Below are 43,974 nucleotides of genomic sequence, written 5' to 3' on the forward strand. Positions count from 1 at the left end.
GTAGTCGGCCACCAGGCGGGTGAGGGCGGGGCCGCGCGGCCGGCGGCCCGGGCGGATGTCGGCGGTGAGCGCCAGGAGGGTGATCAGTGGTGGCCGTGGCCGCTGGTGATCTCCTCGTGCTCCTCGACGGTGGGCTTGGGGATCTGGCTGCCCTGGCCGTAGAAGCCGCGGGACAGCTTGGCCCGGGTGCGGGTCCACAGCCCGGCCTTGCGGACCACGCCGTTCTCGTCCACCTCGGGCGCCAGCTCGACCGGCTCGGGCTGCTCGTGCGAGGTGAGGGTGTACAGCCGGCCCTGCGGCAGCGGCGCGTGCACCTCGACGAACTCGCCGTGCTGGAGCCGGTTGATGACGCCGGTCTCCCGGCCGTGCAGCACCTTCTCCTTGTCGCGGCGCTGCAGGCCCAGGCACCAGCGCTTGGTGATCACGAACAGGGCGACCGGCACGGCGAAGAAGCCGGCCCGCACGGCGTAGGTGATCGCGTTGATCGACAGGTGGAAGTGGGTCGCCAGCAGGTCGTTGCCGCCGCCGGCCAGCAGGATCAGGTAGAGGCCCATCCAGGCCACGCCGAAGCCGGTGCGGACCGGGTGGTTGCGCGGCCGGTCGGCGATGTGATGCTCGCCGCGGTCCCCGGTGACCCAGGCCTCCAGGAACGGCCAGCACCAGATGGCCAGCAGCACCGTCGGAAAGACGATCAGCGGGATGAACACCCCGAGGTTCAGGGTGTGGCCGCCCCAGACGCTGATCTCCCAGCCCGGCATCACGCGGATCAGGCCCTCGGAGAAGCCCATGTACCAGTCCGGCTGGGCGTCCGTGGACACCTGGTCGGGCCGGTACGGGCCGTACGCCCAGATCGGGTTGATCGTGGCGATCGCCGCCATGAACGAGATCACGCCGAAGACCAGGAAGAAGAAGCCGCCGGCCTTGCCCATGTACACCGGCATCAGCGGCATGCCGACCACGTTGTCGTTGGTGCGGCCGGGTCCGGCGAACTGGGTGTGCTTGTGGTAGAAGACCAGGATCAGGTGCGCCGCGAGCAGGCCCACCATGATCCCCGGGATCAGCAGGATGTGGACGGTGAACAGCCTCGGGATGATGTCGGTGCCCGGGAACTCGCCGCCGTAGATGAAGAACTGCAGGTACGTGCCGACGATCGGGACGGCCAGGACCGCGCCCTCCATGAACCGGATGCCCGTGCCGGAGAGCAGGTCGTCCGGCAGCGAATAGCCCATGAAGCCGTCGAACATGCCCAGGAACAGCAGCAGCGCGCCGAAGATCCAGTTGATCTCGCGGGGCTTGCGGAAGGCGCCGGTGAAGAACACCCGCAGCATGTGGGTCAGCATCGAGGCGATGAAGACCACGGCCGCCCAGTGGTGGATCTGGCGCATCAGCAGGCCGCCGCGGACCTCGAAGCTGATGTTGATGGTGGAGGCGTAGGCCTCGGACATCCGGATGCCCTTGAGCGGGACGTACGAGCCGTCGTAGACGACCTCGCCCATGCTCGGGTTGAAGAAGAGGGTCAGCCAGACGCCGGTCAGGATGATGATGACGAAGGTGTAGAGCGCGATCTCGCCCAGCATGAAGGACCAGTGGTCCGGGAAGATCTTGCGCAGGTTGGCCTTGGCGAGGGAGTAGATGCCGAGCCGGCCGTCGGCCCAGTCGGCGAGGGCTTCGGCCGGGTTGGCCGGTTTGGCGCGGGTGCTGGTCACCGGTCCCGGCTGCGACTGCTGGTCGGTTCTCACGACGGGCTCCCCGGCGTTCTCGGCGTGCCGGCGTGGAGGCCCGTCGGCGAGGACGCCGGCCGGCGAAGTGTTGTGATCATGGGACCTCTCGATACGGGCCCGCCGGGCGGACCGGCGCACGGACCTGGGGGTTCGCTGGACCCGTTGCTCAGGGTGATGGAGCGCTTACTCTGTCATGCTGTCGGCAGGGGGCCGACTGTGCACGTCCATCGGGCCGTCCGGCCGCTCGTGTCGGGCCGGACGGGGGGCCCTGACGTCCGATCGGCTGGCCGCCGCCGGGGTGGGCGGGGCGATGCTGCGCCCGGGTGCAGCTGAAGCGTTTCGGCGCGCGCCGCGTCCGGGCGCCGCGCGGGCCCGGGCCTACGCTGCGCCAATGGTGGATCACCGTGAACTCTTCGAGGACGTCATCGAGGCCCTGGCCCGCGCCGGGTTCGACACCGCGTCGGGCGCCTCACCGCTGTCGGTCGACCGTCACCCCGAGGGGGTGGCGGTCGGCTGGTCCCCCGGCCCGGAGGCGGACGGGCCGCCGTCCGGACCGGCGCGGGCCGCGGTGAGCGGGGCGGCCGCGCTCGTCCTGCGGGAACGGGGCTTCCTGGTCACCGAGACGGAGGACGGGGAGCTGCTGGTGTGCTGCGCCGAACCGGTGACGGCCCCTCCGGGGCCGGAGCCCGGGACGGCGCCCGAGCAGTGGTGGGGGTGACGCAGATCTCCCCGTCGGGCCGGTGGCGTGCGGAGTTGGCCGACGCATGGGTGTTCCCATACCGAACCCTTACCTGAACCGGGGGTGCAGTTGACCGCGGCCGCTCTAAGGTTTGCCTAAGCTAAGCGAAACGCCCTGGACCCTCGGGTCCGGGGCGTTCGCCGTGCCGTTCCGCCGTCACCCCCGGCGGAGCGGTCGAGGACAGGTACAACCCGGGGCGGCCCGGGGGAGGAGCCCGCTGCATGTGGGATGAGGCGTTTCCCAGCTTTCTGATCGGGCTGCGCGAAGGGCTGGAAGCCGGCCTGATCGTGTCGATCCTGGTCGCCACGCTGGTGCGGGCCGGCCAGCAGGGGCGACTGCCCCAGGTCTGGACGGGCGTCGCGGCGGCCGTCGCACTCAGCCTCAGTTTCGGCGCGGTGCTCACCTTCACCGCCGCCAACCTCTCCGGCCGCGCCCAGGAGGCGTTCGGCGGAGTGCTGAGCCTGATCGCCGTCGGCTTCGTCACCGCGATGGTGTTCTGGATGCGCCGCTCCGCGCGCACCCTCTCCGCCGACATCAAGGAGAAGGTCCGGGCCTCGCTGGCGATGGGCGCGGGCGCGCTGGTGCTCACCAGCTTCCTCGCCGTCGCCCGTGAGGGGCTGGAGACCTCGCTCTTCCTGTGGACCAACGCGCGCACCGCCGGCGAGTCCACCGGGCCGCTGATCGGCGCCGCCGTCGGGCTGCTGCTCTCCGTCGGCCTGTGCTGGGGGCTGTACCGCCGGGCCCTGAGGATGAACCTCACCAAGTTCTTCACCATCACCGGCGCCGGGCTGATCGTGGTCGCCGCGGGCGTGCTCGGCTACGGCCTGCGGGACCTCCAGGAGTCCGGGCTGGTCGGCGGCGGCGGCACGTACGCCTTCGACCTGAGCGGGCACCTGGACGCCTCCTCCTGGTACGCCACGCTCGTCCAGGGCACCCTCAACCTGACCGTCACCATGACGGTGCTCCAGGTCGTGGGCTACATCGCCTACCTGAGCATCGTGATGACCCTGTTCATCGAGGGGGTGCGGGGCGGCAAGGCGGCTCCGGCGGCGTCGGCTGCGGGTGCGGCCCCGGCCTCGGGTGCGGCCGCAGGTGCGGCTTCGGGTACGGCCTCGGCTGCGGGGAGGGCGGAGGAGAAGGCGGAGGAGAAGGCCGAGCCGGTGCGCGGCGGGCGGCCGCGCTGGGTGCTGCCGACCGCGGCGATCGCCGTCCCGGTCGTGGTGGCCGGCGCCGTGATCGCCGTCAGCGGCGGCAAGCAGGACAGCTCCGCCACCGTCGCGGTCTCCGAGAAGGAGTGCGGCAAGGGCTTCGGCAGCCCCCAGCCGGGCCAGCAGGTGTTCCAGATGCACAACACCGGTGACAAGGTGTCCGAGGTCTACCTCGTCAACCCGGGCAGCGGCGCGGTCTACGGCGAGATCGAGGGCCTGGCTCCCGGCACCACCCGCGCGCTGACCGCCACCATCGGCTCCGGCGACTACGCCTGGCGCTGCGTGCCCACCGGCGGCACCGCCGTCACCTCCGCCACCGTGCACCTCACCGGCGGCGCCGAGGTCAAGGCCGTCAAGCCGGTCTCCGAGGACGACCTCAAGGCCCCGCTGGACAGCTACAAGGACTACGTCAACAAGGGCCTCGCGACCCTGATGACGCAGACCCAGAAGATCCAGGTCGACATCCACTCCGGTGACCTCGCCACCGCCAAGGCCGACTGGCTCACCGCCCACCTGCAGTACGCCTCGCTCGGCGCCGCCTACGGCACCTTCGCCGACCTCGACAAGAAGATCGACGGCCGCGCCGACGGCTACGCCGACCGGGCCCAGGACCCGGGCTTCACCGGCTTCCTGCGGATGGAGTACGGCCTCTGGCACGGCCAGTCCGCCGCCGAGCTGACGCCCGTCGCCGACGAACTCGCGCAGAACGTCGCCAAGTTGGTGCACGACTTCCCCACCCAGGACTTCGACCCGGGCGACCTCCCGCTGCGCGCCCACGAGATCCTGGAGAACACCCTCCAGTTCGAGCTGACCGGCGACACCGACATGGGCAGCGGCACCAACCTGGCCACCACCCAGGCCAACCTGGCCGGCACCCAGGAACTGCTGACCCTGCTGCAGCCGCTGCTCGACGAGCGCGACCCGCAGGTGCTGGTCCGGGTCAACGCCGGGATGAAGCGGGTCGGGGACCTCGTCGCCGCCGCGCACACCGGCGACGGCTGGACCCCGCTCGACAAGCTGCCCGCCGACAGCCGTCGTCAGCTGAACGGCGCCACCGGCCAACTGCTCGAAGACCTCTCGCCCGTCCCCGCCCTGCTCGAGATCCGGAAGGCCGCCTGATGTCCGACCGCACCGCAGCCACCGGCTCCTGCCCGTTCCCGCACGCCGTCGCCGCGGCAGCCGCCCAGCCGGTCGCCGACCAGGGCGGCTGCCCGGCCGGCCCGGCCCGCCGGAGCTTCGTCCGGGCCGCGCTCGGCGCGGGCGCGGGGGCCGCCGTACTGGCCGGCGGGGCGTTCACCCTCGGCGCCGAGCCGGCCGCGGCCGGCGACGGCCACCAGTCGAAGACCGGGGCCGTCCCGTTCCACGGCGACCACCAGGCCGGCATCACCACCCAGGCCCCCGGCTACGCGGCCTTCGTCTCCTGCCAGGTGATCGCCCAGGACCGCAAGGGCTTGGAGGACCTGTTCCGGACCCTCACCGACCGGATCCGCTTCCTCACCGCCGGCGGCACCCCGCCCGACCTCGGCGTCGGCGCCCCGCCGTCGGACAGCGGCATCCTCGGCCCCACCGTGCCCACCGACAACCTCACCGTCACCGTCGGCGTCGGCGCCTCGCTGTTCGACGACCGCTACGGGCTGGCCAAGGCCAAGCCCGTCAAGCTGACGCCGATGAAGACCTTCCCCAACGACAACCTGCAGCCCGCCGAACTGCACGGCGACCTCTCCCTGCAGATCTGCGCCGACCAGCAGGACACCGTGCTGCACGCGCTGCGCGACATCACCCGGCACACCCGGGGCGCGATGCAGATCCTCTGGCGGATCGACGGCTTCCAGAACCAGTCCCGCCCGGACGGCGCCCAGCGCAACCTGCTCGGCTTCAAGGACGGCATCGTCAACCCGGACACCAAGTCCGCCCGGGAGATGGACAAGCTGGTCTGGGTCACCGACGGCACGGGCGAGCCCGCCTGGGCCACGGGCGGCAGCTACCAGGTGATCCGGATCATCAGGATGCTGATCGAGTTCTGGGACCGGGTCAAGCTCAGCGAGCAGGAGAAGATGTTCGGCCGCCGCCGCGACACCGGCGCGCCGCTGGACGGGCACCAGGAGAACGACGCGCCGGACTACGGCAAGGACCCGGACGGCACGGCGATCCCGCTCAACGCCCACATCCGGCTGGCCAACCCGCGCACCGCCGACACCGACACCTCGCGCATCCTGCGCCGCGGCTTCAACTACGACCGGGGCGTCGACAAGGCGGGCAACCTGGACATGGGACTGGTGTTCTGCTGCTACCAGCAGGACGTGGTGCGGCAGTTCGAGGCCACCCAGACCCGGCTGATCGACGAGCCGCTGGTGGACTACATCTCGCCGACCGGTGGCGGGTACTTCTTCGTCCTGCCGGGCGTGAAGGACAACGCCGACTGGCTCGGGCGGGGGCTGCTGGCCGCCGGCTGAGACCGATCGCGGAACGGGCCCCGGCATCGTGCCGGGGCCCGTTCGTCGTGCTCGCCAGCTCTCGCGAGCTCTCGCCAGCTCTCGGCCGCGTCAGGCGCCGCGGCCGCGTCAGCCGCTTCAGCCGCCGAGGGTGAAGCCGATCACCGCGCCGCCGCCGTGGCGGTTGGCAGCGAAGGCGGTGCCGCCGTGCGAGCGGGCCACCTCGGCGACGATGGCCAGGCCGAGGCCGGAGCCGGGCAGGCTGCGGGCGGCGGTGGCCCGGTAGAAACGGTCGAAGACCCGGTCGAGGTCGGCCTCGTCTATGCCCGGGCCGCGGTCGCGGACCTCGACCCGCGGGCCGCGCGCCACCACCTCGATCGGGGAGGTCCCGGCCGGGTCGAACTTGGCCGCGTTGTCCAACAGGTTGCCCACCGCGCGGGCCAGTGCGTCGGGGCGGGCGATGACGACCGTGGCGTCCACGGTCACGGTGATCTCCCGGTCGCTGCGCCGGCGGGCCTGGGCGGCGGCCTCCCGGACCACCTCGGCGAGCAGCACCTCGACCGGGTCCTCGTCCGCCTTGCGGTCCGCCGCCAGCGCCACCAGCTCCTCCACCAGCTGGGTCAGCTCCCTGGCCTCCTCGGCCAGGTCGGCGAGCAGCGCGGTCCTCTCGGCGGGCGGCAGCCGGTCGATGCTGGGCAGCACCGAGAGGTTGGTGCGCAGGCTGGTCAACGGGGTGCGCAGCTCGTGGCCGGCGTCCTGGACGAGGCGGCGCTGGTTCTCCTTCGCGGTGGCGAGCCGGACCAGCATCCGGTCGAAGGCGCGGCCGAGCCGGCCCACCTCGTCCGTCCCGGAGGCGGGCACCGGGACGTCCAGCCGGCCGCTGGCGGCGACCCGTTCGGCGGCGTCGGTGAGCCGGACCAGCCGGCCGGTGATCCGGCCGGCGACCAGCCAGCCGGCGCCGCCCGCCACCAGGACGACGGCCGCCACCACGGCCACCATCTGGTGCCGCAGCACCTCCAACAGCCTCTCGATGTCGTCGAGTTGCTGGACGATCTGGACGGCGCCCCGGCCGCCGCCGAGGGACACCACGCCCACCCGGCAGGTGACGCCGCCGAGGTGGCGCACGTTCGTCACCGTTCGGGCCGGGGCGTCGGCGCCGGCCAGCTCGCGGTCGTCCGCGGTGGTCGGCAGGGCGAGCCGGGCGGTGCCCGGGAGGATCGTGCCGGTGGAGTCCAGGGGCTGGGCGGTGACCCGGATCGGGTGCAGCAGCTGCTCGCTCAGCCCGCCGGGGCCGTTGAAGTCCCCCGGGTAGAGCTTCTCCCGGTCGACCTGGCCGCTGACGGCGTGGACGGCCGAGTTGAAGTCGTCCGACTCGTCGTCCCGGATCAGCGCGGCGGCGGCGTGGTAGCCGAGCGTGCCGATCACCACCGCGACCAGGGCCGCCATCGCCGCGAAGGCGAGCGAGAGGGTGGTGCGCAGGCCCGGGCGCGGCAGGCGGCGGCCCGCGGGGCCGGTCACGGCTCGCGCAGCGTGTAGCCGACGCCGCGGACGGTGTGGATCAGCGGGGACAGGCCGGGGCGGTCGAGTTTTCGGCGGAGGTAGCCGATGAAGACCGCGAGGTTCTTGGAGCCGGGGCCGAAGTCGTAGCCCCAGATCCGCTCGTACAGGGTGGTCTGGTCCAGGACGGCGCCGGCGTTGCGGGTGAGCAGCTCCAGCAGGTCGAACTCGGTGCGGGACAGCTCCAGCTCCTGGCCGTCGCGCCAGGCCCGGCGGGCGGGCGGCTCGACCCGCAGGTCGGCGACGGTCAGCACGTCCTCGGTGGTCTCGGCGGGCGGGTTGCGGCGCAGCAGGGCGCGCAGGCGGGCGAACAGCTCGTCCACGTCGAAGGGCTTGACCAGGTAGTCGTCGGCGCCGGCGTCCAGGCCGGCGATCCGGTCGGGGACCTCCACCCGGGCGGTGAGCATCAGTACCGGGGTGCGGTCCCCGGCGGCGCGCAGCCGGCGGCAGACCTCCAGGCCGTCCGGCGCGGGCATCATCACGTCGAGTACCAGGACGTCCGGGCGCTGCTCGGCGAGGACGGCCAGGGTCTGGGTGCCGTCCGCGGCCATCCGCACCCGGTAGCCCTCCAGCGTCAGGGCGCGGGTGAGCGATTCGCGGATGGCGCGGTCGTCCTCGGCGATCAGAACGGTGTGGGTCATGGGGGAGATTCTCCCTGGCGTGCTCACGGCAGTGGAGGGCCGGGGTCGGGTTCCCGGAGGCCGCGGGTTTCGTCCGCTGCTTCGTGGGCGTACCGTGGCCACACGGTGGCACGCCGGTGGGTGGGCCCGGTGCGGCGGGCCGCCGACCGGAGTCGATGCGCACCGCCGGAGGCCGTGATGGCAGATCCGATGGCAGGGCGGATGGCCTTCCTCACCACCCCGCGCGCGGAGCGGGCGCGGCGGGAGGCCCGGGAGCGGCTGGCGGACTGGCGGGAGGTGTACCGGACGGGGACGCCGCCGCCGGTGGTCGGCGGGCAGGCGGCCCGCTGCATGGACTGCGGACTGCCGTTCTGCCACTCGGCCTGCCCGCTGGGGAACCTGGTGCCGGAGTGGAACCGGCTGGTGGCGGACGGGGACTGGCGGGCCGCGGCCGCCCGGCTGCTGGCCACCGACAACTTCCCGGAGTTCACCGGGCGGCTCTGCCCGGCGCCCTGCGAGAGCGCCTGCGTGCTGGCCATCGACGGCGCGGCCGTGACCATCCGGAACGTGGAGCTGGCGATCGTCGAACGGGCCCTGGCCGAGGGCTGGGACCGGCCGCTGCCGCCCGAGCGGCCGGAGCCCGGCGGACGGGTGGCGGTGATCGGCTCGGGCCCCGCCGGGCTGGCCGCCGCCCAGCAGCTGACCCGCGCCGGGCACGCGGTCATCGTCTACGAACGGGCCGACCGCGCGGGCGGGCTGCTGCGCTACGGGATCCCCCCGTTCCGGCTGGAGAAGCACCGGCTGGAGCGTCGGCTCGACCAAATGCGGGCCGAGGGAACGGAGTTCCGTACCGGGGTGTGGGCCGGGCGGGACGTCACGGGCGAGCAGCTGCGGGCGGAGCACGACGCGGTGGTGGTCGCGGTGGGTGCCGGCGCCCACCGGGAGCCGGGGGTGTCCGGCCGCGGGCTGGCCGGGCGCGGGCTGGCCGGGGTGCACCCGGCGATGGAGTACCTGACCTGGGCGAACCGGGTGGACGAGGGGGACGTCAGCGCCTCGCCGCTGTCCGCGCGGGGCCTGCGGGTGGTGATCGTCGGCGGCGGGGACACCGCATCGGACTGCCTGGGGACGGCGCTGCGCCAGGGCGCGGTCTCGGTCACCCAGCTGGACATTAACCCGCGCCCGCCGGAGCGGCGTTCGCCGGGGCAGCCGTGGCCGGTCGACCCGAAGGTGTACCGGGAGACCACCTCGCACGAGGAGTCGGGCGCGGTCGCTGCCTCCTCCGGGGCGGACGACGGGCGGGTGTTCGCGGCCGTCACGGTCGGGTTCGAGCCGGGACCGGACGGGCGGCTGGGCGCCGTCCGCTTCGCCGAGGCCGTGCCGGACGACCGCAGCCCCCGGGCGGGCACCGAGCGGGCACTCCCGGCGGAGCTGGCGCTGCTCGCGCTGGGCTTCACCGGGCCGGAACCGGACCAGCCGCTGTACGCCCAACTCGGCCTGGGCATCGGGCCGGAGGGCACGCTGGAGCGGGACGACGGCTTCGGCACCGCCGCCGACGCCGTGTTCGTCGCGGGGGACGCCGGGCGCGGCCAGTCGCTGATCGTCTGGGCGATCGCCGAGGGCCGGGCGGTGGCCGCGGCGGTGGACCGCCGCCTGCGCGGGCGGACCGAACTGCCGGTGCCGGTCCGGGCGTCGGCGCGGGCCCTCAGGCTGTGAGGGCCCGCGACGGTTGCGGTTCTCGGTTGCGGTTTCTCTGCTGGGGCTCTCAGCCGAGGCCGAGGACGGACACCGCGGTGGTCCAGTTGGTGGCGATGGCCTGCTGGGCGGGCACCAGGTCCACCTGGTGGTTGCAGACGGCGCGGTAGAGCTTGTACTCCACGGTGTCCTTGTCGGTGGAGGTCAGGCCGCTGGAGTCGGTGGCGTAGTGCGGCTCGGGCCAGAGGTTGCCGGGGTCGGTGGGGTGGCCGCCGAGGGACAGCGGGATGAAGTGGTCCTCCTCGTAGTCCGCCGTGCTGGTGTCCGCGTAGCCGTACTGGGCGATCTGCTGGACCTTCAGGCGGTTGGTGTACGAGGTGGAGGGGCGGATCGAGGTGCTGTAGCCCGGGACGCAGATGGTGGAGTCGATGGTGTCCTGGGTGACGTCCGGGTTGGTGACCCCCGGGGTGCAGGCGGAGTCGGGCAGCGGGAGGTAGGCCTGCGAGCAGCTGATGTCGAGGGCGGTGCCGGTGCGGGCGGCGCCGGTGCGGGCGGGGGCCGCGTGGGCGGTACCGGCGGTCGCGAGGGCGGCCGCGGCGAGCACCACGGTGGCGACAGCAGGGGCGAGGCGGTGGGCGCGAAGCATGGGGGAGCTCCCTGTCACGGGCCCGGCACGGGACGCCGGGCGGTGGGTGTCCATGTCACCATCCGCGGATCTATGCGGGTAGACAGGGAGCGGTGAATGGTTGGCGAAGCGTCAGTCGACGTGGTCGGGGCAAGAGTTCGCTTGACGCGGACCTGATGGAGAGGGGAGCGGTCGGGCCGGGCCGACCCGTTCGGTACGCCCGGTCTGCTGGGTGTGCTGGTCGTAGCGCCACAGCGCGGGGAGGGCGGCGGCCAGGACGGCGCTGCCGCCCAGGCAGAGCAGGCCGCCGGTGCCCAGCGCGGCCCGGATGCCCCGGCGGGCGGCCAGCCCACCCGCGCGGAGGTCGCCGAGAGCCGGCCCGGCGGAGCCGATCAGCAGCTCCAGGCCGGCGGTCCGGCCGCGGAGTTCGTCCGGAACGGACCGGTTCCAGATGGCGCTGCGGAAGGTGTCGCCGATCCAGTGGGCGGCGCCCGCGAGGGCCAGGCAGGGCAGTACGGCCCACAGGCCGGGGGCGACGGCGGTCGCCGCGGTGGCCGCGCCGACCAGGGCGGCCGAGAGCAGGACCAGCCGTCCGTGTCGGTGCACCCGACCGGTCCAGCCGCCGGCCGCGGCTGCGAGCAGGGCGCCGGCGGCGGACGCGGAGTAGAGCAGCCCGAGCGCCCACGTCGCGTTCAACTCCGCGGCCAGGAACGGGAACAGTGCGGTGGGCAGGGCCAGGACGGCGGCGGCGAGGTCGGCCAGGTAGGTGCCGAGGAGGTCCGGCCTGCGGGCCGCGTACCGGACGCCCTCGGCGAACTCGCGCAGCGGCGGCCCTTCGGCGTCCCGCTCGGAGGGGACCGGCCGCAGCCGGGCGAGCAGGGCGATCGACAGCAGGAAGGTGGCCAGGTCGACCAGGTGAGCCACCGGGACGCCGGCGCTCGCGATCAGTAGTCCGGCGGCCGCCGGGGCCGCCACCCCGCCGATGCTCCAGCGCAGCGAGAGCAGCGCTCCGGCCGCCACCAGCTGCTCCGGTGGCACCAGCCGGGGGACCATCGCCTCCAACGAGGGCTGCTGGAGGCCCTGGATCGCCGCCGCGAGTGCCGCGGCGAGGTAGAGCGGCCAGACGGCGGGCGTGTCGAGCAGCGCGTTGGCCAGCAGCAGGGCGCTGAGCGCGGCGAGCGCGACCTCGGTGGCCAGGGCGACGCTGCGGCGGTCGGCACGGTCGGCGAGGACGCCGCCGTAGAGGCCGAACAGGACGGTGGGCAGGAGTTCGGCGGCGCCGACGGCTCCCACGGCGAGCGGTGAGCCGGTGAGGTCGGCGATCTGCAGGGGGATCGCGGTCATGGTGAAGACCGAGCCGAGCAGGGTGACCGTGCCGGAGGTCCAGATCAGGCGGAAGTCCCGGGAGGAGCGCCAGGGGGTGGTGTCGGGCAGGAGGCGGTGGCGGAGGTGCTGAGGCTCCGGGTCGGTCGTCGGTGAGGTCATGCGGGGTCCTTGGTCATCGCTTCCTTGTTTCCTTATCAGTGATAAACTCCGGGTCGGAACTTAGCGGCGATAAGGTGGGCCCCGCAAGCGGATAACCGGGAGGCCGATCGCATGGCGCTGCAACGCGACGAGGTGGTGCGCACCGCGCTGCGGGTGCTCAACGAGGAGGGCATCGACGGGCTCAGCACCCGCCGGCTCGCCCGGGAACTCGGCGTGCAGTCACCGGCGCTGTACTGGCACTTCAAGAACAAGCGGGAACTGCTCGACCTGATGGCCGAGGCGATGCTCGCCGATGCCCTCCCGCCCGACCGCGAACCCGACCCGGAACACTGGCCCGAATGGATCGCCGCCGACGCCCGGGCCAAGCGGAGCGCCCTGCTCGCCTATCGCGACGGCGCCCGGGTGCACGCCGGCACCCTGCCCACCGAGGACGAACTACCCGCCGTCGAAGCACAGTTGAGTGCGCTGTGCCGGGCCGGGCTGCGCCCGCGCACCGCGCTGCGACTGTTGCTGACCGTCGACCGCTACATCATGGGCTGGGTCACCGAGGAACAGGCCTGGCGGCAGGACGCCGCCGAACGCACCCGGCCGCCCTTCCCGGACGAGGCGTTGCGCGAGCTCCCGCTGCTGCGTGAAGCGGCCGACGTCCTGCGGATGACCGACCACGACGCCGACTTCGACTACGGGCTGCGGGTGCTGCTGGAGGGCTTCCGGGCGGAGATCGCCCGCGAGGTGGCGGAGGGTCAGGGCTGAGGGAGCGGATGGTTCGGCCTGAGGTGGCGGAGGGTCAGGGCTGAGGGGGCTGGCATGAGTAGGGGATGGGCTAGCGTGAGCGCCATGACAACCCTTGATCCCCGAACCTCGGCCCTGGTCCTGGTCGACCTGATGGACCGGATCGTCGCCCACCAGCTCGCACCGCACACCGGCCCGGACGTGGTGACCGCCTCGCTGCGCCTCGCCGAGGGCTTCCGTGCCGCCGGCGCCCCCGTCATCGCGGTACGGGTCGAGCGGCCGGGTGTCGCCGAGCAGCCGCCCGGCAGTGAACTGGTCGCCGAGGTCGCGGCGGCGGCCGACGAGGTCGTGGTGAAGCGCACCATCGGCGCCTTCCAGGGCACCGGACTGCACGAACTGCTCCAGGCCCGCGGCGTGCAGACGCTGGTGTTCGCCGGGATCGCCACCAACCTCGGGGTGGAGTCCAGTGCCCGCGCGGCCGGTGACCTCGGTTACCGGCTGGTGTTCGTCGAGGACGCGATGACCGGACTGACGGAAGCCGAGCACCGGGCCTCGGTGGAGTTGGACTTCCCGCGGCTTGGGGAGGTCGTGGCGGCGGCGGACGTGCGGTTGGGGTAGTCGGGAGGGCGGGCCGGGGATCGGTGGGACGCGGGTCCTGCCCATTCTCCGCTGATCCGGCCGCTGTGCGCTGACGCTCGCTCCATCGGCACTGTGCAGACTTCCAGTGCCGGGGCGGCGTCTTTTTCATTTCCTGACGTTCCCGTTCGCCGGCGTACCCGGTGGCAGGTGGCAGGTGACATCAAGCGGCCGGGCCCATTGCGGACAGTCCTGAGCCGTTCCGGGGGGCTGGCGGGTCCAGCAGGATGGTGATCACCGGGACGGCGGGGAGGCAGACTCCCCGGCCCGGGGCCGCAGCGGGCCGTACCGGCCTGCCTCGCCATCGACTTGTCCGGGGGGCTTCTGTGTTCCGCACCGCCTGTTCGACCGACGCCTGTGTCCGGTTCGCCGGCTTGGGCATGCCCGCTCGGCCTTCGTAGGCCTTCGTAGGCCTCCGTAGGTCTTCGTAGGTCATCGGGTCGGAGTTGTCGATCCGGCTCAACTTCTCTCGCCTCCAAGCTGATTGGGCGCATCGCGCAGCCCGCACGGTCTCGTTCCGGGCGCCGCTGACTTCGTCGCCTGCTTTCCAGGCAACTCGACGCCCACCCCCACCCCTACACCCGCACCCGCACCCGCACCCGCACCTGCGCCCGCCATGCGTGGGGAGTGTCATCGGCGTGCGCTCGGCGGTCTCTTCTCTGCCTTCCTGCCCTCCTCACCTCATGGGAGCCGTCATGCCCGGACGCACTCGACGATCGACGTTCACCGCCGCCTCGGCGGTCCTGGCCCTGTGCGCCGCGGCCGTGGTGACCGGTTGCGGGGCGGCCGACCGCAGCGCGCCCACGGCTGCCGCGTCGAGCGTGGGCGCCCCGCATGCCAGTTCAACGTCCGTAACGAGTAGGGGAGTCGAGACGCCAACCGCGACGCCGACGTCATCGGCGAGCACCCCGACAGTCGACGCGAGCCCCTCCGGTGGGCCCGCGCCCGTGCCGGCGGCGGGGACCGCCCCCGCCGCCGCTGCGCCGTCGGCCAAGGGCGACCCGGGGGCCGCCCTCACCCCCGCCGTCCAGCCGGCCGGCCTGGCGCAGCTGCCGATGGCGCCGAAGCTCGGGTGGAAGCCCGACGGCCCGCTGAGCAGCGAGGACGTGCAGGGCCGGAAGATCACCCTCAATGAGTGCGCGGCCGTCACCGGCGCCACCACCTGGCAGCAGCAGGGCTACCTGAGCGCGGCCGGCAACCCGGCGGGGCAGCAGCTGTTCTCCTTCCCCGGTCCGGAGGTCGCACACGCCGCCTACCAGAAGCTGCTGGCCGACATGGACGCCTGCCAGACGTCCTCCCGGCAGCTCCAGGCCCGTCAGGGCGTGGCCCAGGACGCCACCGTGACCCGCACGGCGTCCACGGCCGATGGAACGTCATGGTCCAGGGCCTGGACGGGAGTGGGCGGCATGTCGGCCCCCGATCACCAGACCAATCACCTCTACGCGCTCCAGCAGGGAGCTGTTCTCACGCTCTTCGAGTTCGACGAACTCCAGGAGCGTCCCGCCCCGGCGCACGACACCGGTACCGACCCGTCGGTACTGGCCGCGCTCGCCGCGCTCGCGGCCCGGCACTGAAGCCGCACCGGTTCCGCTTTCCGTCTCGTCCTCTCGCTTCCTCACTCTCCATTGAAGGGAAACACGTCCGTGCCACTGAAGAAGTCACCGCGACGCCTGGCCGGTGTCCTGGTCGCCGCCTGCGCCGCCTCCGCGGTGCTGGCCACCGCGCCCGCTCGCGCCGACAGTGTCCTGTCCACGTACATAGCCGCTTCGTCGACCGGTTCGCTGGGCGACAACGCCGCCCCGGGTGGCAAGGTCACGCGCGGCCAGGTCCTGGCGCGCGCCCAGGCCTGGGTGAACCAGAGCGTTCCGTACAGTACCAACGGGCTTGTGGCGCCGTTCAGTTGGTGGTCCGATTCGCAGACGGGCGGTCGCTACCGCCAGGACTGCTCGGGATACGTCTCCATGGCCTGGGAGCTGCCCGAGAGTCCGAACACGGGCGGCCTGCCCTCCTACGGGTCCGTCATCGACAGGTCGGACCTCCAGCCCGGTGACATCCTCAACAGCGCGGAGCATGTGGTCATCTTCGCCGGCTGGCGGGACAAGGGCGCGGGGACGTTCAACTACTACCAGGAGAGCGGGCGTTCCAGGCCGACGAACTACAACACCGACGGCGACCTGAACGCATCCAAGCTCTCCTCGCACGCGATGAGCAGCTACACCGCCTACCGCTACAAGAACATCGTGGACGACGTTGCCGTGCCGTCGGCTCCGGGTTCGATGGTCACGGCGTCGGCGATCGGCAATCAGGTGCATCTGAACATCGTGGGTTCGGATGGGCAGTTGTGGTCGACGGACGGTGATTACGGTGCGGGTTCGTGGTCGGGTAAGTGGGCGCCGTTGGGTGGGTCGGGGCTGAAGTCGCTGACCAGTACGGTCGTCGGCAACACGGTGCAGTTGTTCGCGTTGGGGTCGACGGGTCATGTGTACACGATGGGTGCGGACTACACGTCGGGCCGGTGGAGTGGTTCGTGGGTCGAGGTGCCGGGTGATGCGGGTGGTGCGACCGCGGTCACGGCGTCGGCGATCGGGAATCAGGTGCACCTGAACATCATCGGTTCGGATGGTCAACTCTGGTCGACGGACGGTGATTACGGTGCGGGTTCGTGGTCGGGTAAGTGGGCGCCGTTGGGTGGGTCGGGGCTGAAGTCGCTGACCAGCACGGTCGTCGGCAACACGGTGCAGTTGTTCGCGTTGGGGTCGACGGGTCATGTGTACACGATGGGTGCGGACTACACGTCGGGCCGGTGGAGTGGTTCGTGGGTCGAGGTGCCGGGTGATGCGGGTGGTGCGACCGCGGTCACGGCGTCGGCGATCGGGAGCCAGGTGCACCTGAACATCATCGGTTCGGATGGTCAACTCTGGTCCACCGATGGTGATTACGGTGCGGGTTCGTGGTCGGGTAAGTGGGCGCCGTTGGGTGGGTCCGGGCTGAAGTCGCTGACCAGCACGGTCGTCGGCAACACCATGCAGCTGTTCACGACCGGCTCGAACGGTCGGGTCTACACGATGGGCGCGGACTACACCGCCGGTCGGTGGAGCGGCGCCTGGGTGGACGTCCCCGGCGACGCGGTCGCGTCCACGAGCTGACCGATTCCTCGCGCGGGCCCGGCCGGCGATCGCCTCGGCGGTCGCCGGCCGGGCCCGCCGCGCGTCGACTTGCTAGGCCCTGTCCCGGCGCCGGAACGTCCCCCGGTCGCGGGCGAGTTCGAGGGCATCGCGCAGTCGTCCGTCCGCGGTGCTGAGGAGGTGGGCGGCGGTGGGGGCGTCCACGTCGGCGAGCAGGAGCAGGACCGCGTCCTTGGTCCGGCCGTCGGTGGCGGTGAGGGCGTGGTCGACCGTCTCGCCGTCGGCGCCGGTGGCTTCGGCGACGATCCGGCGGGCGCGCTCGCGGAGTTTGGTGTTGGTGGCCCGCAGATCGACCATCAGGTTTCCGTACGTCCGGCCGAGGCGGATCATCACGGCCGTGGACAGCATGTTGAGCGTCAGCTTCTGCGCGGTGCCAGCCTTCAGTCGGGTGGAGCCGGCCAACACCTCCGGGCCGACCTCCACCTCGATCCCCAGCTCCGCCGCCGCCACCAGGGCCGAGCCCCGGTTGCAGGCCAGTCCGACGGTCAGTGCCCCGGCCGCCCGGGCGGCGCGGAGGGCGGCCAGCGGGTACGGGGTGCGGCCCGAGGCGGAGATGCCCACCAGGGTGTCGGCCGGGGTGAGGTCGAGTGCGGCGACGTCCGCCTCGGCGAGGTCGGTGCGGTCCTCGGCGCCCTCGGCGGCCTCCGTGACGGCGCTCCGGCCGCCCGCGATCAGGCCGAGCACCAGGCCGGGGTCGGTGCCGAAGGTCGGCGGGCACTCGGCGGCGTCCAGCACCCCGAGACGCCCGGCGGTACCCGCGCCGGCGTAGACCAGCCGCCCGCCGTGCGCCATCCGGGCGGTCACGGCGTCGACCACCGCGGCGATCCGCGGCAGCTCCGCGGCGACGGCGGCGGGGACGGTGCGGTCCTCGGCGTTCATCAGGTGCAGCAGGTCGGCGGTGGGCAGCCGGTCGATGTCCGCCCAGTCGGGGCGGACCGTCTCGGTGGGGGGCACGGCGTCGGGGTTCATGCGACGAGCGTCCCCGGGGAGGCGCCGCCCGAACCGGAACGATCGTGGAGCGGGCGAGCGGGTCGTCGGTCAGGCCATCCAGAAGAACACGGCCGTCATCCGGCGGTCCGCCAGTTCGACGCCGTAATAGTCGGTGGCGCTGTGGATCAGGTTGGCGTGGTAGAGGAGCAGTTGGTTGTAGCGGTTGGGGACGCGGACGTCCTCGGTGAAGTGGTCGGCGGGGACGTGGCGGGTGCCGAGCGCCTCGACCAGGTTGTTGTGCGGGGCGTTGACCAGGTTGCCGCCGAGGCGGCCACCGGGGAACTGCTGGCGGTAGAAGCTGGTGCCGGCGTCCTTGGGGGCGCCCGGGCTGAGGTAGAGCACGGCGGCGTAGCGGCAGAGCGCGCGGGAGTCGGTGTGCGGGCGGGACTCCGACTCCCCGGCGCCGACGACCTGGACGCAGTTGTGGTTGAGGGTGCCGCCGCCCGGGGTGCTCTGCACCCAGAGCCGGGAGGCGCCGGTGGCCTTGCGGACCTGGGCCTCGACCCGTGCCAGCTCGTCGGGTTCCAGGCCGGGCATGGTGCGCAGGCCGGGCCAGGTCTCGGGGCGGTGCGGGTAGCCCTCGGTCCAGTCGCCGCGGGCCAGGACGCGTTCGCGGACGGCGTCCGGGTCGGGCAGGACGTTGTCCAGGACCCAGTAGTCCCGGCCGCGGGTGGGCTTGCGGTAGGGCAGGACCGGCAGGGCGGTGGGCCTGATGGGCTGTGAGGGCATGGGCCGACGATAGGGGCGCCGGTCGTCAACGATCTGCCGTGAACAGGTCAACCTTTCGTCAAGGGGCGCGCGGGCGGGAGCGGTGTGCGGCTCCCGCCGGCGCCTTCTACCGTGCCGGGTCGGTGTCCTGTCCCGTGCCGGGTCGGTGTCCTGTCCCGTGCCGGGTCGGTGCCGGGTCGGCGCCCAGCCCGTGCCCGTCCTTGCCGGGGTGCTACCGGCGGATGAGGCGGAAGACGGCCGTGAGGGCGAGGGCGGTGAGCACCAACAGGATCCCGGTCTCGACGAGTTGGATCGGCACGAGGTCGCCGGAGGGGTGGTAGCTCAGCCAGGTGCCGGTCGCTCCGTCGCACCGGTGCTCGCCCGCGCACTTCGCGGTGCTGACGCGGCTGCCGTCGGCCAGGACCGTCTGGACGTCGACCAGCCACGCGTTGGTGGGCTGCATGGCCCTGAGCGGAGCGACCACGTCGACGGTGGGGTGGAAGGACGGCCGAGCCCAGTGGATCAGGCCGTGGGTGATCGCGACCAGCGCGCCGGTGAGGAACATCGCGGGCAGGGTCCGGCGCACCAGCTGGCCGACCAGGACACCCAGGGCCAGGGCGAACAGCGACCAGGCGATCGGTGCCAGTCCGAGTGCCGGATAGGTGAAGAACTGGAACGGCGGGTCGAAGGCGACCGGCCCGTGCACGATGTCCGTCCACCACACCCAGGTCATCAGCGAGGCGAGCACACCGGTGGCGGCCAGGACGGCGAGGCCCGGCCCGGTGAGGCGGGCGACCAGCCAGCGCACCGGGCTGACGGACTGGGCGCGGATCAGCCGGATCGTGCCGCGCTCGTGCTCCTGGGCCAGCAGCGGCGCGCCGATGAACACGCCGATCAGCAGCGGGACGGCGGTGACGGCGGGCTGCAGCACCGAGGTGAACCAGTAGTTCGGCTGGTTGATCGGTGAGAGGAGGGCCCAGCACCGGGGGCTGTCCCAGCTCTCGGGGCTGTAGCAGCCCGTCTGCCGCAGCACGCCCACGATGTGGTGGGAGACGATGTGGATCCAGAGGAGGTCGGCCGCCAGGAGGGCCACCAGTGCGGACAGCATCCAGAGAGTGAACCGACTCTGACGGAACGTCAGCCAAAGTAGCCCGCGCATGCGGAGGGTGCCGGTGCGCTCCCGGCCGGCGGGTGCGGGCGTCGTCTTCGCGGGGTCGGTCAGGATGTCGGTGCTCATGCTGCCTTCTCGTCGTTCGCCGGGGTGGCGGCCGGGCGTGCGGCGTCGGGGCGGGGGCGGGCTGGGGTGTTCGGCTCGGCCGGGGTGAGGTCGGCGGGCGCGCGGAGGTAGCCGAGCAGCAGCTCCTCCAAGCTGGGCCGTTCGCTCTCCCAGGGGCCGTCCAGTGGTTCACCGGTGCGCACCAGTGCGGTTGCCTGGCGTCCGCCGATTCGCTGCTCGACCACCAGTTCGGGCGGGAGTGCGGCGCTTCCGGCGGGGCCGGTGAGCAGCCGGTGCCCGTCCAGGATGTCATCCAGGTCCCCGGCCAGCCGGATCCGGGCGCCCTGGACGAGCAGCAAGTGATCGATGACACCGACGAGTTCGGGGAGGATGTGTGAGGAGACCACGATGGTCGTGCCGCGTTCGGCGGCGGCCGACATCAGGGTGCCCATGAGCTGGTGGCGGGCGAGCGGGTCGAGGTCGGCCATCGGCTCGTCCAGCAGCAGCAGTTCGGGGAGCTTGCCGAGGGCGAGGGCCATTGAGACCCGGGTGCGCTGACCGCCGGAGAGCGATCCGATCCGTGTCTTGGGGCGCAACTCGCCCTGGTCGACGATCTGTTGGGCCAGCTCCTGGTCCCAGACCGGGTTGAGCTCACGGCCCATTCGCAGGGTCTCGGCGACGGTCAGGCCCGGGTAGAGCGGCTTGTCCTGTGCGACGTAGGCGACCCGGGCGCGCTCCTCCGGGGTCCCGGCCGGTTCGCCGAAGACGCGCAATTCGCCCTCGGTGGCGATGAGTTGCCGGGCCGCGAGGGAGAGCAGGGTGCTCTTGCCGGCGCCGTTGGGCCCCACCACGCCGCAGATCCGTCCGATCGGGACGGTGAAGTTGCAGTCGCGCAGCGCCCAGCCGCCTCGGTAGTTCCTGCCGAGCCCGGCGGCCTCCAGCGCCGGAGCCACGGTTGTCGGGTTGTTCACCCGGTCCCCCCACTGTTCTCGGTTCTGTGTTCGGTGCTGCCGGGGAGACCCGGCGTGCTGGTGGTGCGGTGGTGCGTCCCGGCATGCCTCGGTGTGTGGCGTCCGGGAGTCGGTGCGCCTCGGTGTGCGATGTCCGGGAGTCGGGGTGTCGTCGGTTCGAGCGCCGTCAGTCCGACGGTCTCGGGGGCGCCCCGCTGTCGAAGCGCTGCTCCAGTGCGGAGGTCATCAATGCGGCGATGTCCTCGCGCTCAAGCCCGGCGACCCGGGCCCGATCCACCCAGCCGATCAGCTCGGCGCGCAAGGGCCCGTCGGCCGCTGCCTCGGGTCTGGCGAGCGAACGCCGGACGAAGGTGCCGAGCCCCGGGCGGGGTTCGACCAGCCCCTCGCGTTCGAGTTCGCGGTAGGCCTTCAGCACGGTGTTCGGATTGATCGCGGTCAGTTCGACCACCTCGCGGGCGGTCGGCAGCTTGTCTCCGGGTTGCAGCAGTCCGAGCCGCAGCGCCTGTTCGGTCTGCTGCACGATCTGCTGGTAGGTGGAGACGCCGCTGCGCCGATCGATGCGGTACTCGATCACGCCCGTTGCGGCCTTTCACTAGTCGAATAGTGGAATGGTGGCCCACTGCGGCGTTCGGGTCAAGCCGGACCGGGGCGGGACGTGTGAGTGGAAGCCGGGCCCCGGGCCGCATTGGGTCGAGCCGCGGACCGCCTTGGGGCCGAGCTTCGGACCGCCTCGGCTCAGCCCAGCGCGTCCGTCGGGGCGGCGACGCAGGCATCCAGCCGCTCCTCGACGGCTCGCGCGGTCAGTTCCGCCCTCCCTGCCCCCCGCCCTGCCCGTGCCACCGGCTGCACTTCTTCCGAGCAACCGAGCGGGTCCCGCATTCGCCGGTACAGTCGCTCACTCGGGGTCGCGGCCTCGGCGCGCTCCAGGTGGAACGGCTCGACGAACATCCGCAGCCCAGGTCACGGGTGCCGCCGTTCCGTGTGCGGATGGTCAGCCTCCGCATGTCGGCGGTGGTGCCGCCGTGCAGCGGCGCGGTTCTGATGATCCGTTCGCCGACCTCCAGATGCCGACGTACCCAGGCCAGGGTCAAGGCCGGACGGCCTCGGCTCCGTCCTGGTCGACCACCGCGTCACCTCGTCATCCGGACGGCAGCACGCGCAAAGCCCTTCACGGTGGCAGGCCCTCGACGACCACGGCCGCTACCTCGGCCGGTCAGGGGCGCTTGAGGAGGAGCAGACCGTCCCGGTCGACCAGCCGGTGGTAGCCCTGCTCCTGGTAGAGCACCAGCATCCGGGTAGTGGCGGCGGTGGCGCACGGGGACTGCACGCTGGGATCGCGAAGGTCCACGGCCACCCACTCCGGACCGGGGGTGACCGCGTCCTGGCACACCAGGGTGACCTCCGCCCGGGCGGTGAGCTGGGCGGCCAGCCGGTTGGAGGCGGCGACAGTGGCGTCGTCGGGTATCAGGCGGAGCATCGACCGGGTCTCGGTGAGTCTGGGGGAGGTGCTCCACGCCTCGGGCATCACCACCTCGTGCAGCGGATAGAGCGGCAGGGTCACGGCCGTCACCAGGGCCGTCACGGCGAGTGCGCGGCGGACGCGGCGGGGGCTGGTGGCGGTGGGCGCGGAATCGGCGTGCCGCTCGGCGCGGGCGCGCCGGACGGCGTCGACCAGGGCGGCGAACACGATCGGCATCAGGACCGCGCTGTAGTGGTAACTGACGCCCCAGTAGTGCGGGTTGGTGGACAGCAGCCGCCAGAGGAGGGTGGGTGCGCAGAGCAGGACGAGCGGCGAGCGCAGGCAGAGGAAGCCGGCCGTGGCGGCCAGCAGGAACAGCAGCAGCCACTTGATCGGCGGCCAGCCGAGCCGCAGGGGCACCGTCCAGGCGGGGGAGTGCCCGCCGGCGCCGTCCAGCTGCTGCCAGTAGTCGAAGTCGCCATGGGGGTTGAACGCGGGCAGGAGGACGAGCAGGGTGAGCGCGCTCGCGGTGACGCCGACGGCGGCGAGGACGAGACCGGGCAGCGGAGCGCGCCGGTCCCGGCGGGCCTGCCAGGCGATCAGCAGGCCCACGGCGGCCAGCGTGAGCCCCAGGTCCTCCTTGACCAGCAGCAGCGGCAGTGACCAGAGCGCGGCGGCGAGCGGCCGGCGGCGGCCGAGCGCGGTGGCGGCGAAGGCCAGCAGCGGGACGGCGAAGGCGATCTCGTGGAAGTCGTCGGCCGCGGCCCGGACGATCCCCCAGGAGGCCCCGGTGGCGCAGCCGACGAGCAGGGCCACCCGCGGCCCGGCCACCTCGTGGGCCCAGGTGGTGAGCGGAACGACGGCCAGCGCCATGAGCAGGGCCTGGGCGACCACCAGGGTGAGCGGGCTGGGGAAGGCCCGGTAGGCGGGGGCGAGGGTGGCGATCAGGGGGTGGAAGTGGTCGCCGAGCAGGTCGTAGCCGGGCGCCTTGAGCGGCACGATCGGGGGCCGGCCGTGGGCGTACGCCCGGACGGCCTGTTCGAAGATGCCCAGGTCGTAGGCCTTGGTGAGGCCGCGTCGGTGCCGGTTGACGGCGACGCAGGTGTAGAGCGCGGCGAAGGTGGCGGCCAGGCTCCAGGCGAGGGTGGCGGGGCGGAGGGGGCGCCGGAGGTGGGCCTGGGGGCGGGCGTCCGGGTGGGCGTCTGGGTGGGCGTCTGGGTGGGCGTCTGGGTGGGCTTCGGTCGGGTCGACCGAGGAGAGGGCGGCGGGCATCGGCGAAGTACCCTTTCACTATTCGATTAGTGGAAGGGTGGTGGAAGTCCGAGCGGGCGTCAACCTCGGTCCGGCAGCGCCGACCGGGCCTTTGACGTGCGCGTTTGCGGCTGCCGGAGGGGCGTTGGAACAGGCGAGGACCCCACCGTCGCGGGAACGAAGTGGGGTCCTCGGCAGCGGGACGACCCGCCGGTACTACTTGCCGAAGCTCGCCAGGGAGGCCAGCGCCTCCGCCTCGGAACCCTTGTAGACGCTCATCCGCGGGTCCAGCACCCGGACGCCGCTCTTGAGCGGGAAGTTCTGGGTGCTCGCGAGGGGCATGTTCTCCTGGTCGGCCAGCACGTTGAGCTCGTTGATGCCGGGGAGGGTGCCGGTGGTGGCACCGCTCGGGTCGAGGTCGATCACCGCGTAGGCGCTCTTGCCGGCCGGGACCGAGTACCGCAGCGTGCCGTTCGCGAGCGCGGGCTTGATGTTCTTGCTCTGGTCGCGCGCGGCGGAGTCACCGAGGTCGACGGTCGGGACGGCGTCCAGGCTGCAGGCGCTCGCACCGGTGTTGTGCACGTCGATCACGTACTGGTTGGCCGACCCGCTGCGCGCCGTCACGTGGATCGTGAGGTTCTGGATGTCGCACGGGGCGCCGGCGGCGTCGGAGCCCCCGGCGGGCGGGGTGTGGGCGGTGGGGCGCGCGGTCGCGCCCGTGCCCTTCGTCGGAGCGGCGGTGGCCGGGCTGCCGGCCGTCGGGGGCTTGGCGGCGGCCGAGCCGGTCACGGAGACGGTCGCGTTGCCGGTGACCGTGTCGGTGTTGTCCGGCCCGCAGGCGGTCAGTGCGAGCCCAGCCCCGGCGACGAGGACGACGGCGGCGAGCAGCGGGCGACGGTTGCGGACGGACATGGTGGCTCCCCGGTGTGGTGTTCCTGCCGACTTGCTTGGACACACCACAAGACGGCAGGTGGAGGGCGTTCGGTGCCATCGGTGGCGTCACAATCGTCAGGACATGACAGGGATCGGACTGTGACAATCGATCGGCTGCGGACGGTTGACATGACGACGGTTGGTCGGTCGCCAACTCGGCGGTTTGGTGCGGAGTGTAGCGATATGTCACCTGTCGGCGGTATTCGTTGTCAGTGGGTCGTCGGCCCGGCCGGGCGCGGTGGGCGCGGTGGGCGCGGTGGGCGCGGCGGGCCGGAGCCCGGACAGAGCTGCGCCCGGGTCGGCGCCGCGCCGTGCTGTACCGCCGTACCGCCGTACCGCCGTACCGCCGTACCGCCGTGCCGCCGTGTCGCTCAAGGAGTGGGTGGCACGGCGGCGTTCGGGGCTTCGCGGGATCAGGTCGTGCAGTAGCCGTCCAGGCCGGGGATCAGGTGGGTGTCACCGGCGGTGTCGACGGAGGTGGCGTCGTCTGCCGGGCCGCGAGCACACCACGCGCGGGGATGGCCACCAGCAGTGCGGCAGCGACGAGGAGTCCGCTCGCCCACAGTGGCCCGAGGTCTCCGGCCGCTGTCCCGAGGCCGGCCGCGGCGACGAGGGGTCCGGCGACGGCACCGGCGTTGAGGGCCGCGGTCGCGTAGGAGCCGGCCATGGTGGGGGCTCCGGCGGCCTCGTACAGGACCCGGGTGATCAGCGTGCTGCCCAGCGCGAACGACAGCGCGCCCTGGACGAACACCAGGGCGAGCAGGGCGGCCGGGCGGTCGGCCAGCACGGCCAGGGTCGGCCAGCCGACGAGTAGGAGCGGACCGCAGGCTGTGACGACCAGGCCGGAGCGCCGGTCGGACAGCCGTCCGGCGACGGTGACACCGGCGAAGGAACCGGCGCCGAAGAGCGCCAGGGCGACGGAGATCCACAGCTCGCCCAGCCCGGCGGCGCCGGTCACGACGGGGGCGAGGAAGGTGAAGCCGGCGAAGGTGGCCGCGTTCACGAGCGCGCCGAGCAGCATGACCAGGAGCAGGCGCGGGCTTTTGAGCCGCGCGAGCTCTGCTCGCAGTGGTGGCCCGTCAGCCGCGTGCTGCCGCGGGCGGCGTGCTGGGAGTCCGGTGAGGATGCCGACCGCCGCGGGCAGGCAGAGTAGGGCGACGGCCCAGAACGTGGCCCGCCAGCCGAGCAGGGCGCCGAGCAGCGATCCACTGGGGACGCCGGCGATCGTGGCCACCGTGGTGCCGGACAGCAGCACGGCCAACGCTCGTCCCTTCTTGTCGGCGGGAACCAGCGTGGTGGCGGTCGTCAGGGCAACGGCGAGGAACCCGGCGTTCGCCAGCGCCGCGACCACTCGGGTCGCGCACAGGACCGGGAAGCTCGCGCCGGCGGCACCCACGGCATGGGCCGCCGAGAACACGAGGACGAATCCGAACAGGCTCGACCGTACGGGCCAGTGGCGGGCGAGTCCGGCCATGAGCGGGGCGCCGACGATCATGCCGGCCGCGAAGGCCGAGGTGAGCGCGCCCGCCGTTCCGACGGTGACGCCGAGATCCGAGGCGATGGCCGGCAGGAGGCCGGCGAGCATGAACTCCGAGGTGCCCATGGTGAAGACCGCCAGGGCGAGCAGGTACAGCGGGAAAGGCATCGAGTGGCTCCGAGGTGAGGAGAGGCACGAGAAGGTCATCCCGTCACCGCGGTCAGCACCCAGGGGCGCACTCATCCGGCCGCGGAACGCGGCGGGACGGCTGTGGACTCAGTGGTTCAGGGGGCTGACGGCGTGACCGAAAGCCCCCACCTCGTCTGACTCAGGACTCGACACGGCCCGCACGCTATCCGACCGGGGGCGCCGAAGCACCTCCATTTCACTGCGTCGGCCTGTGCCGCCCGCGTCGGCCCTGTGTCGCCGACCTCCGGTCCCACGGCGTCAGCTGTCGCGGACCGCGTAGCCGCCGAGGGCGCTCTGGAGGCGGTCGAAGGCGTGGGCGGCGGAGGGGCGGACGGCGGCGGCGATGGTGGGGTGGTCCTGGCCGGCCAGGGTGCGGCGGAAGATCTCGGCGAGTACGGCGCGGTCGACGGCGGCGAGCAGCGCGGCGGCGACCCGGCTCTCGAAGTCGACGGGTGCCGCGTGGGCGGCCTCGGCCAGGGCTTCGGCGAGGGCGGCCTCGCTCTGTTCGTGCAGTTCTCGCAGTCGGGCGCCGAGCGCGGGGCTCTCGGCGATGGTGCGGGCGAACTCGGGGCCGGAGAAGCCGAGTCGTGGATCGTGCCGGTCCAGCCCGGCCAGGCAGTCGCGGCGCAGCGCGGCGAGGGCGGACTCGCCGGGGGCGCGCTCGGCGACGGCGCGGGCGAGCCGGTTGACGAGCTCCTCGTGCAGGTCGAGGAAGAGGTCCTCCTTGCGCGGGAAGTGGTTGGTGACGGTCATCTTGGCGACCCCGGCGGCGGCGGCCACCTCGGCGATGGTCGTGCGGTCGAAGCCGTGCTCGATGAAGAGCCTGGTCGCGGCGTGCGAGATGGCTTCGCGGGTGCGGCGCTTGTTGAGCTCGCGGAGGTTCGGAGTGCTGCCGGTGTCGGTCATGGTGGGGAGCCTAGCGCAGTTCGCTGGGTCGAGCACAGAAATTAGGCTTGACCTAATCAATCGGTCCGTCCTAAGTTCCTCTCCAGGCGGTCGGAGCGACCGCCGGTGGGACGTACCGGACGAACCAGACGAACCCGGAGGAGGGCGCATGACCATGGCGGTCACCAGAAGGGGCAGGCCGGGGAGGGGCGCGGAGGCGGTCCGGCCCGCGGGGCCCGAGCCGTTGCCTTCGGGCCTGTGGAAGATGGCAGTGGTGCTCGCACTGGGCCCGGTCCTGGCCCTGCTGGACACCACGATCGTCAACGTCGGCATCGAGTCCGTCGGCCGCGAGCTGCACGGTTCGGTGGCATCGGTGCAGTGGGTGGCCACGGGGTACCTGCTGGCGATATCGCTGACCATGCCGCTCGCGGGCTGGGCCGGCGGCCGGTTCGGTGCCCGGCGGGCGTGGCTCGCCTCGGTCGTCCTGTTCGTGCTCGGATCCGCGCTGTGCGGCCTGGCCTGGTCGACGGGCAGCCTGATCGCCTTCCGGGTGCTGCAGGGCATCGGCGGCGGCATGATCCAGCCGCTCGGGCAGTCGATCATGGTGCAGGCGGCGGGGCCGTCCCGGATCGGCCGGGTGATGGGTACCCTGCTGCTCCCGATCAGCCTGGCCCCGGTTCTGGGGCCGATCCTCGGAGGGGTGGTGCTGGAGCACCTGGACTGGCGCTGGATGTTCCTGCTGAACGCGCCGGTGGGGCTGCTGACGGTACTGCTGGCGGGCTGCTGGCTCCCGGGTGAGGACCGGTCCGGGTTCCAGCGAACCAAGCTGGATGTGACGGGTCTGGTGCTGCTCTCGCCGGGGCTGACCGCGCTGGTCTACGGGCTCTCCATCATCGGCGGTGGCAGTATGGCCGGCCCGGTGGCGCTCGCGACGGGGGCGGTGCTGCTGGCGGCCTACGGGTGGCACGCACTGCGGAACGGACGCCGAGAAGGCCGGGTGCCGCTGCTCGACCTGCGGCTGTTCGCCCGCCGGGGCTTCGCGGTCGCGACGGCGAACAGCTTCCTCCAGGGGGCCGTGCTGTACAGCTCGATGTTCCTGGTGCCGCTCTACTACCAGCAGGTAGAGCACGCCGGAGCGGTGGCGGCCGGGCTGCTGCTGGCGCCGCAGGCGCTCGGCACGGCGGTCACCTCGCTGTTGGCCGGTCGAATAGCCCACCGCGTCGCACCGCGTCCGCTGATCCTGCTCGGCATCGGCTGCTCGCTTCTCGGCACGCTGGTCTTCACCCGGCTGGGCCACGGCTCCGGCCCGGCCGACTGGCTGGTCGTCGGCTCGCTGGCGCTGCGCGGGATGGGCATGGGGATCATCGTGATCCCCGGAATGGCGGCGGTGTTCGGGAGCGTTGAGAAGGCCCATGTGCCGGCCGCGGCCGGCGCGGTCAATGTCCTCAACCGGCTCGGCGGGGCGCTCGGTACGGCGGTGTTGACGCTGGTGCTCCAGCGGGCGGAGGTGGGGCACCCGGGTCAGCCCGGCGAGGCCTTCGGTGCGACCTTCTGGTGGGTGCTGGCCATGTCGGCACTCTCGATCGCTCCGGCCCTGCTCTACCCCGGTGCTGTCCGTAAGGCAGGCTGACCGGCTGCCGGTTCATGATCATTCATCAGTATCCCTTCGGACCAACCCGACTCAGCCCGACTCAACTCGCCTCGATCCGATGCCATCCGATGCCATCCGATCCAATCCGACTCACGTTGACTGTGGAGGACCCCTTGTTCACCAAGCGCCCTGACGGCGAGCACGCAGGCGGTCTGCGTCTGCTCACCGTGCACGCCCACCCCGACGACGAATCCAGCAAGGGCGCGGCGACGCTGGCCCGGTACGCGGCCGACGGCGTGGACGTCCTGGTCGCGACCTGTACCGGCGGTGAGCGCGGTTCGGTGCTCAACCCGGCGCTGGACCGTCCGGATGTCCGCGCAGACCTCACCCGGATCAGGCGCGAGGAGATGGCGGCCGCGCGCGAAATCCTCGGTGTGCGGCAGCAGTTCCTCGGGTTCGTCGACTCCGGGATGCCGGGCCCGGACGAGCCGCTGCCGGAGGGCTGCTTCGCCGCCCAGCCGGTGGAGGTCGCGGCGACACCGCTGGTCGCGCTGATCCGGGAGTTCCGTCCGCACGTCGTGATCACCTACGACGAGACCGGAGGGTACCCGCACCCGGACCACGTCATGACCCACACGGTCACGGTCGAGGCCTTCGAGGCCGCTGCCGACCCGACGCGCTACCCGGAGGTCGGCGCACCCTGGCAGGCGTCGAAGCTCTACTACCACCTGGCGCTCTCCCGGCCCTGGTTCCAGGCGCTGCACGATGCCATGACGGAGCGCGGGATCCCCTCGGAGATGGACGAGTTGCTCGCCGAGTGGCCCGACACCCCGCCTGCCCTCGCGACCACCACCCGGATCGCCTGCGGCGAGCAGTTCGCCGTACGGGACGCGGCGATGCTGGCGCATGCCACCCAAGTGCAGCCCGACGTCGCCTTCATGGCCCATCCGCGGGACATCGAGCGGGAGGTCTGGCCCACCGAGGACTACCACCTGGCGCGCAGCTTCGTCCCGAGTGCCGACGGCCTGGCCGGTGCCGGAGGCGTCGAGACCGACCTGTTCGCGGGGCTGCGGGCAGGCGTGGGCGTGGGGGAGGTGGCGGGATGAACGAGAAGTGACTTGTCACCGGACTGGTAGCCGGTGGTCCCAAGCGGAGGTGCCCCGGGCGGAAGGACCCTGGCCGAAGTGACCCTGGCCGTAGTGGCCCTGGTTGGGGAGGGCTTGAGCCGGGCGACTGCTGTGCTGCGAGGGCGTGGCGCGGCACCTGGGCCGGACGATGCGACGGCGGAGGCCAGGGCGGTCGGAGCGGGGCGGCAAGCTCTACGCCCACGGGACCGCCACCTGCGCAATCCTGACGCCCCGTCCGGTGGCCTGACCGTACCGCCCGTCGTGAGCACCCCGATCCCGACCAGGTGCTCAGAGCGCAGCCAGGACCCCGCAGAGCGCAAGGAGGCCGCAGATCCCGAAGTTGACCAGTTTGTGCGACAGGAAGACCGCCGCGAACTCGCGGATGGTCGCGCTCGGCCAGTAGTACCGGGCGGTGGGCGAGCCGAAGACGTGCCCGTTGACGCCGGTCTTGCGGGCGATCAGCGCGGCCCGGAAGGCGTGGAAGTTGTTGGTCACCACGACGCAGCGGTAGCCGGGCCTGGCCTGCTCCATGATGGCCCGGCTGAGGAGCAGGTTCTCCTCGGTGGTGCGTGAGCGGTCCTCGCGCTCGATGTGCTCGGCGGGGAAGCCGCGTTCGACCAGGTAGTCCGCCATCGCATGGGACTCCGGCAGCTTCTCGTCCGGCCCCTGACCGCCCGAGGTGATCAGTACCGGCGGGTTGCCGCGGGCGGCCTGGGCCTCGTACACCTCGCGGCCCCGGTTGAGCCGGCTGGCCAGCAGGGGCGGGACGCGCTCGCCGCCGATCAGTCCGGATCCGAGGACGACCACGAAGTCGACGTCCCGGCGCGGTCGGTGGCGACCGTACAGAAAGGCGTAGCCGACGAAGCAGACGAACAGGAAGGAGATGTACCCGACCACCAGGACGGCGGTGCCGGCGAGGATGCCGAGCCGGGGTGAGTGGGTGGCGATGGCGGCGAACAGCAGGGCGATGACGGCGATGATGCCCAGACCGGCGAGCAGGGACAGCAGATTGGCCGGTCGGGTGCCCTCTTTGCGGATCATGGTCACGCCGTTGGCGAGCAGGAACCAGACCAGGGCCACCGTTCCGACCGTCGGCAGCAGGACGATCGCCACCGCCGCGAGCTCCGCCACCAGCGTGGGCGCCTTGCGGAGTTCGGCGACCAGGGCGAGCGAGAGGAGTGACACGGCGATGCCGAGCAGGACGGCGTTGCTGAACCGGCGGCGGTCGCGCAGCACCCCGAATCCGAACAGCAGGAAGAACAGGGCTGCGGGGGCGTAGGCGAGCATGCTCCGTATCGTAGGGGGAAGGGGATGTGTGGATCATCCGTGCGAATGGCTGGGTGCCTCAGGGGCGTACGGCTTGGCGGGGCGTACGGCGAGGCGCTGACCGGCTCCGTCAGATCCCGATGGCCAGTCCGAAGGAGTCGTCGAAGGGGGCGTAGCCGACGCAGAGGATCAGCCAGAAACCCAGCCCGCGGCGGTCAGGCCGGCCGTGATCCGTCCGAGCGGGCTGCGCTGCTCCTTCGGTCGGCTCCGGTGGCGGATGCCGTGGGCGAGCCCGAGCACGCCGAGGGCGGCGAGCGCGTACGCGCCGGCCGCGCTGGCCTGGTGGAGCAGTTGGGTGAGGATGAAGGCCCCCGCCAGTGAGGCCGTGGTCAGGGTGAGCGGGGCCAGGCCGCCGGGAAGGGCTCCGCTTCAGCGGATCCCCTCCACCGCCGCCTGCGCCGCCCGGGCCAGCTCCCGCCGGGCCCCGGCCCGGGTGGGCTGGGGCCCGGGTGGCGGGATCGGCGGCAGGAAGGTGACGTCGGCGACCAGCCCGCGGACCGCGACCACCCGGGCGAGCGAGGTGAGCAGTCCCTCGTCCCCGATGAACGCGGGCGCGCTGGTGGGCCGTCCGTCCGCCAGCCGGTAGCGGATGGTGACGGGCTGGACGAACGCGCCGGCCTCCACCGCGGCCTGGAACAGTGCGGGCCGGAACCGGCCGCTGTCCCGCCCGCACCAGGTCGACCCCTCCGGGAAGACGATCACCGGATGTCCGGAGCGCAGCACCTCGGCCACCGTCGCCACGGTGTCCGGGAGGGTGCGCAGCCGGTCGCGGTCCAGGAACACGGTGCCGCCCCAGGCGACCAGTGGCCCGAGCACCGGCCACCGCCGGACCTCGGTCTTGGCCAGCGAACGGCCCGGCCGCCCGGCCGCGAGCAGTGGGATGTCCAGCCAGGACACGTGGTTGGCCACCACCAGGGCCCCGTCGGCGGCCACCGTCGTGCCGCCGACCGCGCCGGCCGAGCCGGGGGTGCCGGGCGTTCGGGGCGTCCCGAGGTGGACGGTCACCCCGAGGGTGCGCAGCAGCACCCGCGCCCAGAACCGGATCAGCCGGGACCGGGTGCTGTAGGGCAGTACCCGCACCGGAAGGCTGAGCAGCACCCCGGCCAGTACCGCCGTCAGACAGGCGGTCAGCCGCAGTGCCCGCCGGGGGTGCGAGACCTCCGGCGCGCGCTCGCTCAGGCAGGTCTCCGGGCGGCAGGTCGCGGTCGGCAGCCAGACGCTCATGACGACGCGCCCGGGGCGGCCGTTCCGGACAGGAAGTGCCGCAGGTAGCGCGGATCGGTGCGCTCCAGCGACAGCAGCACGTACAGGTCGGCGCAGTTGAAGTCCGGGTCGTACGCGGGCTCGCCGCAGACCCAGGCGCCGAGCCGCAGGTAGCCGCGGAGCAGGGCGGGCAGGGCGCCGCGCTCGGCCCGCGGCACGCCGGTGGAGTCCCAGCGGCGGTGCGGGCTGACCCGGTACTCCTCGGGGGCCAGGTGCTTGGCGCTGACGGTGTCCCAGACCCGGGCCGCGATGGCGCCGCCGTCGGCCAGGTCGATGGAGCAGCAGCCGCCGACCCAGGTGTTGCCGGTGTCGGCGAGGTAGCGGGCGATGCCGCCCCACATCAGGTTGATGACGGCGCCGTTGCCCCGGTGGTCGGGGCGGATGCAGGAGCGGCCGAGCTCGACCAGGCCGGGCCGGACGGGCGCGAGCGCGGAGAGGTCGAACTCGCCTTCGGAGTAGAGCCGTCCGGCCCGGCGGGCGGCCTCGGGGCGGAGCAACCGGTAGGTGCCGACCACGGCGCCGCCCTCGCCCTCGCGGACCAGCAGGTGGTCGCAGTACTCGTCGAAGGGGTCGACGTCGAGTCCGGCGACGGGGCTGTTCAGGACGGCGCCGAGTTCGGCGGCGAAGACCTGGTGGCGCAGCCGCTGGGCGGCGCGCACGTCGTCCTCGTCGCGGGCGAGCGAGACGGTGTAGGCGGCCGGAGCCGGAGCCGGAGCCGGAGCCGGAGCCGGAGCCGGGGTCGAGGGCGAGGGCGAGGACGAGGACGAGGGCGAGGACGAGGACGAGGCCAGGGTCGAGGCCGGGGCCGGCTGGTTGCGGGGCGCGGGGACCGCCGGGGCGTCGTGGGTGGGGGCGACTGCGGGCGGAGCGTACGTGGGGACGGTGGTCATGGCGGACCCTCCAGGGCAGCACGGTCGGCGGTGCCGTGGATCGCCATGGCACCGTCCCGGCCCGCAGGGGTTGGGCTTTCGGACGCGGACCGGTCTCCGTATGTGTCTCCAAGTCGGTTGGAATTCACGTTGCGGCCCGGCGGAGCGCAGATGTGCACCTGTTGAATGGGACCACCCGTGGCGCGCCGTGGCCTGCCGGTCATCTGCCGGGCACCGCACGGTCGTTCGTCCGGGGTGGACAACGGGGGCGCGCACCTGCTTCGTGCGCGCCTCCCGTGTCACCCTCCCGTGTCACCGTCCCGTGCGGTGCCCCGTGCCACCCCCCCCGTACGGTGCCCCCGTGTCACCCCCCCGTGCGGGCGGTGAACAGCCTGGCCCCCGTGTCACGCCGCCCGGGTAGTGCTCCCGTGCGGTGCCTGCGGTCTCAGAACGCCCGCCAGCCCTGCGGGTCGACGCCGCCCGGGACCGCGCCGCCCGGTCCGTACGGCTCGCGGGTGTAGATGAAGGAGCCGATGTCCAGGTGGCTGACCGTGCCGTCGGGGTGCCGGACCACCCGCAGGGTCTCGCCCGCGTAGTAGTCGTCCAGACCGAGCCAGCTGCCGTCCGGCTGCGGCCGGAAGCGGGAGCCCCGGCCGCCGGCCAGCGAGGCCAGCTCCAGGACGCCCTCGGCGCGCAGCCGCAGGACGTTGGGCGCGGCGCCCCAGTACCAGGGCCCGGTGAGGGCCAGCAGGTCCTGGTCCACCTCGGGCAGCGGGCGCCAGGGTTCGGGCAGCCGGGGCTCGTGGGCGGCCGTGATGCCGATCAGCTCTGCGGCCAGCTGATTGCTGCTGCCGCTGGTGGCGTTGGACAGGACGTAGGCGGCCAGGCCGTCTTCGGCGCAGACCCACAGACAGGCCGTGAAGCCGGGCACCGAGCCGGTGTGGCCGTACAGCAACCGGCCCTCGTGGCGGCGCAGTTGCAGGCCGAGCCCGTACGAGGAGCTCCAGTCGGCGTCGCCCGGGCCGACGGCGGGGCGGCGCATCTCGGCGAGGGTGTCGGGCTTGAGCACCGCGTCGTCGCCGGCGGCCAGGAAGGCCGCCCAGCGGGCCAGGTCGGCACCGGTGGACCAGAGTTGGCCGGCGGGGCCCATCAGGCCGGTGTCGGTGAGGGGTTCGGGCAGCATGACGTCGGCCCAGGGGTGGACGGCGAAGCCCCCGGCGTGCGGGTGCTGGGGCAGCAGGGTGGTGCGGTTCATACCGAGCGGGGTCAGCACCTCGCGGCGCAGCACCTCGCCCCAGGGTGCGCCGCGCAGCTTCTCGACCAGGGCGCCGAGCAGCGCGTAGCCGGGGTTGGAGTAGTGGTGGCGGCGCCCGGCCGGGTGCTTGAGCGGGCTCTCCTGCTCCAGCAGGTCGGCGAGTGCGGGCCGCAGCGCGCCGTCGGTCCGCTCCCACCAGGGTCCGGGCGTCTCGGCGGCCAGTCCACCGGAGTGGGCGAGCAGTTGGGCGAGGGTGACCGCGTCGGCCGGGGTGCCGGGCAGGTGACGGCCGAGCGGGTCGGAGAGGTCGACCAGACCCTCGTCGCGCAGCCGAAGCACCAGCACCGCGACGAAGGTCTTGGTGAGCGAGCCGATCCGGTACTGGACGTCGGTGTCCGGCGCGTTCCCGTCGACCATGCTGCGGGCGCCGCTCCACACCGGTCGGCCGTCCCGCACCACCCCGGCGACCAGCGACGGGGTGCGGACCTCGGACTGGGCGACGGCGATGCGGTGCAGCAGGGCGCGGCGGGTGGTGGGCAGCAGCTCTTCGGGCAGATCGGTCAGGTGATCACTTCTCAGCATGTCGGGGACAGTAACCCAGCGTCGGCCGGGGCCCGGGCGAATATCCGCTCAGCCGGCCGGCGGCGGCAGCTCCGGCCGCTCCAGCCACGCCTCGAACAGCGGCCCGAGCGGCGCCGTGGTGTACCGCGATGCGTGGGCGAGGAGGTCACGGGTGGCCACCACGCCGTGCCGGTTGGTGCCGGCCCAGTCCCGCAGCATCGCGAAGAACGCGTCCTCGCCGAGCGCCTGCCGGAGCGCGTGCACCACCAGGCCGCCGCGCTGGTACAGCCGGTCGTCGAACATCAGCCGACGGCCCGGGTCGCCCAGCGTGAGGTCCTGCGGCAGCCCGGCCAGCAGCCGGTGCGCGGCGGCGGCGTGCACGGCCGCGGCCGGGCCGCCGGCGTGCTCGGACCAGAGCCACTCCGCGTACTTGGCGAAGCCCTCGTTGAGCCAGATGTGCCGCCAGTCGGCGATCGAGACGCTGTTGCCGAACCACTGGTGGGCCAGCTCGTGCGCGATCAGCCGCTCGCGCTCCCAGCCGCCGCCGAGGTGGTTGGTGCCGAAGGTGGCCACGCCCTGCGCCTCCACCGGGACGTCCAGCTCCTCGTCGGCGACCACGACGGCGTACTCGCCGAAGGGGTACGGCCCGAAGACCTCGGCGAAGTGCGCCATCATCTCGGGCTGCCGGGCGAAGTCCCGAGTGAAGTCCTGGACCAGCCGCTCCGGCACGTACCCGGTCTGCGGCACGACGCCGCCCTGGGCCGGCCGGGCGGCCAGCGGCACCGGCCGGTAGTGCCCGATGGAGACCGTCACCAGGTACGGCGAGGTCGGCGCGCTCTGCTCGTACACCCAGGTGGTGCTGGAGGCCCGGGTGGTCCGGGTGAGCAGCCGGCCGCCGGAGAGCACCGTGAACGGGGACGGCGTGGTGACCGCCAGCTGGTACGTCGCCTTGTCGGCGGGCCGGTCGTTGCACGGGAACCAGGACGGCGCCCCGACCGGCTGGCTGGCCACCAGCGCGCCCTCGGTCAGCTCCTCCCAGCCCAGGCCGCCCCACGGGCTGCGCACCGGCCGGGGGTTGCCGGTGTAGTGCACGTCGACGGTGAAGGCCGCGCCGACCGGGAGGGCCTTCGCCGGGCGGATCCGCAGCTTGCCGCCGCGGTGGGTGTAGCGGGCGGCCTTGCCGTCGACCAGCACCCGCCCGATCCGGAAGTCGGCCAGGTCGAGTGCGAACTCGGCCAGGGCCGCGTCGGCGACCGCGCTCAGCCGGGCCGAGGCGGCCAGCCGGTTGGGCCCGGGCCGGTAGTCCAGGGCGAGTTCGTAGCGGTGCACCCGGTAGCGGTGGTCGCCGCTGTTCGGGAAGTACGGGTCCGGGCCGGCGGCCGCGGGCTGGGCGTGCTTGGGCTTCACGGGGCGGGCGCTTCCTGCGGGCCGGGACGGGGGCGTGCCGGGGGATCCGGGCGGCGGGGTGGTCACGGGGGTGGTCAGGGGTGGTCAGGGGTGGTGAAGGGCGGTCACGAGGTGGTCTGCCACGCCTCGATGGGGTTGCCCAGCCACCGGGTGTCGGCGGGGACGGACTCGGCGCGCATCACCAGCGAGGCCGGGCCCAGCGTGCTGCGCGCGCCCACCGTGCTGCCGGGCAGCACGATCCCGCCCGGGCCCAGGGTGGCGCCCTCGCGGAGGACCACAGTATCCATCCGCATGATCCGGTCGTGGAAGAGGTGGGTCTGCACCACGCAGCCCCGGTTCACGCTGACCCCGTCACCGAGGGTGACCAGGTCGGCCTCGGGCAGCCAGTAGCTCTCGCACCACACGCCGTGCCCGACCTTGGCGCCGAGCGCCCGCAGCCACAGGTTGAGCACCGGGGTGCCCGGCACCGCGCCGACCAGCCAGGGCACCGCCAGCACCTCGACGAAGGTGTCGGCCAGCTCGTTGCGCCACACGAAGCCGCTCCACAGCGGGTGCTCCACCGCCCGGAACCGGCCCACCAGCAGCCACTTCGCGGCCACCGCGACCAGGCAGGCCACGCCGCCCGCCGCCAGCAGCACCAGGCCGGAGAGCAGCGCCGCCCGCAGCGGGGAGCCGGCCGCCAGCCAGGACAGTGCCGCCACCGTCAGCAGGCCCAGCGCCCCCGAGGCCAGCACCGGCAGCAGCCGGGCCAGCTCGACCAGCCCGCGCGCCCAGCGCAGCCGGGCCGGCGGCTCGTAGGTCAGGCTCTGGTCCGCCTGGTCCGCCGAGCGAGGCAGCCGCATCGGCGGCATGCCCAGGTACGAGCTGCCCTTCTTCGCCTTCTTCGGCGTCGCCGACAGCACGCCCACCAGGCCCCGCTTGGGGACCGAGCGGCCCGGCGCGGTCATCCCCGAGTTGCCGAGGAAGGCCCGCTCGCCGATCTTCGCCTCGCCCAGGCGCATCCAGCCGCCGCCCAGCTCGTACGGTGCGATCAGGGTGTCGTCGGCCAGGAACGCACCGTCCCCGACGGTGGTCAGGCTGGGCAGCGCCAGCACCGTGGACACCTCGGCGCCCCGGCCGACCCGCATCCCCAGTGCCCGCAGCCACAGCGGGGTCACCAGGCCGGCGTACAGCGGGAACAGCACCTCGCGGGCCCGGTCCATCAGCTGGCTGACCGTCCAGGCCTGCCAGCTGACCCGGCCGTGCAGCGGGTGCACTCCGGGCACCAGGCCGAGGCTCAGCAGCCGGACCAGCACCACCAGCTGCGCCACGTACAGCGCGCCGTACGCCATGGTGGCGGGCAGCAGGCCGAGCAGCGCGCCGCCGAGCGCCGGACCGAGCTCCGCGCCCTGGTCGACGAAGCGGAAGAGCACGGCGAGGGCGGCCGCGGCCGGCAGCACCGGGAGCAGGCCGAGCAGGGCGTCGCCGGCGCCGTACACCGCGGCCCAGAGGGGCCGGCGGACCGGGGCCTGCTTCGGCCAGGACCACTCGGCCCGGCCCAGCTTGACGGCGGGCGCGCCGCCCCAGCGCTGGCCGGTCGGCACCTGGCCGGTGACGCTGGAGCCGGGCAGCACCTGGGAGTGCTTGCCGACCCGGGCCCCGGGAAGCAGCGTCGAACGGGTGCCGACCACCGCGCCGGCGCCGACCTTGACCTGCCCGACCTCCAGCCGGTCGCCGTCCAGCCAGTAGCCGGACAGGTCGACCTCGGCCTCGACGGCGCAGCCCCGGCCCAGCTTGAGCAGCCCGGTGACCGGCGGCAGCGAGTGGAGGTCCACCTCGGGGGCGACCTTGGCGCCCAGCGCCCGGGCGTAGGGGATCAGCCAGGCGCCGGACAGCCCGGTCGCGCCGCTCAGCTCGGTGAGCCGCTCGGCCGTCCAGAGCCGCAGGTGCACGGAGCCGCCGCGCGGGTAGCTGCCGGGGCGCAGCCCGCGCAGCAGCAGCCGGGCTCCGCCGGCTCCGATCGCCAGTCGGCCCGGCGCGGTGAACAGCACCAGTGCGCCCGCGCCGACCGCCCACCAGGAGGCGGTGGGCGCCCACGGGTAGTCGCCGACGTCCGAGAGCAGGTTCCCGGCGGCCAGCAGCGCGACCGTCCAGCGCAGCCCGACCACGGTGAACAGCGGGACCAGCAGCAGCAGTTGGAGCAGCTTGGCCCGGGTCGGCACCAGGGAGACGGTACGGGCCTCGCCGCCCTCACCGGCGGTGCGCTCCAGGTGGCGGGCGAGCTTGCGCAGCGTCGGGTGCTGGTAGATGTCCAGCACGGCGGCGTTCGGGTAGCGGGTGCGCAGCAGGGTGGTCAGTCGGGCGGCGGCCAGGCTGCCGCCGCCGATCGCGAAGAAGTCGTCGCGCGCGCCGCCCACCTGCACGCCGAGGATCTCGGCCCACTGCTCGGCCAGCCACGCCTCGGTGCCGTACAACTGCTCGCTCGGCCCGGCGGCCTCCAGCTCGGGCAGCGGCCAGGGCAGGGCGCTGCGGTCGACCTTGCCGGAGGTGCGGGTGGGCAGGGCGTCGACCGGGGCGAGCAGCGGCACCAGGGCGGCGGGCAGCTCTGCGCGCAGCCGTTCGACGGCCTGCTCGCGGTCGAAGTCGTCCTGGACGACCAGGTAGCCGACCAGCAGCTGGTTGCCGCCGCGCGCGGTGCGCACGGCCGAGGCCGCGCCGGCCACGCCGGGCAGCGCCTGCAGGGCGGCGTCCACCTCGCCGAGTTCGATCCGGCGCCCGCCGAGTTTGATCTGCTCGTCGGTGCGGCCGAGGAACAGCAGGCCGGCCGGGTCGGCCTGGACCAGGTCGCCGCTGCGGTAGGCGCGCTCCCAGCCCAGCGAGGGCAGCGGGGCGTACTTCTCGGCGTCCTTCTCCGGGTCGAGGTAGCGGGCCAGGCCGACCCCGCCGATCACCAGCTGGCCGGTGCCGCCGGGGGCGACCGGCTGCCCCGCCCCGTCCACCACGGCGAGGTCCCAGCCGTCCAGCGGCAGGCCGATCCGGACCGGACCCTCGCCGGTCAGCAGGGCGGCGCAGGCGACCACGGTGGCCTCGGTCGGGCCGTAGGTGTTCCACACCTCGCGGCCCTCGGTGACCAGGCGCTGCACCAGCTCGGGCGGGCAGGCCTCGCCGCCGAAGATCAGCAGCCGGACCTCGTTCAGCGCCTCGGCCGGCCAGAGCGCGGCCAGGGTCGGGACGGTGGAGACCACGGTGATCTCCTGCTCGGCCAGCCAGGGGCCGAGGTCGGCGCCGCTGCGCACCTGGGAGCGGGGGACGGGCACCAGGCAGGCGCCGTGCCGCCAGGCCAGCCACATCTCCTCGCAGGAGGCGTCGAAGGCGACCGACAGCCCGGCCATCACCCGGTCGCCGGGGCCGATCGGCTCCTCCTGGAGGAAGAGCGCGGCCTCGGCGTCGACGAAGGCGGCGGCGTTGCGGTGGGTGACGGCGACGCCCTTGGGCTTGCCGGTCGAACCCGAGGTGAAGATGATCCAGGCGTCGTCGGCCGGGGTGGGACGCCGCTCCACGGCGGGCGGGCGCTCGGTGGTGGTGCTCAGGGCACGCCCGGCGCCGAGCACGGCGGCCACGGCGGCCTCGCCGAAGACCAGCTGGGCGCGCTCGTCCGGATCCTCGGCGTCCACCGGGACGTAGGCGGCGCCGACGGCCAGCACGGCCAGGACGGAGACGTACAGGTCGTTGGTGCCGGAGGGCACCCGGACGCCGACCCGGTCGCCCGGGCCGATCCCGGCGCCGGCCAGCCGGCCGCGCAGCTGCTCGACCTCGGCGGCCAGGGCGCGGTAGCTGAGCACGGTGGTGCCGTCGTCCAGGGCCGGTTCGTCGGGGTGGGCGCGCACGGTGGCGTCCAGCAGATCCACCAGGGTGCGTGCGGCGGCGGCCGGGCGGCCGGGGAACAGCGCGTACGCCGGGTCGGCCGACGGCGGCTCGGTGTACCGCTCCGAGTGGATCGGTTCAGTGCTCATGACGGCCGTGCGCTCCTCGTCCTCGCCCCGTTCCTGCCGATGCCCGGCCCCCTGGGGCGGTGGGGGCACCGCCGGACCGGGGCTCCCACTCCGGGGCCGGAGCGGACAACCCGATCGATGGTAGCCCCGGGCCCGGCGCCCGGCAGGAGCCCGAACTCAGCCCAACTGGGGCCGGACTGGCCAAATCTGACGTCATGTCAGCTGACAACTGAGGCTTCGGCCCCAAGATGTGACGGATCATCAGTCGAATTGACGGATCGTCAGGTGAAGTGGTCGAGAGTGATCCACGCCACAGCGAACGCTGCTCCCTTCGGGTGGCGGGCCCGGCGTTTCGGCCTCGCGCCGGTCCGCCACGCCGACGGATCGGCTCGGCGGAAGCGCTCCGGCGGTTCGCCGCGTTGCGCAGGCCGACCGCGAGCGGGTCGGCGAGCTGCTGCCCCCTCCGGCCGGCCCGGCGGGCGTCGCGGGCCACCGTCTGGCTGCGCGGCCGGCGGACGGCGTCGTGGCGGGCGAGCACGCCCGCCATCGTCGGGCCGCTGGGCGCCGGGCCGGGGTGGGCGGGGAGGAGGTGGCGCCGGATCCGGCTGTGGATGCCGTCGGCCGCCACCACCGGCCGGGCCTCCGGTGTTCGGTCGCCGTGGCGCCCCCGGACCTTGGCGGGATCGGGCCTGGTGGCGGCCGCCCTCCGCGGCCCGGCGCGCGACTGACCAAGGCCGTTCCTGCGGATTCACCGGTGGTCGATCCCGGTCGTCCGTGACGGGTTTCAGGCCTGTTCCGGCGCCAGTTCGGCGGCGTAGCCGGCCAGCAGGATGCGGAGGGTGCGCCGGAAGCGCCGCTCGGGGTCGAGGCCCTCGCCGGTGGTGAAGGCCTGGGCGAGGTGGGGGTAGGTGGCCGGGTCCAGGGCGGAGAACTGTTCGGGCTGGGGTTCGGTGCCTTCGTGGTGGGGGGTTTCGCCGGCCTCGCTGAGGGTGTGGCCGAGGGTCCACATCACCACCGAGTTGAGGACGTCCAGGGCGTCGGCCAGGGGGACGCCGTCCTCGCGGAGCACGGTGACGCCGCGTTCCAGCAGCGCGAGTGCGGCGGGGGTGGCGGCCGGGCGGGTGGCGAGGACGGTGAGCATGGCCGGGTGGTCCAGCAGCATCCGGCGCAGGGCGACGGCGAAGTCGTGGACCACCTCCGTCCACGGGCCGTCCGGTTGGGCGAAGAGGTCGCCGGCGGAGAGTTCCAGCAGCCGTTCGACCATCCCGTCGAGCAGGGCGGCCTTGCTGGGGACGTAGTGGTAGAGCGTCATGCCCTCGCAGCCGAGGGCCGCGCCGAGCTTGCGGTTGGAGAGTGCGGCGAGGCCCTGTTCGTCGACGAAATCGAGGGCGGCGTCGATGATCTTCTCTCGGGTCAGGCCCGTCCTGGGGCGGGTGCGTCGGCCCGGCATCTGTTCCTCCTGGCTCCCGGGGTGGCCGGCCGAGGTGCTCCCGATCGGTCCTTGACAACTCTTGCAGTGCAAGAAAACAATAGCCGACGTCAACTTCTTGCGGTGCAAGAAAACGGATGGGGGAGAACGGCGTGCAGCTCGTCGCGGTGATGGTGCGCAAGCTCAACGAGGGTGTGGAGTACGGGGAGTTCCGCAAGGGCTGGATCCCGGACGAGGCGTTCCCGGACGACCCGCGGACCAGGGTGATCACCGCCACCGCGCTGGAGGACTCCCGGGAGGTCCTCACCATCGCCCTGATCGAGGGCGACCACGGGCCGGAGTCCATGGCGGAGTGGATGGAGCGTCTGGGTCCGGTGGAGGAGCGCCGCTTCGAGCGGATCAAGGACCTGGTGGGCCCGCCGTCGCTGAACGCGGTCTACCAGGTCGTCGCCGAGGACGACCTGTCGCGACCGATCGCCGAGTAGCGGCCGACCGCCGAGTGGCGCCGAGCCACCGAGCCACCGGGCCGCGGGTGACGCCGGGCCACCGGACCGGGGGCGGCGCCGGAAACCCGTGGCCCGGCCGATCGGCAGGGCTGAGTCGTCATCAGGTCAATCAACCGTCAAGTCCGTTCATTCACAGAATGTTCCGTGCGGAAATGACGGGAACTCCGGAAGAATTGCGCCGCCATGAGGTCTTCACACGGAGATCTCCGACTGACAGGCTGGGGCCGCCCTTTTCAGTACGGAGGAGGTTCCTTGTCCCGCATAACCACGTTGGCCGGAGCGGTCACCTGCGCGCTCGCCCTTGTCACCGGAAGTGCCGTGGCCGCGTCGGCCGCGCCGTTCGACCAGGCCCCGGGTGCGGCGGTCGCCGAGGCGAAGGTCGACCCCGTCGACTGGAAGCCCTGCAACCCCGATCCGAGCAAGCCGGATCCGGGCGGCTTCGACTGCGCCGTCTACCCCGTGCCGCTCGACTACGACGACCCGTCGGGCGAGAAGGTCGGCATCGCCATGATGCGGCACCGCGCGAGTGACCCGTCGAAGCGGATCGGCTCGCTGTTCCTCAACCCGGGCGGCCCGGGCGGCAGCGGCTACCTGTGGGCGACCACCACCCGCTTCGGCGACGAGGTGCGGGCCAAGTTCGACCTGGTCGGCTTCGACCCGCGCGGGGTGGCCCGGAGCAACCCGCTGAAGTGCTTCAAGACCCAGGAGGACGCCGACGCGGTCAACAACCGCATGGTGGGCGTGCCGGTCACCAAGGCCGAGATCGCCGAGACCCTGGACGCCGACCAGGACTACACCGACGCCTGCAGCAAGAACGCCGGCCCGCTGATCGAGCACATGTCGACCATCAACGTGGTGCGCGACCTGGACCGGATGCGCCGCGCCGTCGGCGACTCCCAGCTCACCTTCGCCGGGTTCTCCTACGGCACCCTGATCGGTTCGACGTACGCCGCGATGTACCCGAACAAGGTGCGCGCGGTCATCGTGGACGGCAACGTCGACCCCAACCTGCGCCTGCACAACGGCCTGGAGTACGACCGGCAGCGGGCGGGCGGCTTCGAGATCGCCCTGGACGAGTTCCTGAAGCGCTGCCAGGCCGCCGGCGCCCCGCGCTGCGCGTTCGGGGACGGCGACACCCGGGCGAAGTTCGACGAGCTCCGCGACCACCTGCGGACCAGCCCGATCACCCTGTCGAACGGCTCCCAGGTGACGCTGAGCAGCTTCACCAGCGAGGTGGCCAGCGCCCTGTACTCGCAGGCCAAGCTGGCTCCGCTGGCGAAGTCGCTGCAGGCGACCTACCAGGTGCTGCGGAAGCCGGCCGCGGCCGCCCTGCTGGCGCCGAAGGCGAACGAGTCGGACGAGGCGGCCAACGAGCTCACGGTGAACGTCCCGCGGGCGCTGCGCGAGGCCCCGACCGACTCCGAGTACACCGCCGACGACTCGTACATGGGCGTCAACTGCCAGGACAAGCCGTACCCGTCGAACGACCGGGTCTTCCCCAACGTCGCCAAGGCGTGGGAGAAGGAGTCGCCGACCTTCGGCCGCTACCAGGCCTTCGACGCCCCGGCGTGCGCGAGCTGGCCGGCCCCGGCCCGGGACGCCGAGCGCTTCAGCGGCCCGTGGAACAAGAAGACCTCCAACACCGTGATGGTGATCGGCAACCTCTACGACCCGGCCACCCAGTACAAGTTCGCCCAGCGGATGCAGCAGGAGCTGGGCAACGCGGTGCTGGTCAGCGTGGACGCCATCGAGCACTGCGCGGTCGGTCGCAGCAAGGCGCTGAACACGCTGGTGACCCGCTACCTGGTGGACGGCACCGCGCCGCAGCCGGGCCAGCTGCTCAAGCCGGACGCCGAGATCTTCCCGGCAGTCTGAGGGGACTCGCCCGGGACGACCGGCCGTTGAGGCCGGGGCCGTGGTGGGGGGCGGGGTCGGGGGGCGGCCCCCCGAGAGGGGAG

The 43,974-nt window shown here is 73.1% G+C and carries 33 protein-coding genes; 12 read left to right on the top strand and 21 right to left on the bottom strand.

Annotated features, from left to right (window positions below):
* Positions 1–83: 83 nt before the first annotated feature.
* Positions 84–1,706: a cytochrome bc complex cytochrome b subunit gene (locus ACFWIS_RS05775; RefSeq protein ID WP_380458811.1), complete on the bottom strand. Its 1,623-nt coding sequence runs from the start codon at positions 1,704–1,706 to the stop codon at positions 84–86.
* 406 nt (positions 1,707–2,112) lie between these two features.
* On the opposite strand from ACFWIS_RS05775, the gene ACFWIS_RS05780 reads away from it, so the two are divergent.
* The 3 genes from ACFWIS_RS05780 to efeB all read left to right on the top strand — a co-directional run bounded on the left by ACFWIS_RS05780 (position 2,113) and on the right by efeB (position 6,121).
* Positions 2,113–2,439, top strand: coding sequence for a hypothetical protein (locus ACFWIS_RS05780; protein WP_380458725.1), 327 nt, complete (start codon positions 2,113–2,115; stop codon positions 2,437–2,439).
* A gap of 242 nt (positions 2,440–2,681) precedes the next feature.
* Complete coding sequence (gene efeU / locus ACFWIS_RS05785; protein WP_380458723.1) at positions 2,682–4,787, top strand: iron uptake transporter permease EfeU; 2,106 nt, start codon at positions 2,682–2,684, stop codon at positions 4,785–4,787.
* Entirely contained in the window at positions 4,787–6,121 is a 1,335-nt protein-coding gene (gene efeB, locus ACFWIS_RS05790; protein ID WP_380458721.1) for an iron uptake transporter deferrochelatase/peroxidase subunit, read from the top strand. Before efeU ends, efeB begins: the two co-directional genes overlap by 1 nt.
* Before the next feature lie 117 nt (positions 6,122–6,238).
* Here efeB and ACFWIS_RS05795 read toward each other — a convergent pair whose 3' ends face one another.
* Both ACFWIS_RS05795 and ACFWIS_RS05800 read right to left on the bottom strand, forming a co-directional pair.
* The gene (locus tag ACFWIS_RS05795) at positions 6,239–7,618 is read right to left on the bottom strand and encodes a sensor histidine kinase (protein ID WP_380458719.1); all 1,380 of its coding nucleotides are present in this window, start codon (positions 7,616–7,618) and stop codon (positions 6,239–6,241) included.
* Positions 7,615–8,298, bottom strand: a complete 684-nt coding sequence (locus ACFWIS_RS05800; RefSeq protein ID WP_380458717.1) for a response regulator transcription factor — start codon at positions 8,296–8,298, stop codon at positions 7,615–7,617. Before ACFWIS_RS05800 ends, ACFWIS_RS05795 begins: the two co-directional genes overlap by 4 nt.
* Positions 8,299–8,487: 189 nt before the next feature.
* Between ACFWIS_RS05800 and ACFWIS_RS05805 the strand changes: the two genes are divergently transcribed.
* A complete protein-coding gene (locus ACFWIS_RS05805; RefSeq protein ID WP_380458809.1) occupies positions 8,488–9,990 on the top strand; it encodes a glutamate synthase subunit beta in 1,503 nt (500 codons plus the stop codon).
* Between the two features lie 49 nt (positions 9,991–10,039).
* Here ACFWIS_RS05805 and ACFWIS_RS05810 read toward each other — a convergent pair whose 3' ends face one another.
* Both ACFWIS_RS05810 and ACFWIS_RS05815 read right to left on the bottom strand, forming a co-directional pair.
* Positions 10,040–10,615 carry a hypothetical protein gene (locus tag ACFWIS_RS05810; RefSeq protein WP_380458715.1) on the bottom strand — a complete coding sequence of 192 codons (576 nt, stop codon included), beginning with the start codon at positions 10,613–10,615 and terminating at the stop codon, positions 10,040–10,042.
* A gap of 111 nt (positions 10,616–10,726) precedes the next feature.
* Positions 10,727–12,079 carry an MFS transporter gene (locus tag ACFWIS_RS05815; protein ID WP_380458713.1) on the bottom strand — a complete coding sequence of 451 codons (1,353 nt, stop codon included), beginning with the start codon at positions 12,077–12,079 and terminating at the stop codon, positions 10,727–10,729.
* 111 nt (positions 12,080–12,190) lie between these two features.
* Between ACFWIS_RS05815 and ACFWIS_RS05820 the strand changes: the two genes are divergently transcribed.
* The 4 genes from ACFWIS_RS05820 (at position 12,191) to ACFWIS_RS05835 (ending at position 16,593) form a co-directional block, all read left to right on the top strand.
* A complete protein-coding gene (locus tag ACFWIS_RS05820; RefSeq protein ID WP_380458711.1) occupies positions 12,191–12,832 on the top strand; it encodes a TetR/AcrR family transcriptional regulator C-terminal domain-containing protein in 642 nt (213 codons plus the stop codon).
* A gap of 84 nt (positions 12,833–12,916) precedes the next feature.
* Complete coding sequence (locus ACFWIS_RS05825; RefSeq protein ID WP_380458709.1) at positions 12,917–13,429, top strand: isochorismatase family protein; 513 nt, start codon at positions 12,917–12,919, stop codon at positions 13,427–13,429.
* A gap of 965 nt (positions 13,430–14,394) precedes the next feature.
* On the top strand, positions 14,395–15,021 hold the full coding sequence (locus ACFWIS_RS05830) for a hypothetical protein (RefSeq protein ID WP_380458707.1): 627 nt from the start codon (positions 14,395–14,397) through the stop codon (positions 15,019–15,021).
* A gap of 69 nt (positions 15,022–15,090) precedes the next feature.
* The gene (locus tag ACFWIS_RS05835; RefSeq protein WP_380523483.1) at positions 15,091–16,593 is read left to right on the top strand and encodes a hypothetical protein; all 1,503 of its coding nucleotides are present in this window, start codon (positions 15,091–15,093) and stop codon (positions 16,591–16,593) included.
* Positions 16,594–16,665: 72 nt separating this feature from the next.
* On the opposite strand, the gene murQ is transcribed toward ACFWIS_RS05835, so the two are convergent.
* The 9 genes from murQ to ACFWIS_RS05880 all read right to left on the bottom strand — a co-directional run bounded on the left by murQ (position 16,666) and on the right by ACFWIS_RS05880 (position 26,732).
* Complete coding sequence (gene murQ / locus ACFWIS_RS05840) at positions 16,666–17,601, bottom strand: N-acetylmuramic acid 6-phosphate etherase (protein WP_380461769.1); 936 nt, start codon at positions 17,599–17,601, stop codon at positions 16,666–16,668.
* Between the two features lie 69 nt (positions 17,602–17,670).
* Entirely contained in the window at positions 17,671–18,351 is a 681-nt protein-coding gene (locus ACFWIS_RS05845; RefSeq protein ID WP_380461768.1) for a DUF6445 family protein, read from the bottom strand.
* Between the two features lie 211 nt (positions 18,352–18,562).
* Positions 18,563–19,567: an ABC transporter permease gene (locus ACFWIS_RS05850; protein ID WP_380461767.1), complete on the bottom strand. Its 1,005-nt coding sequence runs from the start codon at positions 19,565–19,567 to the stop codon at positions 18,563–18,565.
* The gene (locus ACFWIS_RS05855) at positions 19,564–20,517 is read right to left on the bottom strand and encodes an ATP-binding cassette domain-containing protein (RefSeq protein WP_380523484.1); all 954 of its coding nucleotides are present in this window, start codon (positions 20,515–20,517) and stop codon (positions 19,564–19,566) included. The genes ACFWIS_RS05850 and ACFWIS_RS05855 overlap by 4 nt, the downstream gene beginning before the upstream one ends.
* 166 nt (positions 20,518–20,683) lie before the next feature.
* Positions 20,684–21,091 carry a GntR family transcriptional regulator gene (locus ACFWIS_RS05860; RefSeq protein WP_380461765.1) on the bottom strand — a complete coding sequence of 136 codons (408 nt, stop codon included), beginning with the start codon at positions 21,089–21,091 and terminating at the stop codon, positions 20,684–20,686.
* A gap of 639 nt (positions 21,092–21,730) precedes the next feature.
* Positions 21,731–23,248, bottom strand: a complete 1,518-nt coding sequence (locus tag ACFWIS_RS05865) for a DUF2079 domain-containing protein (RefSeq protein WP_380461764.1) — start codon at positions 23,246–23,248, stop codon at positions 21,731–21,733.
* A 195-nt stretch (positions 23,249–23,443) separates the two neighbouring features.
* Positions 23,444–24,139: a DUF4232 domain-containing protein gene (locus ACFWIS_RS05870; protein ID WP_380461763.1), complete on the bottom strand. Its 696-nt coding sequence runs from the start codon at positions 24,137–24,139 to the stop codon at positions 23,444–23,446.
* A gap of 466 nt (positions 24,140–24,605) precedes the next feature.
* Positions 24,606–25,805, bottom strand: a complete 1,200-nt coding sequence (locus ACFWIS_RS05875) for a Cmx/CmrA family chloramphenicol efflux MFS transporter (protein ID WP_380461762.1) — start codon at positions 25,803–25,805, stop codon at positions 24,606–24,608.
* A gap of 279 nt (positions 25,806–26,084) precedes the next feature.
* Positions 26,085–26,732 (bottom strand): TetR/AcrR family transcriptional regulator, encoded by a 648-nt coding sequence (locus tag ACFWIS_RS05880; RefSeq protein WP_380461761.1) that lies wholly within the window; start codon positions 26,730–26,732, stop codon positions 26,085–26,087.
* A gap of 244 nt (positions 26,733–26,976) precedes the next feature.
* Here ACFWIS_RS05880 and ACFWIS_RS05885 point away from each other — a divergent pair, with 244 nt between their 5' ends.
* Positions 26,977–28,341 (top strand): MDR family MFS transporter, encoded by a 1,365-nt coding sequence (locus tag ACFWIS_RS05885; protein ID WP_380461760.1) that lies wholly within the window; start codon positions 26,977–26,979, stop codon positions 28,339–28,341.
* 134 nt (positions 28,342–28,475) lie between these two features.
* Positions 28,476–29,408 (top strand): mycothiol conjugate amidase Mca, encoded by a 933-nt coding sequence (mca, locus tag ACFWIS_RS05890; RefSeq protein ID WP_380461759.1) that lies wholly within the window; start codon positions 28,476–28,478, stop codon positions 29,406–29,408.
* A gap of 309 nt (positions 29,409–29,717) precedes the next feature.
* On the opposite strand, the gene ACFWIS_RS05895 is transcribed toward mca, so the two are convergent.
* The 7 genes from ACFWIS_RS05895 to ACFWIS_RS05925 form a co-directional block, all read right to left on the bottom strand.
* Entirely contained in the window at positions 29,718–30,716 is a 999-nt protein-coding gene (locus ACFWIS_RS05895; RefSeq protein WP_380461758.1) for a YdcF family protein, read from the bottom strand.
* Positions 30,717–31,124: 408 nt separating this feature from the next.
* A complete protein-coding gene (locus tag ACFWIS_RS05900) occupies positions 31,125–31,979 on the bottom strand; it encodes a lysophospholipid acyltransferase family protein (protein ID WP_380461757.1) in 855 nt (284 codons plus the stop codon).
* Positions 31,976–32,908, bottom strand: a complete 933-nt coding sequence (locus tag ACFWIS_RS05905; RefSeq protein WP_380461756.1) for a GNAT family N-acetyltransferase — start codon at positions 32,906–32,908, stop codon at positions 31,976–31,978. The genes ACFWIS_RS05900 and ACFWIS_RS05905 overlap by 4 nt, the downstream gene beginning before the upstream one ends.
* A 424-nt stretch (positions 32,909–33,332) precedes the next feature.
* On the bottom strand, positions 33,333–34,724 hold the full coding sequence (locus tag ACFWIS_RS05910) for a serine hydrolase domain-containing protein (protein WP_380461755.1): 1,392 nt from the start codon (positions 34,722–34,724) through the stop codon (positions 33,333–33,335).
* Between the two features lie 48 nt (positions 34,725–34,772).
* Positions 34,773–36,110, bottom strand: coding sequence for a M1 family metallopeptidase (locus tag ACFWIS_RS05915; RefSeq protein ID WP_380461754.1), 1,338 nt, complete (start codon positions 36,108–36,110; stop codon positions 34,773–34,775).
* A 104-nt stretch (positions 36,111–36,214) separates the two neighbouring features.
* Entirely contained in the window at positions 36,215–40,102 is a 3,888-nt protein-coding gene (locus tag ACFWIS_RS05920; protein ID WP_380461753.1) for a Pls/PosA family non-ribosomal peptide synthetase, read from the bottom strand.
* A 763-nt stretch (positions 40,103–40,865) separates the two neighbouring features.
* Complete coding sequence (locus tag ACFWIS_RS05925; RefSeq protein WP_380461752.1) at positions 40,866–41,531, bottom strand: TetR/AcrR family transcriptional regulator C-terminal domain-containing protein; 666 nt, start codon at positions 41,529–41,531, stop codon at positions 40,866–40,868.
* 131 nt (positions 41,532–41,662) lie between these two features.
* On the opposite strand from ACFWIS_RS05925, the gene ACFWIS_RS05930 reads away from it, so the two are divergent.
* The gene (locus ACFWIS_RS05930; protein ID WP_380461751.1) at positions 41,663–41,995 is read left to right on the top strand and encodes a hypothetical protein; all 333 of its coding nucleotides are present in this window, start codon (positions 41,663–41,665) and stop codon (positions 41,993–41,995) included.
* A 273-nt stretch (positions 41,996–42,268) separates the two neighbouring features.
* On the top strand, positions 42,269–43,891 hold the full coding sequence (locus ACFWIS_RS05935) for an alpha/beta hydrolase (protein ID WP_380461750.1): 1,623 nt from the start codon (positions 42,269–42,271) through the stop codon (positions 43,889–43,891).
* Positions 43,892–43,974: the final 83 nt, after the last annotated feature.

The organism is Kitasatospora sp. NPDC127060, from assembly GCF_042724935.1.
Taxonomy (GTDB): Bacteria; Actinomycetota; Actinomycetes; order Streptomycetales; family Streptomycetaceae; genus Kitasatospora.

Excerpts from the sequence above, each read along its gene's own strand:
- ACFWIS_RS05925 (WP_380461752.1), bottom strand. The coding sequence starts at position 41,531 with ATGCCGGGCCGACGCACCCGCCCCAGGACGGGCCTGACCCGAGAGAAG.
- ACFWIS_RS05900 (WP_380461757.1), bottom strand. The coding sequence starts at position 31,979 with ATGAGCGTCTGGCTGCCGACCGCGACCTGCCGCCCGGAGACCTGCCTG.
- ACFWIS_RS05780 (WP_380458725.1), top strand. The coding sequence starts at position 2,113 with ATGGTGGATCACCGTGAACTCTTCGAGGACGTCATCGAGGCCCTGGCC.
- ACFWIS_RS05905 (WP_380461756.1), bottom strand. The coding sequence starts at position 32,908 with ATGACCACCGTCCCCACGTACGCTCCGCCCGCAGTCGCCCCCACCCAC.
- ACFWIS_RS05825 (WP_380458709.1), top strand. The coding sequence starts at position 12,917 with ATGACAACCCTTGATCCCCGAACCTCGGCCCTGGTCCTGGTCGACCTG.
- ACFWIS_RS05850 (WP_380461767.1), bottom strand. The coding sequence starts at position 19,567 with ATGAGCACCGACATCCTGACCGACCCCGCGAAGACGACGCCCGCACCC.
- efeU (WP_380458723.1), top strand. The coding sequence starts at position 2,682 with ATGTGGGATGAGGCGTTTCCCAGCTTTCTGATCGGGCTGCGCGAAGGG.
- ACFWIS_RS05885 (WP_380461760.1), top strand. The coding sequence starts at position 26,977 with ATGGCAGTGGTGCTCGCACTGGGCCCGGTCCTGGCCCTGCTGGACACC.
- ACFWIS_RS05880 (WP_380461761.1), bottom strand. The coding sequence starts at position 26,732 with ATGACCGACACCGGCAGCACTCCGAACCTCCGCGAGCTCAACAAGCGC.
- ACFWIS_RS05815 (WP_380458713.1), bottom strand. The coding sequence starts at position 12,079 with ATGACCTCACCGACGACCGACCCGGAGCCTCAGCACCTCCGCCACCGC.
- ACFWIS_RS05820 (WP_380458711.1), top strand. The coding sequence starts at position 12,191 with ATGGCGCTGCAACGCGACGAGGTGGTGCGCACCGCGCTGCGGGTGCTC.
- ACFWIS_RS05870 (WP_380461763.1), bottom strand. The coding sequence starts at position 24,139 with ATGTCCGTCCGCAACCGTCGCCCGCTGCTCGCCGCCGTCGTCCTCGTC.
- murQ (WP_380461769.1), bottom strand. The coding sequence starts at position 17,601 with ATGAACCCCGACGCCGTGCCCCCCACCGAGACGGTCCGCCCCGACTGG.
- ACFWIS_RS05865 (WP_380461764.1), bottom strand. The coding sequence starts at position 23,248 with ATGCCCGCCGCCCTCTCCTCGGTCGACCCGACCGAAGCCCACCCAGAC.
- ACFWIS_RS05895 (WP_380461758.1), bottom strand. The coding sequence starts at position 30,716 with ATGCTCGCCTACGCCCCCGCAGCCCTGTTCTTCCTGCTGTTCGGATTC.
- ACFWIS_RS05805 (WP_380458809.1), top strand. The coding sequence starts at position 8,488 with ATGGCAGGGCGGATGGCCTTCCTCACCACCCCGCGCGCGGAGCGGGCG.
- ACFWIS_RS05800 (WP_380458717.1), bottom strand. The coding sequence starts at position 8,298 with ATGACCCACACCGTTCTGATCGCCGAGGACGACCGCGCCATCCGCGAA.
- ACFWIS_RS05875 (WP_380461762.1), bottom strand. The coding sequence starts at position 25,805 with ATGCCTTTCCCGCTGTACCTGCTCGCCCTGGCGGTCTTCACCATGGGC.
- ACFWIS_RS05910 (WP_380461755.1), bottom strand. The coding sequence starts at position 34,724 with ATGCTGAGAAGTGATCACCTGACCGATCTGCCCGAAGAGCTGCTGCCC.
- ACFWIS_RS05845 (WP_380461768.1), bottom strand. The coding sequence starts at position 18,351 with ATGCCCTCACAGCCCATCAGGCCCACCGCCCTGCCGGTCCTGCCCTAC.
- ACFWIS_RS05810 (WP_380458715.1), bottom strand. The coding sequence starts at position 10,615 with ATGCTTCGCGCCCACCGCCTCGCCCCTGCTGTCGCCACCGTGGTGCTC.
- ACFWIS_RS05920 (WP_380461753.1), bottom strand. The coding sequence starts at position 40,102 with ATGAGCACTGAACCGATCCACTCGGAGCGGTACACCGAGCCGCCGTCG.
- efeB (WP_380458721.1), top strand. The coding sequence starts at position 4,787 with ATGTCCGACCGCACCGCAGCCACCGGCTCCTGCCCGTTCCCGCACGCC.